The 57,671-nt window shown below is 43.7% G+C and carries 50 protein-coding genes and 4 tRNA genes (1 of these 54 running past the window's edge); 20 read left to right on the top strand and 34 right to left on the bottom strand.

The genetic code is table 11. The annotated features are described in order from the left end of the window. From acnB to hrpB, 4 genes are all read right to left on the bottom strand, one after another. Positions 1-884, bottom strand: the beginning of a protein-coding gene (acnB, locus tag AACW06_RS01360; protein ID WP_192073680.1) for a bifunctional aconitate hydratase 2/2-methylisocitrate dehydratase. The gene continues 1,705 nt to the left of window position 1, outside the view; only the first 884 of its 2,589 coding nucleotides appear in the window; the start codon lies at positions 882-884; the stop codon falls past the left edge of the window. A gap of 235 nt (positions 885-1,119) precedes the next feature. Continuing rightward, a complete protein-coding gene (locus AACW06_RS01355; protein WP_443262640.1) occupies positions 1,120-3,378 on the bottom strand; it encodes a patatin-like phospholipase family protein in 2,259 nt (752 codons plus the stop codon). An 88-nt stretch (positions 3,379-3,466) separates the two neighbouring features. Continuing rightward, positions 3,467-5,836: a penicillin-binding protein 1B gene (gene mrcB / locus AACW06_RS01350; RefSeq protein WP_192073678.1), complete on the bottom strand. Its 2,370-nt coding sequence runs from the start codon at positions 5,834-5,836 to the stop codon at positions 3,467-3,469. Then, positions 5,833-8,301 (bottom strand): ATP-dependent helicase HrpB, encoded by a 2,469-nt coding sequence (gene hrpB, locus AACW06_RS01345; protein ID WP_192073677.1) that lies wholly within the window; start codon positions 8,299-8,301, stop codon positions 5,833-5,835. Before hrpB ends, mrcB begins: the two co-directional genes overlap by 4 nt. 55 nt (positions 8,302-8,356) lie before the next feature. Here hrpB and sfsA point away from each other — a divergent pair, with 55 nt between their 5' ends. From sfsA to panC, 7 genes are all read left to right on the top strand, one after another. Beyond that, positions 8,357-9,103: a DNA/RNA nuclease SfsA gene (gene sfsA, locus AACW06_RS01340; protein WP_192073676.1), complete on the top strand. Its 747-nt coding sequence runs from the start codon at positions 8,357-8,359 to the stop codon at positions 9,101-9,103. Between the two features lie 133 nt (positions 9,104-9,236). Beyond that, positions 9,237-9,680, top strand: a complete 444-nt coding sequence (dksA, locus tag AACW06_RS01335; RefSeq protein ID WP_192073675.1) for an RNA polymerase-binding protein DksA — start codon at positions 9,237-9,239, stop codon at positions 9,678-9,680. 72 nt (positions 9,681-9,752) lie between these two features. Further along, a complete protein-coding gene (gluQRS, locus tag AACW06_RS01330; RefSeq protein ID WP_192073674.1) occupies positions 9,753-10,622 on the top strand; it encodes a tRNA glutamyl-Q(34) synthetase GluQRS in 870 nt (289 codons plus the stop codon). Positions 10,623-10,728: 106 nt separating this feature from the next. Continuing rightward, a complete protein-coding gene (gene pcnB / locus AACW06_RS01325; protein WP_192073673.1) occupies positions 10,729-12,090 on the top strand; it encodes a polynucleotide adenylyltransferase PcnB in 1,362 nt (453 codons plus the stop codon). Then, positions 12,087-12,596: a 2-amino-4-hydroxy-6-hydroxymethyldihydropteridine diphosphokinase gene (gene folK, locus AACW06_RS01320; protein ID WP_192073672.1), complete on the top strand. Its 510-nt coding sequence runs from the start codon at positions 12,087-12,089 to the stop codon at positions 12,594-12,596. The genes pcnB and folK overlap by 4 nt, the downstream gene beginning before the upstream one ends. Then, positions 12,593-13,387: a 3-methyl-2-oxobutanoate hydroxymethyltransferase gene (gene panB, locus AACW06_RS01315; protein ID WP_168523289.1), complete on the top strand. Its 795-nt coding sequence runs from the start codon at positions 12,593-12,595 to the stop codon at positions 13,385-13,387. Before folK ends, panB begins: the two co-directional genes overlap by 4 nt. Before the next feature lie 11 nt (positions 13,388-13,398). Then, positions 13,399-14,280 carry a pantoate--beta-alanine ligase gene (panC, locus tag AACW06_RS01310; RefSeq protein ID WP_192073671.1) on the top strand — a complete coding sequence of 294 codons (882 nt, stop codon included), beginning with the start codon at positions 13,399-13,401 and terminating at the stop codon, positions 14,278-14,280. Positions 14,281-14,356: 76 nt separating this feature from the next. Here the strand turns inward: panC and AACW06_RS01305 are convergent, their stop codons facing one another. The 3 genes from AACW06_RS01305 to AACW06_RS01295 form a co-directional block, all read right to left on the bottom strand. Next, positions 14,357-15,127 carry an ABC transporter permease gene (locus tag AACW06_RS01305; protein WP_168523291.1) on the bottom strand — a complete coding sequence of 257 codons (771 nt, stop codon included), beginning with the start codon at positions 15,125-15,127 and terminating at the stop codon, positions 14,357-14,359. Between the two features lie 2 nt (positions 15,128-15,129). Then, a complete protein-coding gene (locus tag AACW06_RS01300) occupies positions 15,130-16,050 on the bottom strand; it encodes an ABC transporter ATP-binding protein (protein WP_192073670.1) in 921 nt (306 codons plus the stop codon). 134 nt (positions 16,051-16,184) lie between these two features. Continuing rightward, complete coding sequence (locus AACW06_RS01295; protein ID WP_192073669.1) at positions 16,185-17,837, bottom strand: solute carrier family 23 protein; 1,653 nt, start codon at positions 17,835-17,837, stop codon at positions 16,185-16,187. Between the two features lie 277 nt (positions 17,838-18,114). Here AACW06_RS01295 and can point away from each other — a divergent pair, with 277 nt between their 5' ends. Further along, the gene (gene can / locus AACW06_RS01290) at positions 18,115-18,783 is read left to right on the top strand and encodes a carbonate dehydratase (protein WP_053311320.1); all 669 of its coding nucleotides are present in this window, start codon (positions 18,115-18,117) and stop codon (positions 18,781-18,783) included. A 213-nt stretch (positions 18,784-18,996) separates the two neighbouring features. Here can and hpt read toward each other — a convergent pair whose 3' ends face one another. Continuing rightward, positions 18,997-19,527, bottom strand: coding sequence for a hypoxanthine phosphoribosyltransferase (gene hpt / locus AACW06_RS01285; protein WP_192073668.1), 531 nt, complete (start codon positions 19,525-19,527; stop codon positions 18,997-18,999). 327 nt (positions 19,528-19,854) lie between these two features. Between hpt and AACW06_RS01280 the strand changes: the two genes are divergently transcribed. After that, positions 19,855-20,472, top strand: coding sequence for a LuxR/HapR/OpaR family quorum-sensing transcriptional regulator (locus AACW06_RS01280; protein ID WP_192073667.1), 618 nt, complete (start codon positions 19,855-19,857; stop codon positions 20,470-20,472). 74 nt (positions 20,473-20,546) lie between these two features. On the opposite strand, the gene lpdA is transcribed toward AACW06_RS01280, so the two are convergent. The 7 genes from lpdA to xerD form a co-directional block, all read right to left on the bottom strand. Continuing rightward, positions 20,547-21,974 (bottom strand): dihydrolipoyl dehydrogenase, encoded by a 1,428-nt coding sequence (lpdA, locus tag AACW06_RS01275; RefSeq protein ID WP_168523296.1) that lies wholly within the window; start codon positions 21,972-21,974, stop codon positions 20,547-20,549. Between the two features lie 264 nt (positions 21,975-22,238). After that, the gene (aceF, locus tag AACW06_RS01270; RefSeq protein WP_192073666.1) at positions 22,239-24,107 is read right to left on the bottom strand and encodes a pyruvate dehydrogenase complex dihydrolipoyllysine-residue acetyltransferase; all 1,869 of its coding nucleotides are present in this window, start codon (positions 24,105-24,107) and stop codon (positions 22,239-22,241) included. 19 nt (positions 24,108-24,126) lie between these two features. Further along, positions 24,127-26,787: a pyruvate dehydrogenase (acetyl-transferring), homodimeric type gene (aceE, locus tag AACW06_RS01265; RefSeq protein WP_192073665.1), complete on the bottom strand. Its 2,661-nt coding sequence runs from the start codon at positions 26,785-26,787 to the stop codon at positions 24,127-24,129. Between the two features lie 53 nt (positions 26,788-26,840). Then, on the bottom strand, positions 26,841-27,608 hold the full coding sequence (gene pdhR / locus AACW06_RS01260; RefSeq protein WP_053311326.1) for a pyruvate dehydrogenase complex transcriptional repressor PdhR: 768 nt from the start codon (positions 27,606-27,608) through the stop codon (positions 26,841-26,843). A gap of 383 nt (positions 27,609-27,991) precedes the next feature. Then, on the bottom strand, positions 27,992-29,731 hold the full coding sequence (gene recJ / locus AACW06_RS01255) for a single-stranded-DNA-specific exonuclease RecJ (RefSeq protein WP_192073664.1): 1,740 nt from the start codon (positions 29,729-29,731) through the stop codon (positions 27,992-27,994). A 43-nt stretch (positions 29,732-29,774) separates the two neighbouring features. After that, positions 29,775-30,551, bottom strand: a complete 777-nt coding sequence (dsbC, locus tag AACW06_RS01250; RefSeq protein ID WP_192073663.1) for a bifunctional protein-disulfide isomerase/oxidoreductase DsbC — start codon at positions 30,549-30,551, stop codon at positions 29,775-29,777. A 16-nt stretch (positions 30,552-30,567) separates the two neighbouring features. Further along, a complete protein-coding gene (gene xerD / locus AACW06_RS01245) occupies positions 30,568-31,476 on the bottom strand; it encodes a site-specific tyrosine recombinase XerD (RefSeq protein ID WP_053311329.1) in 909 nt (302 codons plus the stop codon). A 151-nt stretch (positions 31,477-31,627) separates the two neighbouring features. On the opposite strand from xerD, the gene fldB reads away from it, so the two are divergent. Beyond that, positions 31,628-32,146 (top strand): flavodoxin FldB, encoded by a 519-nt coding sequence (gene fldB, locus AACW06_RS01240; RefSeq protein ID WP_176245380.1) that lies wholly within the window; start codon positions 31,628-31,630, stop codon positions 32,144-32,146. Here the strand turns inward: fldB and ampD are convergent. Next, entirely contained in the window at positions 32,143-32,736 is a 594-nt protein-coding gene (gene ampD / locus AACW06_RS01235) for a 1,6-anhydro-N-acetylmuramyl-L-alanine amidase AmpD (protein WP_192073662.1), read from the bottom strand. The genes fldB and ampD overlap by 4 nt on opposite strands. Positions 32,737-32,867: 131 nt before the next feature. Between ampD and nadC the strand changes: the two genes are divergently transcribed. From nadC to yacG, 8 genes are all read left to right on the top strand, one after another. Continuing rightward, positions 32,868-33,755, top strand: coding sequence for a carboxylating nicotinate-nucleotide diphosphorylase (nadC, locus tag AACW06_RS01230; protein ID WP_192073661.1), 888 nt, complete (start codon positions 32,868-32,870; stop codon positions 33,753-33,755). Positions 33,756-33,991: 236 nt separating this feature from the next. Beyond that, on the top strand, positions 33,992-34,411 hold the full coding sequence (locus tag AACW06_RS01225) for a type IV pilin protein (RefSeq protein ID WP_192073660.1): 420 nt from the start codon (positions 33,992-33,994) through the stop codon (positions 34,409-34,411). Between the two features lie 8 nt (positions 34,412-34,419). After that, positions 34,420-36,108: a type IV-A pilus assembly ATPase PilB gene (gene pilB, locus AACW06_RS01220; protein WP_192073659.1), complete on the top strand. Its 1,689-nt coding sequence runs from the start codon at positions 34,420-34,422 to the stop codon at positions 36,106-36,108. 32 nt (positions 36,109-36,140) lie between these two features. Further along, entirely contained in the window at positions 36,141-37,364 is a 1,224-nt protein-coding gene (locus tag AACW06_RS01215) for a type II secretion system F family protein (protein ID WP_192073658.1), read from the top strand. Between the two features lie 39 nt (positions 37,365-37,403). Next, on the top strand, positions 37,404-38,276 hold the full coding sequence (locus AACW06_RS01210) for a prepilin peptidase (protein ID WP_192073657.1): 873 nt from the start codon (positions 37,404-37,406) through the stop codon (positions 38,274-38,276). Beyond that, complete coding sequence (coaE, locus tag AACW06_RS01205) at positions 38,276-38,884, top strand: dephospho-CoA kinase (RefSeq protein ID WP_192073656.1); 609 nt, start codon at positions 38,276-38,278, stop codon at positions 38,882-38,884. The genes AACW06_RS01210 and coaE overlap by 1 nt, the downstream gene beginning before the upstream one ends. A gap of 32 nt (positions 38,885-38,916) precedes the next feature. Further along, the gene (gene zapD, locus AACW06_RS01200) at positions 38,917-39,657 is read left to right on the top strand and encodes a cell division protein ZapD (RefSeq protein WP_192073655.1); all 741 of its coding nucleotides are present in this window, start codon (positions 38,917-38,919) and stop codon (positions 39,655-39,657) included. 91 nt (positions 39,658-39,748) lie between these two features. Beyond that, positions 39,749-39,946 (top strand): DNA gyrase inhibitor YacG, encoded by a 198-nt coding sequence (gene yacG / locus AACW06_RS01195; protein WP_053311339.1) that lies wholly within the window; start codon positions 39,749-39,751, stop codon positions 39,944-39,946. 98 nt (positions 39,947-40,044) lie between these two features. On the opposite strand, the gene rplS is transcribed toward yacG, so the two are convergent. The 5 genes from rplS to ffh form a co-directional block, all read right to left on the bottom strand. Continuing rightward, positions 40,045-40,398, bottom strand: a complete 354-nt coding sequence (gene rplS / locus AACW06_RS01190; protein WP_053311340.1) for a 50S ribosomal protein L19 — start codon at positions 40,396-40,398, stop codon at positions 40,045-40,047. Between the two features lie 41 nt (positions 40,399-40,439). Next, a complete protein-coding gene (gene trmD, locus AACW06_RS01185) occupies positions 40,440-41,183 on the bottom strand; it encodes a tRNA (guanosine(37)-N1)-methyltransferase TrmD (RefSeq protein WP_053311341.1) in 744 nt (247 codons plus the stop codon). Positions 41,184-41,210: 27 nt separating this feature from the next. Continuing rightward, positions 41,211-41,765, bottom strand: a complete 555-nt coding sequence (rimM, locus tag AACW06_RS01180) for a ribosome maturation factor RimM (RefSeq protein WP_192073654.1) — start codon at positions 41,763-41,765, stop codon at positions 41,211-41,213. 29 nt (positions 41,766-41,794) lie between these two features. Further along, the gene (rpsP, locus tag AACW06_RS01175; protein ID WP_053311343.1) at positions 41,795-42,043 is read right to left on the bottom strand and encodes a 30S ribosomal protein S16; all 249 of its coding nucleotides are present in this window, start codon (positions 42,041-42,043) and stop codon (positions 41,795-41,797) included. Positions 42,044-42,256: 213 nt separating this feature from the next. Beyond that, positions 42,257-43,657, bottom strand: coding sequence for a signal recognition particle protein (gene ffh, locus AACW06_RS01170; RefSeq protein WP_192073653.1), 1,401 nt, complete (start codon positions 43,655-43,657; stop codon positions 42,257-42,259). Between the two features lie 300 nt (positions 43,658-43,957). Here ffh and AACW06_RS01165 point away from each other — a divergent pair, with 300 nt between their 5' ends. Together AACW06_RS01165 and AACW06_RS01160 are read left to right on the top strand one after the other, a co-directional pair. After that, the gene (locus AACW06_RS01165; RefSeq protein ID WP_192073652.1) at positions 43,958-44,752 is read left to right on the top strand and encodes a cytochrome C assembly family protein; all 795 of its coding nucleotides are present in this window, start codon (positions 43,958-43,960) and stop codon (positions 44,750-44,752) included. Between the two features lie 91 nt (positions 44,753-44,843). Beyond that, on the top strand, positions 44,844-46,115 hold the full coding sequence (locus AACW06_RS01160) for an HlyC/CorC family transporter (protein WP_171979598.1): 1,272 nt from the start codon (positions 44,844-44,846) through the stop codon (positions 46,113-46,115). A 254-nt stretch (positions 46,116-46,369) separates the two neighbouring features. Here AACW06_RS01160 and luxS read toward each other — a convergent pair whose 3' ends face one another. From luxS to AACW06_RS01095, 13 genes are all read right to left on the bottom strand, one after another. Beyond that, positions 46,370-46,888, bottom strand: a complete 519-nt coding sequence (luxS, locus tag AACW06_RS01155; RefSeq protein WP_053311347.1) for an S-ribosylhomocysteine lyase — start codon at positions 46,886-46,888, stop codon at positions 46,370-46,372. Between the two features lie 17 nt (positions 46,889-46,905). Then, a complete protein-coding gene (locus AACW06_RS01150; protein ID WP_192073651.1) occupies positions 46,906-47,508 on the bottom strand; it encodes a transglycosylase SLT domain-containing protein in 603 nt (200 codons plus the stop codon). A gap of 1 nt (position 47,509) precedes the next feature. After that, positions 47,510-49,075 carry a glutamate--cysteine ligase gene (gene gshA / locus AACW06_RS01145; RefSeq protein WP_192073650.1) on the bottom strand — a complete coding sequence of 522 codons (1,566 nt, stop codon included), beginning with the start codon at positions 49,073-49,075 and terminating at the stop codon, positions 47,510-47,512. A 106-nt stretch (positions 49,076-49,181) separates the two neighbouring features. Beyond that, positions 49,182-52,037 carry a M16 family metallopeptidase gene (locus AACW06_RS01140; RefSeq protein ID WP_192073649.1) on the bottom strand — a complete coding sequence of 952 codons (2,856 nt, stop codon included), beginning with the start codon at positions 52,035-52,037 and terminating at the stop codon, positions 49,182-49,184. A 9-nt stretch (positions 52,038-52,046) separates the two neighbouring features. Further along, positions 52,047-52,508: a YqaA family protein gene (locus AACW06_RS01135; RefSeq protein WP_192073648.1), complete on the bottom strand. Its 462-nt coding sequence runs from the start codon at positions 52,506-52,508 to the stop codon at positions 52,047-52,049. Next, on the bottom strand, positions 52,502-53,452 hold the full coding sequence (locus tag AACW06_RS01130; protein ID WP_192073647.1) for an NADP-dependent oxidoreductase: 951 nt from the start codon (positions 53,450-53,452) through the stop codon (positions 52,502-52,504). Before AACW06_RS01130 ends, AACW06_RS01135 begins: the two co-directional genes overlap by 7 nt. A gap of 116 nt (positions 53,453-53,568) precedes the next feature. Further along, entirely contained in the window at positions 53,569-54,699 is a 1,131-nt protein-coding gene (locus tag AACW06_RS01125) for a sodium ion-translocating decarboxylase subunit beta (RefSeq protein ID WP_192073646.1), read from the bottom strand. 9 nt (positions 54,700-54,708) lie between these two features. Then, on the bottom strand, positions 54,709-56,493 hold the full coding sequence (gene oadA, locus AACW06_RS01120) for a sodium-extruding oxaloacetate decarboxylase subunit alpha (RefSeq protein ID WP_192073645.1): 1,785 nt from the start codon (positions 56,491-56,493) through the stop codon (positions 54,709-54,711). Between the two features lie 30 nt (positions 56,494-56,523). Next, a complete protein-coding gene (locus tag AACW06_RS01115; RefSeq protein ID WP_192073644.1) occupies positions 56,524-56,781 on the bottom strand; it encodes an oxaloacetate decarboxylase subunit gamma in 258 nt (85 codons plus the stop codon). Positions 56,782-57,150: 369 nt separating this feature from the next. Continuing rightward, positions 57,151-57,227 (bottom strand) — tRNA-Arg (locus AACW06_RS01110). Between the two features lie 65 nt (positions 57,228-57,292). Next, positions 57,293-57,369: transfer RNA gene (locus AACW06_RS01105), tRNA-Arg, on the bottom strand. Between the two features lie 65 nt (positions 57,370-57,434). Continuing rightward, positions 57,435-57,511 (bottom strand) — tRNA-Arg (locus AACW06_RS01100). A gap of 65 nt (positions 57,512-57,576) precedes the next feature. Continuing rightward, positions 57,577-57,653, bottom strand: a tRNA-Arg gene (locus tag AACW06_RS01095). Between the last annotated feature and the right edge of the window lie 18 nt (positions 57,654-57,671).

Genomic DNA, 57,671 nt, shown 5'->3' with positions numbered 1-57,671 from the left:
TCAATGGGTAGAGCGCCTGAATCTTCCATTGTGTTATAGAAAATTGGGGCGATCTTGCCACCTAAACAAATACCACCAGTGCGCTTATTAGGTACATAAGGGATATCTTCCCCCATGAACCAAAGCACTGAGTTAGTGGCTGATTTACGTGAAGAACCGGTGCCGACAACATCACCAACGTAAGCGAGTGGAATGCCCTCTTTTTGCAATTCTTCAATTTGACTAATTGGACCAACGCTGCCTGGTTGGTTTGGATTGATACCATCACGCTCCATTTTTAGCATTGCTTTCGCATGAACTGGGATATCAGGGCGTGACCAAGCATCAGGCGCTGGAGATAAGTCATCGGTGTTGGTTTCACCGGTCACTTTAAATACTTTAACGGTGATTTTTTCCGCTACTTTTTCTTTAGAGGTAAACCAATCGGCATCAGCCCAAGCCTGTAGCACTTGCTGTGCATAGACATTACCTGCTTTAGCTTTTTCTTCAACATCGTAGAACGCATCGAACATCAATAGCGTGTGAGATAACGCTTTAACGGCAATAGGAGCGAGCTTTTCATCATCAAGCAAAGAAACCAGTGGCTCAATGTTATAACCGCCTTGCATTGTACCTAGCAATTGAGCCGCTTTTTCACGGCTGACCAGTGGTGATGAAACCTCACCTTTAGTGATTGCGGTTAGAAAGCCTGCTTTGACATACGCTGCTTCATCAACACCAGGAGGAATACGATTTTCAAGCAGATCAAGAATAAATTCTTCTTCACCTTGAGGGGGATTTTTTAATAGTTTAACAAGTCCAACGACTTGTTCAGCATCTAGGGGTCTAGGGACAACTCCTTCAGCAGCACGCTCTGCGACGTGTTTACGGTAGGCTTCAAGCACGACTTTTTCCTCTCATTGCGGTTTACTCTACTGTTATAAAAATGACGAGTAAACATCCTTGGAAACTTGGCTCTCCGTTGCCAGACACCTTAAGCATGATCAGCGGCAGAGAGGCCAAACTGTGGGACGCAGAATAGCAAATTTAACTTTAAATTAAAATCTTATCATTTTGACCAACATAGCAACTTAAGACTAAAGTTCTACGATTTTTAAGTAACTTAACCAATATTTTCCATCAAAAATCGGTTCCGATACTCAAATATATCGAGTTAAAATTATCTTCAGTACGACCATAACCAAACATAATGGGTCCAATTGGAGAATCGATGCCAACAAAGAGCGAACCTGCTCCATATAATGGCGCGCTATCCAAACGAATATCAGGGTCAGACCAAACACCACCATATTCTATTGAACCTCCAACATAAAAAGGGGAAGTAAATAACCCAAAGTCATTATCAAACCAACGATAGCGGTATACTAAGCTAGTAAATACCTTATTTTGACCAATTAAACTATTACGAGGAATCCCTGATAAGTTTAAAAAACCACCAATAGTTTGAGGGTCAAGCGGCTGAAGTGAATTTTTACTATACACAACACCGTAATCTAAATTAGCGACCAAAGTATGGCGTTCAATGCTATAAGCGCCAATAAATTCTGCCGATAACTCATAGGTGGTATCTGAAGTTTCATCGATACCTACACTCTCAACATCAGTACTATTGTCATGTGAAATTAGGTATTCAAGATCTAAATAAACCCCTTTTCTTGGTAAGCTAAAACTATCTAATGTATCAAGTCGATACTTAGCGAATACTCCAGCACGAGTATACTCCATGCCTCCGAACGACTGAAGGTTTGACACTTCTGCTTCACCATCTGTATATCGAGCGCCTAAGCGGAATTCTTGCCAAAGGGTATATTGGTAACCAACCGCTAACTCCCCAACCCACTCGTTATAAACAAGTGGCAAGTAATCTTTTGTGGCTTCCAGTGATGAATCTTCAAAACCATCCAAGGGAACAATACGATTATTATGACTAAATTCGATAAAACCAGTAGTGAAAGCTTTCTGCCCTGAAAACCACGGAGAAAATAGTTCAGCTTTGAATAGTTTATCTGTGCCTATTTCAACGTCCAAACGCAGTTCGGCACCATGAGCATTAAGATCAGTAAAATTGGTTGATACACCTAACGCATATTGACTATCAGCATGAAAATCATCTTCTAAGAAAAAACGAAAGTTGACGTAATTCGGCCCCCACGATTTTTCTTTTACATTAATCACCAGTTGATTTTTCCCTTCCTGCTCTCGGTATTGATAAGTCACCAGTTCAAAGCGATCGAGCACGTATAGCTCTTGAATACTCGACTCAATTTTTTCGGTAGACAGCACTTCACCCACCGCTAAATTCAAACGGTTTTTGAGGAGAAAATCACTATAGTGGGTTTGATTATTAAGAACGATTTCATCAACTTTAATCTCATCACCATGAGTAAGTTGCTTACGTCGGGATTGCTTATGGTTGATATGATTTTGGTAGTCAGCAGTAGATAAAGCGAGCTTGGACAACATCGATTGGTTAGCCATAACGACTTCATAACCGTTATCAAATGCTGCTGGCATTTTATCGAACTCGGTAGTTTCCATCGCCCCAACTTCAGGGTTTAATAGCACGTCATCGCTTGTTAATAAACTCGCTTGTGCATGGGTACTTCTCTGAACCAAATAATTGGAGAGTTGATTAGCCACCGTCAAAAAAGAGGTGAAGTCTTCCTGAGATTTATAATCGGTGCTGATATCAACAGCAATCACAATATCAGCCCCTAATTGACGAGCAACATCAATAGGCATGTTATTAATCACACCACCATCAACTAACCAACGCCCTTCTAATTCATAAGGAGGCAGAGCACCAGGTACAGACATGCTCGCCATCATGGCATCGACCAAATAACCATGATCGATCACCACTTGTTGTAGCTCAATGATATCGGTTGCAACCGCACGATAAGGAATAACAAGATCATCAAACGATTGAAACTCAGACAAATTACCTGACGTTTCTCGTAAGATCCGCAACATATTTTGTCCTTGCACCACACCTTTAGGTGAGCGCACTCCGCCCTTTCCTACCCCAAGATCGGTTATTAATTGATAACGGTCTTCATATTCTTTATCTCTCACTCGGCGCTGACTGCGACTGACTCGGTCTCGGTATCCACTGTTCCAATCCACGCTATAGATAAGGCTTTCAATTTCTTCAGCGCTCATTCCACTAGCGTACAAACCACCGACATAAGCGCCCATACTGGTACCGGTAATATAATCGATGGGAATGTGGAGCTCTTCCAACGCTTTTAAAACACCAATATGCGCTGCACCTTTGGCTCCACCTCCCGCCAAGACCAAAGCAATTTTGGGGCGAGAAGGAACTGCCGTTTCCTTGGTTTTTGAGTCACCTGCTAGTGCAGAAACCGAGGGTAGCACGAGTAGCAAGCACAATATGCCAGTCACAAAACGGTTCACGATCCTTCCTTAAATCCCTTTAAAATCAGCTTAATATAAACTTCCATAGTTACCACTGGAAGAGTTTTTTAAACCATTGTCCCGGCGGCTTGTCACAACCTTGTTTGATTGAGCCACTTTTATCCCAAATTGGCAACTTAAATTCATTGCCGCAATCAAGCACCAACTCACCATATTGATCTTTTGCAAACCCGACCGTGGTAATACCTTGCGGCCAAGGCAGCTCTAATTTTTCGGGAATACGGTGCTTCAAATATTCTGCGTAAACACGCAAAGCACCACTAGACCCCGTCAACTTAATCGGCTGGTTATCATCACGTCCAAGCCAAACAGTGGTCACTTCACGCCCATCTATACCGACAAACCAACTGTCACGATTATCATTGGTTGTTCCCGTTTTACCTGCTAAGGCCGCCCAAGCAAACTGGTTATTTAGATAACGTCCAGTACCTTCAAGCACGCCACGCTTCATCGCATAGGTCGTCAGCCACGCCGCTTGTTGGTCGACAGCTTGAGAGACTTTCGGCATTGATTGATAAAGTACATTACCATCCAAATCCAACACCGAACGCAATGCTGATAAGGAAGCCTTTTTGCCAGAATTGGTTAGCGTTTGGTACATTTGTGCAACTTGATAAGGTGTTAATGAGAATGCGCCTAAGAACATCGAAGGTACTGGGCGAATTTCATTTTTATCGATGCCTAAACGCTGCAATGTTTTTGATACATTATCAATACCCAACTGCATACCAAGCTGAACAGTTGGGACATTCAGTGATTTAGCCAATGCTACATATAATGGAACTTCACCACGAAACTGACGATCATAATTACGCGGTGACCACACATTACCTTGACTGCCTTTAAGCGTAATAGGCTTATCCATTAACGTCGTTGCTAAGCTGTATTGTTCTGGCTGTTGCAAAGCCGTGAGATAAACCGCAGGTTTGACTAACGAGCCAATCGGACGACTGGCGTTTAACGCTCGGTTAAAACCGTCATAACCTGTACGTTTACCACCAACCATGGCACGAATTTCACCGCTATTTCGATCAACTGCAATCGCCGCGGCTTCCAAGTCTTTACCTGCGGTCTTAGCCAAAGTTGGAATTTGAATATCAATCGCTTGTTCCAATTTTGCTTGTGAAACAGGATCTAACGAAGTAAACACCCTTAAGCCAACATCGGATTTAAAAGCATCACCAACCTTCTCTTTCAACTCGATACTCAATTGTTGAAAATAGGCAGGTTGGCGACTCGCAATATGCGGAGTTTTCTGCACATCTAAAGGCCGACTGGCCGCTTGTTCAAACTGGTTAGCTGTCAAAATATTTTGCTGCATCATCAGCTTGAGAACCAAATCTCGGCGCTCTTTGGCTCGATCTGGGTAACGGGCTGGGTTGTAATAGGAGGGACCTTTGACCATACCAACCAATAAAGCAAGCTGATCAATGCGCAATTCCTGTAAAGGCTGACCGAAATAAAGACGCGAGGCTAAACCAAAACCATGAATCGCTTCACCACCACTTTGACCTAAATACACTTCATTCAAATAGGCTTCTAAAATGCGATCTTTGCTATAACGGTGATCAAGAATAAGCGCGATATACGCTTCTCTTAATTTACGCCATAGCGTTCTGTCGCTAGACAGAAAAATATTCTTGGCCAATTGCTGGGTCAAGGTACTACCACCTTGCACCGTTCGTCCCGCTTTAATATTAGCGACCAGAGCTCGAATAATGGCAAAAGGAGAAACACCGTCATGTTGATAAAAATAGCGATCTTCAGTGGCCAATAAAGCATCAACCATCACTTCTGGAAATTGCTCTCGACGTAAAAAAAGGCGCTGTTCATCGTTGCCTTTTTCTAACATCCCCAACATTTTAGGTTCAATACGCAAATAGCCTAAATCCCCTTTCTGCTCTAAGGATTGGATTCGCGATAATCCATTCTCATCAAAATACAACATGGCATGGCGGTCAGCCTCCGGACCATCAGCAAACTCAAAAGGACGGCGAATAATTTCGATTTTAGTGGAAGAAGAAGAATACTCACCCGCATAACGCGGTTGACTTACCTTGCGATAATTAAGCACATCCAATTCATTGCGCAGTTCTTGGATAGTGGTGCCATCACCAGGTTCAAGGTTTAAAATACGGGCATACACCACCGTTGGAAGATCAAATAATTGCCCTTCAAAACGCTGTTTGACTAACGTATCAAGGTAAATACCAACAAATAGCAGTACTGCGGCTAATGCCACACCTAACTTCCAACTGATTCCCCACACTATTTTTAGCCAGTTTTTGTGTTGAGACGGCGTTTTTTTAGCTTTGGTTTTACGTTGTGGTGCTCGACGTGGAGTACTTGCTTTCTTTGTCGTTTTCTTCACTGCTGGCTTTTTATTATTGGTTGTCATTTCGTTAACTGTCGTTTAGTTTTTGTCGTGGCGATATGAGTGGCGGGATCATCTGGCCATACATGCTTGGGATAACGCCCTTTCATCTCTTTTTGTACTTCTTTGTACGCACCCGCCCAGAAAGCCGCCAGATCTTGAGTCACTTGTAACGGGCGTTGAGCTGGAGAAAGTAACTCCATCACCAATTTTTTACGCCCTTTCGCGATGCAAGGTGAATCGTGCTCACCAAATACTTCTTGCATCCTCGCGGAGAGCATTGGCTCACCATGTTGCTGATAACGAATTGGCGCTCGATTACCGGTAGGCAAAGTATGGTGAGTCGGTAACCATTGAGCCAAATAGTTATTTAATGGCCATCCTAAGTAAGCATCTAAAGCATCCTCAACCGAGATTTGGCTCAGTCCTTTAGCCGATTTAATGCCATTGAGGTACGGGGCTAACCAAACTTCCAACTGCTCAAGTAAGCTGTCATCATCACAGGCAGGCCAGTCCTCTTCGGGTAACCATTGTACGGCACACCTAATACGGATGAGTAATACTTGCGCATCATCGCTCCACTGTAATACCGATAGCCCCTTACGACGAACATAATTAAGTAAAGCTTGCGTGATTTTATCTTGAGCCGGCTCTGGTAACGCTTGGCGTTCAATAATTAACTTACCGCAACGCAACTGCTTTTCAGCGCTTAAGCGACCCGATTTTTCATCCCAATTCACAAATTCATCGCTATGAAATAACTCTGGAAAGTGAGATTGCAAAGCATGCATATCCAACTCTGCAGCGCTAAAGATCTGACTCGCACCAACGCTAGTGCGCATTAAATCCACCGCAACCAAATAGGGAGCATTAGCTAATCGCTCTTCTTCACACACTTGAGCACCATGACCATTCGCCAATAAAAATTGCCCAGCTTGGCGACTATCGCGTAGCGCTGCAATACGATCAGGAAACGCAAGGCTTAGCACTATGGCAACCAGTGATTCATCGACTGAGGTAAGAGCGAATGTAGTCCCTAATTTGTTGGCCAAACTCATGGCACGTTTGTGCATGGCTTGAGCTTTATTGTGCTTACCTTGCTGCCAGCGAAATAAGCTATGTTGGACATCTAAGACATGACGCTCCGGCTCTTCAAGCAACGCAGCGACTGCCAATGCACTATTGAGCATCGCGTCGCTATGCGCTTTCGCTTTTAGTAACATACTGGCGAGTCGAGGTTCAACGCCTAGATATTGAGCCTCTTGACCCAATGCAGAAAGCTGCTGCTTGCTGTCCATTAAGTTAAGCGCATTAAGCAGTTGCCATGCTTGTTGCATAGCTGGTTGTGGTGGCACATCCAACCACGGCAATTCATTGACTGAAGCCACGCCCCACTGGGCTAACTCCATCGCCAGTGGCGCTAAATCTGTGTGTAAAATTTCAGGGGATGAAACTTGAGGCTGCTGTTTATATTGAGCTTCACTATACAGACGTAAAGCGATTCCAGGCTCTAAACGACCAGCACGACCAGCACGCTGGTCGGCCGATGATTGGGCAATTTTCACTTGTTCTAAACGAGTGATACCAGTTTTTAAGTCAAACTTGGCGACACGCTCAAGCCCTGAATCGACCACGATACGAATACCTTCAATCGTCAAAGAAGTCTCGGCAATATTGGTCGCCAATACTACTTTACGTCGCCCTACTTTCGCGGGTGTAATCGCCTGTTGCTGCATTTCACTACTCAACTGCCCATACAAAGGGCAAACGTCAATATCATCAGCAAGGTTAGACAATTGTTGTTCTAACTGTTTAATAGCGGAAACACCCGGCAAAAAAGCCAGCAATGAACCACTTTCAGAACGCATCAATGAGTCAATATGTTTACCCAAGGTTGGAATCAGGTACTGATTCGCTTTTAATGGTGCGTAACGAATATCAACCGGGTATGAGCGACCATCTGATTCAACGTATTCGGCCAGCGGCAATAATGACTGTAAGGTGTGCTGATCTAACGTTGCAGACATCACTACCAACTTTAAGTCATCGCGTAAAGCCGACTGCACCTCCAAACTCAATGCTAAAGCGGTATCAGCATGAATACTACGTTCATGAAATTCATCGAAAATCAGCAACTGCACACCTGAAAGTTCCGGATCAGCTTGAATCATCCGCGTCATAATACCTTCAGTCACAACTTCGAGCTGAGTACAAGCACTGACTTTGCTATCACCACGCACTCGATAGCCAACAGTTTGCCCGACACGCTCACCTAACTGCAGAGCAATGTAGCTTGCAATGTTGCGAGCAGCTAAACGTCGAGGTTCGAGCATAATGATCTTGCCAGTTAAGATGCCCGACTTTATCAATTGCAAAGGAAAATAAGTCGATTTACCCGCCCCCGGCGTCGCTTTAACAATTAACTGAGGGGAGCGTTGTATCCCGACCAGTAGCTTGGGCATCACAGCTTGAATGGGCAATTGTGACAATGTGCAATCCTTGTGTTTAAATGGCGGTAACATTGTACATAAAAACAGTAGATAAATGCAGTTCAATCCTCCACTTCAATCCGCGGTCTTGATTCAGCGCTATAAACGCTTTCTGGCTGATATCACAATGGATGACGGCACAACACGTACAATTCATTGCGCCAATACCGGTGCCATGACCGGTTGTGCTGATACAGGTAATCGTGTGTGGTTTTCCACTTCCGATAACCCAAAACGCAAATACCCCCACAGTTGGGAAATCAGCGAAACCACACAAGGAGATCACATTTGCGTTAATACTGCTCGCGCTAATCAATTAGCCGTTGAAGCGATTGAAAATGGCGTGATTAAAGAGCTGGTAGGCTACGATCAATTACAAACAGAAGTGAAATACGGCCAAGAAAATAGTCGAATTGATATCTTGCTCAAATCAGAATCCAAACCAAAATGCTATATAGAAGTGAAGAGTGTCACCTTATTAGATGAATCCCACTCTACGACAGAGACCGCTGTGTACAACCCTGGACAAGGTTATTTTCCTGATGCGATCACAACGCGCGGACAAAAGCATTTACGCGAACTAACCGAAATGGCTAAAAATGGAAGTAGAGCCGTACTTTTATTCACTGTTTTACATTCAGGGATTGAAAAAGTGTCGCCAGCGCACCATATAGACGCGAACTATTCACAATTACTTAAACAGGCGCAAAAAGAAGGGGTGGAAGTACTGTGCTACAAGGCTGTACTTTCTGAAAATGAAATCAAACTGGTTAAAGCTGTAGAATTCGCCTATTCATCATAAAAAGTTGATGGCGTCTTCATATTGACAACAAGTTTACGATTCAGTATTTGCCTACCATACTTCTTTTTGCTATAGATACCCGCCTCAAATTAGCTGCTCACGCAGTTGACTAGGTGTTAGTAGGAGACGCTGTATGCCAGAGAAGAAAAAAGCGATAGGCATCCTAGCCATTGCAGGTGTTGAGCCGTACCAGGAAAAACCAGGTGAAGAGTATATGTCACCTGAGCAGATGGCTCACTTTACAAAAATTTTAGGCGCTTGGCGTAGCCAACTTCGTGACGAAGTTGAACGCACGGTTAACCACATGAAAGATGAAGCGGCAAACTTTCCAGATCCTGTTGATCGCGCTTCTCAAGAAGAAGAGTTCAGTTTAGAGCTACGTAACCGTGACCGCGAACGTCGTTTGATCAAGAAAATTGAAAAAACACTGAGCAAGATTGAAGAAGATGACTACGGCTTCTGTGAGTCTTGTGGCGTTGAAATTGGCGTACGTCGCCTAGAAGCTCGCCCAACTGCAGACCTTTGCATTGACTGTAAAACGCTTGCAGAGCTTAAAGAAAAACAGATGCAAGGTTAATCCTAGCAATGTTAATAAAGGGAGCTTAAGCTCCCTTTTTGTTTTATTCCCTTCCCACTTGGATGAATCGCGATGAACTATATTGGACGATTTGCCCCTTCACCTTCTGGTCCACTGCATTTTGGCTCGCTGATCGCAGCGCTAGGTAGCTATTTTCAAGCAAAATCCCAACACGGCCAATGGCTGGTTCGTATTGAAGATCTGGATCCACCAAGAGAAATGCCCGGTGCAGCCTCATTAATATTGCAAGCCATTGAAGCTTATGGACTGCTCTGGGATGGTGAAGTCGTCTACCAAAGCCAACGCCATGCGTTATATCAAAGCCAAATTGATCTCTGGTTAACGACTGGACAAGCCTATTACTGTCAATGTACACGTAAGCAAATTAAACAAGCAGGTGGCTTCTATTTAGGCTCCTGCCGTCATAAAAAGCTTTCATTCGCTAGCGATTGCTCGGTAAGATTGCGCGTCGACATGCCGATAGAATCATTTTTCGATCAAAAACATGGCGAAATTCACATTCCTAAGGCATTGGCAGAAGAAGACTTCATTATTAAGCGACGAGACGGTTTATTCGCTTATAATCTAGCCGTTGTCCTTGATGATATCGATCAAGGAGTAACAGAAGTGGTACGCGGCGCGGATTTAATTGAGCCAACGGGGCGACAAATCAGCCTGTATCATTGCTTACATAAAACTCCGGTAAGCTATCTACATCTTCCATTAGCCATGGACGGAAGCGGTAATAAATTATCGAAACAAAATCATGCCATGGCGATTGATATTCTGAATCCCAAACCCACATTACTTAATGCAATGCGATTCTTAGGGTTCGATATAAAACAAGAGATTAGCGACGCCTCAATCGAAGAAATCATCCAATGGGGCTGCCAAAATTGGCATATTGAACAACTCCCTCGGGAGATCGAGATCACACCGTGATTCTCAAAAGGCTATCCTTACGCTATTATTAGCCGCAAAATCGTCCCTATCGGGCACTTTTACTTTAAAAAGCAAGGTTGGCCAAACCAATCATTGCCAGATGCACATGAATAAAAACGACTATACACCACGCGAAAACCGCGTTTACCAAGACTTAGCTCTAAATATTATCACTCGTCAAGAGCACAATATTTCGCGCAAGCAAATCAGCGATAATGCGCTAAAGGTGCTATACCGACTTCATGGCGCAGGTTTTGACGCGTACCTAGTCGGTGGCGGAGTACGTGATTTACTGCTTGGTGAAACACCAAAAGATTTTGATATCGCCACCAATGCAACGCCAGAGCAAATTCGCCATCTGTTTCGTAACTGCCGATTAATAGGTCGTCGCTTCCGTTTAGCGCATATTATGTTTGGCCGAGATATTATCGAAGTAGCAACCTTTCGCGGCCATCATCAAGAGCCGACGCAAAATGTTTCCGCACAATCGGAAGCAGGTATGCTTTTACGTGATAACGTCTACGGTACGATTGATGAAGATGCCGAGCGTCGTGATTTCACCATCAACGCCATGTACTACAGTATCGCAGATTACAGTATTCATGATTATGCTGGCGGCGTTGATGACTTAGAAGATAAACTGATTCGTTTAATTGGTGACCCTGAGACTCGCTATCGCGAAGATCCAGTTCGCATGTTGCGTGCTATACGCTTTGCGACCAAGCTCGACTTTGATATTGAAGAAGATACCGCCGATCCAATCGAACACCTTGCCCCCTTACTGAGAGATATTCCGGCAGCACGTCTGTACGAAGAATCACTCAAAATGCTGCAAACGGGTCATGGTTTAGAGACTTATCACTTAATGCGTGAGTACAACTTGTTCCAACAGTTGTTTCCAGTAATTGCTCAAAATTTCACACCGGAATACGACTCACAGACAGAGCAAATGCTTGATCTCGTCTTGGACTCTACCGACCTACGCATTGAAGAAGGTAAACGCATTAATCCAGCCTTTATGTTCGCGGCTATTTTCTGGTATCCAACCGTGCATCTGGCCGAAGAGTTAATGGAACAACGTAATTTTGCTTATTACGATGCGGTAATGGAAGCGAGCAATTTGATTCTTGATCAAGTGGTCAAAACACTGGCCATACCTCGCCGTCATACGGCAACTATCCGCGAGATTTGGCAGCTTCAGCTACGACTACCTCGTCGCAATGGCAAGCGTGCTTTCCGCTTAATGGAACTCAATAAGTTCCGAGCAGGGTTTGATTTCCTACAAATGCGTAGTGAAATTGAAGGCGGAGAAACGAAAAAACTAGCTGATTGGTGGGCAACTTTTGAAAGCGCGGGTCGTGATATGCGCCAAGCGATGACAAACGATTTAGGTGGCAGTACCAGTAAACCTAGCTTCCGTCGCCGCAAAAGCCCACGCAATACTAAGAAGAGTAAGCCTGAATCATGATCGAGGTTTATATTGCGGTTGGTAGCAATTTAGGCAATCCCGTCACACAAGCAAAACAAGCGATTGATGCTCTGAAATGTCTACCGAAGTCTGAATTTATTGCAACATCTGAACTTTACAGCAGCACGCCAATGGGGCCGCAAAATCAACCCGATTACATCAATGCTGTAGTTAAAGTCCAAACTGAATTAACGCCACTTGAACTGCTTGATTGCACACAACGTATCGAGTTGGAACAGGGGCGCGTCCGTAAAGATGAACGTTGGGGGCCAAGAACTCTCGACTTAGATATTCTTCTTTACGGCAATGAGGTGATCGATTCCGAGCGTCTAACCATTCCTCATTATGGAATGAAAGTACGAGAATTCGTACTTTATCCGCTCGCTGAAATCGCACCAAATATACAACTCCCTGATGGGGCTGAGCTCAACGAACTTTTAAACCAAGTCGATCGTAATGGGCTCAGTATTTGGCAGTCGCCAACGCCTAGTAAGGACATCAAATGAAAAAAATTACGATCAACGACCTAGTTCAATGGAAACAACAAGGTCGTAAATTTGCGTCAGTGACGGCTTATGACGCCAGTTTTGCACAACTTTTTGAAAGCCAAGAAATGCCAGTTTTACTCGTCGGTGACTCGTTAGGGATGGTACTGCAAGGTAAAACTGATACTCTGCCCGTCACGGTCGATGAGATCGCCTACCACACTCGCAGTGTGCGTGCAGGCAGCCCAAACTGCTTACTGATGGCCGACATGCCTTTCATGAGCTACGCCACACCAGAGCAAGCATGCGAAAATGCAGCCAAAATCATGCAAGCTGGTGCAAACATGGTGAAAATTGAAGGTGGCGACTGGTTAGTGGATACCGTAAAAATGCTGACAGAGCGTGCGGTTCCAGTTTGTGCTCACTTGGGTTTAACCCCTCAATCAGTCAATATTTTTGGCGGTTATAAAGTACAAGGCCGAGATCAAGAAAAAGCCGATCGCATGGTAAAAGATGCATTAGCACTACAAGATGCCGGCGCTCAAATTGTATTACTAGAATGTGTTCCTGCTAGCCTTGCCGCGCGCATTACTGAAGTCCTAGAGGTACCAGTAATTGGTATTGGTGCAGGTAATGTAACAGATGGTCAAATTTTAGTAATGCACGATATGTTTGGAATTTCGGCGAATTACATGCCAAAATTCTCGAAAAACTTCCTTGCTGAAACAGGTGATATGCGTAAAGCCGTTGCACAATACATCCAAGATGTAGAAAGTGCAGCCTTCCCTGATGATGCTCATACCATTGCCTAAAGGAGATATTCATGCAAACTTTTGCTGACATTTCAGCTCTTCGCGAGCAGATCAAACAGTATAAGCGTGATGGTCGCCGAGTCGCTTTTGTACCAACCATGGGCAACTTACATGAAGGCCACTTGACCCTAGTGCGTAAAGCTCGTGAAGAGGGAAATGTGGTCGTGGTCAGTATTTTTGTCAATCCAATGCAATTTGATCGTGCAGATGACTTAAACAACTACCCAAGAACATTAGATGAAGACTTAAGTAAACTTAACGCGGAAGGCGTTGATTTTGTCTTTACTCCAACCCCAGAAGTTATATATCCACAAGGTTTAGACAAACAAACCTTTATTGAAGTACCAGGGCTATCGCATATGCTCGAAGGCGCTTCAAGACCAGGACATTTTCGTGGTGTAGCAACCATTGTCGCTAAACTATTCAATATTGTTCAACCTAATGTCGCTTGTTTTGGGGAAAAAGATTTCCAACAATTGGCCATTATTCGTCAGATGGTTAATGACCTATGTATGGATATTGAAATTATTGGTGTTCCAACCGTGCGCGAAATGGACGGGTTAGCCATGAGCTCACGCAATGGCCTGCTTACACTCGATCAACGCCAACGCGCTCCAGTGCTAGCACGCACTATGCGTTGGATCAGCAGTGCAATGCGTGGTGGACGTGATGACTATGCATCGATCATTGAAGATGCGAGTGATCAACTGCGCGCTGCAGGCTTACAACCGGATGAGATATTCATTCGCGACGCTAAAACTCTGCAAGTTATCTCAGCCGAGACAACTCAAGCAGTGATTTTAGTTTCAGCTTTTTTAGGCCAAGCCCGTTTGATTGATAACCAAATCGTAGATTTCAATGTAGAAAGCAAAGCCGATCCTGAAGAAGAATAATCTCCAACCTGCTGAATTAAAAAAAGGTCGACATTGCGTCGACCTTTTTATTAGCAATTATTGACTACGATTGGTACTAGCTTCTCAGACCAATACCACGTGATACAAGATAGTGAGCGACCGCATACAACGCGACCACAAAAACCCCCAGTACGCTAAAGGAAGTCACGATACCCACATCAGAAACCCCAAGAAAACCATAGCGAAACGCATTAACCATATAAACTATTGGGTTGATTTTCGATACTCCTTGCCAAAAATCCGGCAGTAGGCTTATCGAATAAAAGACTCCACCTAAATAAGTTAATGGCGTGAGTATAAAAGTCGGAATAATCGAAATATCGTCAAATGTCTTAGCAAACACCGCGTTAATCATGCCGCCTAAAGCAAACACTACTGACGTGAGAAATACCGTCGCAACAATAATGCCCCAATGATCCACTTGTAGATCAACAAAAAACAACGAAACAAAAGTCACGATGGCTCCGACTAATAAACCTCGCACTACGCCCCCCATAACGAACCCTGCAATAATCACGTAATTGGGAACGGGGGCAACCAGTAACTCTTCAATATTTTTTTGAAATTTCGCGCTAAAGAAAGAAGAAGCAACATTGGAATAAGAGTTTGTGATCACCGACATCATGATTAAGCCCGGCACAATATATTCCATGTAGCTAAAACCATTCATTTGACCAATTCGCGAGCCAATCAAGTTACCAAAAATGATGAAATAAAGCGTCATGGTAATAGCTGGTGGCACTAAGGTCTGCACCCAAATTCGCGTAAAGCGGTTTATTTCCTTGCTCAACAAGCTACAAAAAGCTGTCCAATACAAACGATACATAATTACTGACCTCGACTCTGCTGTTGCACAATACTGACAAACAGCTCTTCCAAGCGGTTAGCTTTATTGCGCATTGACAATACTGTCACGCCTTGCTGCGTTAATTGCTCGAACACTGAATTCAACCCTCTGGTTTTCTCTAACTCGATTTCTAACGAACCGTTAACCATGGTTTGTGAAACAACGCCAGCTAACTGAGGCAACGGTGAATCGTCAGCCAAATCCAAAATAAAGGTCTCAAACTGCAGTTTCGCGAGCAGATCTTTCATTGAGGTATTTTCGATTAACTCACCACGGTTGATAATGCCGATGTTGCGGCACAGCATTTCAGCCTCTTCTAAATAGTGCGTGGTCAAAATAATGGTAATGCCTTGTGCATTGATCTCTTTAAGAAATTCCCACATTGAACGACGCAACTCAATATCCACACCAGCCGTCGGTTCATCTAAAATGAGCAGTTTGGGTTCATGCATCAAAGCGCGAGCAATCATTAAGCGGCGTTTCATACCACCAGAAAGATTTCGTGCACGTTCTTTACGTTTTTCCCACAGATCGAGCTTAGATAAATACTTTTCCGCTCTTTCTTTCGCTAGCGATTTAGCAACACCGTAATAACCAGCCTGCTGCATTACAATCTGCTCAACGCTCTCAAATTGGTTGAAATTGAATTCTTGAGGAACTAAGCCAATATTTTGCTTAGCAAGTTCCAGATCTTTATCAATATCGTAGCCAAAAACCTTTACGTTACCGGAAGTCTTATTGACCAAGGATGAAATAATACCGATAGTTGTCGATTTTCCAGCCCCATTAGGTCCAAGCAGTGCGTAAAAATCACCCTTTCTTACCTGCAAGCTCACCCCTTTTAGGGCCTCGAAACCACCTGTGTAGGTTTTGCGTAGTTGTTCTATTTCTAATGCGTACATTCAATGATCACTCTTTGTGACTTTAACTTGTTAGATGTGCCACTTAACCCACCATTTTTCAACCCAACATTAGAAATTAATGAAATAAAAAGCGCAGACCAAGTGATCTGCGCTCTTAAGGTTATCACCCCAAACTAGTTAGATTGGGTTACATGACTTACAGCCGCATTTAACGCTTCATAACGGAAAGAGTAAGTCTGCTCACTCGGCACTAAATCTAAGATGTGGAACTTCTCTAGCTGTTGTTTGGTTTGTATATTCGGACACAACAGATAAACCACACATTTCGCATCTAGCGCATCTCTGATCGCATTTTCTAACGCTAAGCCAACCGTCACATCAATCATCGGCACATCGGTAAGGTCAAGGATCATCGCTTCATAGTCGCTAATGTGGTTATGCTGGCGAGATATCGCTTTAGAAACACTAAAGATCATTGGGCCGGAGAGATAAAAGAACAGCACTTTGCCATTGGCTTTCTCAAGCAAAGAGCGCTCGCTGTCAGTCAAGGGCACATCGTTCTCATCAGCATCACTGATCGCTTTAACCTGACGCGCTTGCTCGCGGCTCAAACGTTCAATGATTAAGATGTTAGAGATAAATACGCCTAAGCCAACCGCCACAATCAAATCAACAAATACCGTCAGCAGCATAACGCCATACATAATAGCCATGCCTTGCACACTAACTTTATGCGCGCGTTGAATGAAACTCCAATCGAGAATGTTGAACCCGACATAGACAGCAATACCCGCTAAAACCGCCATCGGGATAGGTTCGGTTAAACCACCAGCCACTAACACAACTAACGCTAGCACCACAGCACGAGCAACTCCTGATAAAGGTGAGCGCGCTCCCACTTGAATGTTAGTCACCGTCCCCATCGTTGCCCCTGCGCCCGGTAACGCACCAAATAACCCTGAAATCATATTGGCAAGCCCTTGCCCTCTTAACTCCTTATCTGAGTCATGCTCTTTACGTGTTAAAGAGTCACCAATCACCGCGGTCAGTAAGGTATCAATACAACCTAGTGTGCCTAGCACTAACGCATCAATAACCATGGTTGTGAAGATTTCAGCATTAAAAGTAGGGATCACCAGTGAAGGCAAACCAGCCGGTATCACGCCAATACGTCGAATATCTTCAGTGTTAAATAGCAATACAGAAATTAACGTCACTGCCACTAAAGCAACCAGTTGTGCGGGAACGTATTTTCGGTATTTATTGGGCAAGAAGAATAGAATACCAAGAGTGAGCAAACCCAAAAACAGTTCATTAAACTTCATGTTGCTGATGATGTCTGGCAATGCAGATAATGTTCCCATCACCCCCCCCGCAGGGGCTGCCTGGCCAAGCAGTGGTGAAAGTTGCAAAATAATGAGGATGACACCAATACCCGACATGAAGCCAGATATCACACTGTATGGCATTAATGTAATGTATTTTCCAAGCTTTAGGGTTCCAAGCAATATCTGAAATGCCCCCGCCATCATCACAACAGTAAAGGTCATAGCTAGTCCAGTTTCTGGATAGCTAGCAACCATGCTGGTTAAGACCGCAGTCATAATGACCGTCATCGGTCCGGTAGGCTCTGATATCAAGGTTGATGAGCCGCCAAATAAAGCAGCAAATAACCCGACCATGATCGCGCCCCAAAGCCCAGCTTCCGCACCAGCGCCCGAAGCAACACCAAAAGCTAACGCCAAAGGCAATGATATAATGGCCGTTGTCACTCCACCAAACAAATCACCTTTCAAATCAATATTGGCAAAACGACGTTCAAACACTTATGCACTCCTTGTACAAAATCAAAATCAAAATCAAAATCACATCACTGTAGCAAATGTTAATCACAATTATTAACCGTTAATTAACGATAATTTGAGCTAATATTGACTCAGCAAATGAAAACTAGCTAAGTTCATGATTTTTCATGCAAGAACTCGTCAGATGAGTGTCTTTTTCTTCATTTTATAAGAGAATGAAATTGTAACATTGTGTATAGTCAGATTTATTCTTGAGCATTACTATTGATGCAATTTGGTCTATTTTAAGGGAAGTGAGATGCCAGAACTTAAACAGCTTTTTGAAAATAACTCGCGTTGGTCTGAATCGATTAAAGCAGAACGTCCTGAGTACTTTGCAAAGCTAGCTCAAGGGCAAGACCCTGATTTTCTCTGGATTGGTTGCTCTGACAGTCGCGTACCTGCGGAACGTTTAACTGGGCTTTATTCGGGTGAACTGTTTGTGCATCGCAACGTCGCAAACCAGGTAATTCATACCGACTTGAATTGTCTTTCTGTGGTGCAATATGCGGTTGATGTATTGAAAGTAAAACACATCATTATCTGCGGACACTATGACTGTGGTGGTGTGAATGCAGCGATTGATAATCCACAACTAGGTTTGATCAACAACTGGTTGTTGCATGTTCGTGACTTATACCTGAAACATCGCACCTATTTAGATGCTATACCCGAACAAAATAAAGCCGACAAGCTTTGTGAAATCAATGTTGCTGAACAAGTGTATAACTTGGGTAACTCCACGGTCCTACAAAATGCGTGGGAGCGCGGTCAAGATGTAGAACTGCACGGCGTGGTGTACGGTATTGAAGATGGACGCTTAGAATATCTTGGCGTGCGTTGCAACTCACGCGAACGGGTGAATGACACCTATCAAAAAGCGATGGAAAAAATCCTAAACCCCAATCACGAGCTGTTGTGTCGCTAGAATACCAAGAGCCCACTCAATAGTGGGCTCTTTATCATACCAATCACAGTAAATAAGTGATCAGAAATAGCGGAGGGAAAAGGCTTGAAAACAAGGCGGAATTTTTCGATAAGTAGTTATTCTACAATCAAAATTCTAACGCAGTTATCGAGCATTTTAACCAGCTAGGATGAACAGTTATTTACTACAATTGGTATCATATCTTTCGCCAAGTTACTCTTGTGGCACAACTTTGCCAATAAACGGCAAATGGCGATATTTTTGTGCGTAATCGATACCGACACCCACCACAAACTCATCAGGAATTTCGAAACCAATCCATTGAACATCTACAGGTACTTCACGGCGTGAAGGCTTATCAAGCAAAGTACAAATGTGAATCGACTTAGGTTCACGCAGCGAAAGGATTTCCTTTACTTTGTTCAAAGTATTACCCGTATCGATAATATCTTCAACCAACAGTACATCTTTGCCTTTAATGTCATCATCCAGGTCTTTTAAGATGCGAACATCACGTGAGCTTTCCATTGTATTGCCATAGCTAGATGCCGTCATAAAATCGACTTGGTGAACCAAATTAATGTTACGAGCAAGGTCTGCCATAAATACAAAGGAACCACGTAGCAAGCCAACCATGACCAGATCTTCACTACCTTGATAATATTCGGTGATCTGTTTGCCTAATTCACGAATTCGTTCCTGAACAACTTCCTCAGAAATCATCACTTCAACTGTATGCTTCATACTGTTCTCTTTTTAGGTAATGCGACACGCTTACGATCACTGTTTACGTAATGATGGCATCGCGTAACTAGCTTGGTACATATAATACCATCGCTGCGCGAGATAGTTAAATGAGACTTACCTTGTTCATATCATCATTAATTTCAATTAAAACAATAAAATCATTTGTTCAATTATATTTAACAAAATTGGACAAAAAATAGGCTCATATTATTTGACCTATATGATATGCAGCAGTACACTCATGGAGCTTTCAAAGCAATTAATAAAATAATCATTAGAGCAAAAAGCTCAATACAAAACGTCAAATGGTAAGGATTAAAAATTATGGATACATCTATAGAGAAACGCCCCAGAACGCGCTTATCACCACAAAAGCGTAAACTTCAATTGATGGAAATCGCTCTTGAAGTGTTTGCAAAACGAGGTATTGGTCGTGGTGGTCATGCTGATATCGCTGAAATTGCACAAGTTTCTGTTGCAACGGTGTTTAATTACTTCCCAACTCGCGAAGATTTAGTGGATGACGTATTAACGCACGTTGTATGTCAATTTTCTAACTTCCTCGCTGATAATATCGACCTTGATCTGCACGCAAAAGAGAACTTAACCAGCATTACTACCGCCATGGTTAGCCTTGTGGTTAATGACTGCCACTGGCTAAAAGTGTGGTTTGAGTGGAGTGCTTCAACACGTGAAGAAGTTTGGCCACTGTTTGTTTCTACAAACCGCACCAATCAATTACTAGTCAAGAATATGTTTATTAAGGCTATAGAACGTGGTGAAGTATGCAACGAACATGATCCTGAAGATCTGGCGACACTTTTCCACGGTATCTGCTACTCGCTCTTTATTCAGGCCAATCGCCTACCGAATGAAGAAAGCATGCGCATGCTAGTGAAAAGCTACCTAGATATGTTATGTATCTACAAAAAAGATCACTAATGGCTTATTAATTAATAAGTAGCATAAAAAAACCGCTGACTTCAGCGGTTTTTCTTTATCTGACGATTAGGTCATTACTTTTTCTTTTTCGCTTTCGCGTTTGGAAGGTCAGTAATCGTACCTTCAAACACTTCAGCCGCAAGACCAACAGACTCGTGTAGCGTTGGGTGAGCATGAATCGTCAATGCGATATCTTCTGCATCACAACCCATCTCAATAGCAAGACCAATCTCACCCAGCAGCTCACCACCGTTAGTACCAACGATAGCACCACCAATAACGCGATGAGTCTCTTTATCAAAAATAAGCTTGGTCATACCGTCTGCACAATCAGAAGCGATTGCACGACCAGAAGCTGCCCAAGGGAATGTCGCTACTTCGTAGCTAATGCCTTCTGCTTTCGCTTCTTTTTCAGTTTTACCAACCCAAGCGACTTCTGGCTCAGTATACGCAATTGAAGGGATAACTTTAGGGTCAAAGTAGTGTTTCTTACCTGAAATAACTTCTGCCGCTACGTGACCTTCATGCACACCTTTGTGAGCCAACATTGGTTGACCAACAATATCACCGATAGCGAAGATATGAGGAACATTCGTGCGCATTTGCTTATCCACATTGATAAAGCCACGCTCATCCACTTCAATACCTGCTTTTTCAGCATCCATCAGCTTACCATTTGGTACACGGCCGATAGCAACAAGGACTGCATCATAACGCTCAGCTTCCGCTGGTGCTTTTTTGCCTTCCATTGAAACGTAGATACCATCTTCTTTCGCTTCAACAGCCGTCACTTTCGTTTCAAGCATCAGGTTAAATTTGTCTTTGATACGTTTGGTGTAAACTTTAACCATGTCTTTATCCGCCGCTGGGATAAGTTGGTCAAACATTTCAACCACATCAATCTTAGAACCAAGCGAGTGGTAAACCGTCGCCATTTCCAAACCGATAATACCACCACCCATGATCAACAGCTTTCCAGGAACTTCTTTCAGTTCAAGTGCATCAGTTGAATCCCAAATACGTGGGTCTTCATGAGGAATGAATGGTAGTTTAATTGGGCGAGAACCCGCAGCAACGATAGCGTTATCGAAGTTAACCACGGTTTTGCCGTCTTCACCTTCAACTTCGATAGCATTAGGGCCAGTAAATTTACCAAAACCGTTAACAACGGTGACTTTACGCATCTTAGCCATACCGCCAAGACCGCCTGTCAATTGGTTGATCACTTTTTCTTTCCAAAGACGAATTTTGTCGATGTCAGTTTGTGGTTCACCAAATACGATACCGTGCTCAGCAAGCGCTTTCGCTTCTTCAATAACTTTCGCTACGTGAAGTAGTGCTTTAGATGGGATACAACCCACGTTCAAACACACACCGCCAAGGGTGCTGTAACGTTCAATAAGTACTGTTTCAAGACCTAAGTCTGCACAGCGGAATGCAGCGGAGTAACCAGCAGGACCGGCACCAAGCACTACCACTTGGGCTTTGATTTCTTTGCTCATTTTGACCTCTTGTAGTCATTATCCCTAACAGGCTGAGTGGGTGTTCTATCTATTTGTTTTGTTATTAAAAACGAATTACTTAAAACGAGATATTTTTCAGACCGCAACAGTTTACAGAGATGTTAATGGTGTGAAAAGTAAATCCATTTAGCCTGTGAGCTAGACGACAATTCGATTAGGAAAAAGCATTCGTAATCCAATTGTCTTGTTATTCGTGTTAACGAGGGCGGCTTAATCGCCGCCCTATCATTAACTAAACTTGGCTTACAAAACCAGACGACGAATGTCTGATAATGCACCATTTAGGAAAGTGATGAAGCGTGCACCTTCCGCACCATCGATCACACGGTGGTCGTATGATAGAGAGAGTGGAAGTTGTAGGCGTGGTTCGAACTCTTTACCGTTCCACACTGGCTTGATCTCTGATTTAGACACACCAAGAATACCCACTTCTGGCGCATTGACGATTGGCGTAAATGCAGTACCACCAATGCCACCTAGGCTAGAGATAGTGAAACAACCGCCTTGCATATCTGCCGCTGTCAGTTTACCAGCACGTGCTTTCTTCGATACTTCAGCAAGCTCAGCTGATAGCTCGTAAATGCCTTTTTTGTTCACATCTTTGAAGACAGGAACAACGAGACCATTTGGCGTATCAACCGCAATCCCCACGTTTACGTATTTCTTCAGAATCAAGCTTTCGCCGTCGTCAGAAAGTGAAGAGTTAAATGCTGGGAACGCTTCTAGAGCTTTCGCTACAGCTTTCATGATGAATACGAGTGGCGTGATCTTCATGCCTGTATCTTTCTTCGCTTCAATCGCATTTTGCTCTTTACGGAAATTCTCAAGCTCGGTGATATCAGCGTTATCCCATTGGGTAACGTGTGGGATCATCACCCAGTTACGGTGCAGGTTAGCACCCGAGATCTTCTTGATACGAGAAAGTGGCTGAACTTCAGTTTCACCAAACTTGCTGAAATCAACTTTTGGCCAAGGTAGGAGGCCAAGTGCTGCACCATCACCTTTACCAGAAGCCGCTGCTGCCGAACCAGATTCAAGACGCTTAAGCGCTTCTTTCACATAATTTTGCACATCTTCTTTTAGGATACGGCTCTTACGACCAGAACCTTTCACCTTAGATAGATTAACGCCAAATTCACGTGCAAGACGACGAACAACTGGAGAAGCATGAGAATACTCATTGTTCTCTTCAAACTCAGCGGTTGCTACTGTCGCTGGTTTAGTCACTTCAGCTTTTGGTGCTACTGGTGTCGCTGCTTGAGCAGGAACTGCAACTGGTGCTGCACCTGCTACTTCAAAGACCATGATTAACGAGCCAGTCGATACTTTATCGCCTGTTGCAATCTTGATTTCTTTCACTACACCGGCAAACGGTGCTGGCACTTCCATTGAAGCTTTGTCGCCTTCAACCGTGATTAGAGATTGCTCTTCTTCCACGGTATCGCCAACGGCCACCATGATTTCAGTCACTTCTACTTCATCACCACCGATATCTGGAACGTTGACTTCTTTCGCTGCAGAAGCGGTAGGAGCTGCCGCCATTGGTGCAGCAACAGCAGCAGGAGCCGAAGCTACGCCTGAGCCTGCAACTTCAAATACCATGATTAGAGAGCCAGTCGTTACTTTATCGCCTGCTGCTACTTTGATCTCTTTCAGCGTACCTGCGAATGGCGCTGGCACTTCCATAGAAGCTTTGTCGCCTTCAACCGTCAATAGAGATTGTTCTTCTTCGATTGCATCGCCGATAGCGACCATGATTTCAGTGACTTCTACTTCATCACCACCAATATCTGGAACATGTACTTCTTTAAGATCGCTTGCTGATGCTGCCACAGAAGCTGCTGCAGGAGCTACTTCAACTGCTGCGGGCGCTGCTGCACCTTCTGCTTCAAAGATCATGATCAATGAACCAGTAGAGACTTTATCACCTTCAGCGATTTTGATTTCTTTAACAATACCTGCTTGAGAGGCAGGAACCTCCATAGAAGCCTTATCGCCTTCTACAGTAATAAGAGACTGTTCTTCTTCAACCTTGTCGCCAACGCTGACAAGAATTTCAGTAACTTCAACCTCATCCGCACCAATGTCAGGTACATTAATTTCGATTGCCATTATTCTTTCCTACCTTCAATTAAGCGTATAGCGGGTTTGTTTTTTCAGTATCGATGTTGAATTTCTTAATTGCTTGCGCAATGACAGATTTCTCAACTTCGCCACGTTTCGCTAGTTCAGTTAACGCTGCGACCACAACATAACCTGCGTTTACTTCGAAATGACGACGTAAGTTTTCGCGGCTGTCTGAACGACCAAAACCATCCGTACCAAGCACTTTGAAAGACTCAGCAGGGATAAACGCACGCACTTGCTCGGCGTAGTTTTTCATGTAATCCGTTGCTGCGATTGCAGGTTCGCTGCCCATTACTGTTTGAATATAAGGAACTTGTGCCTGCGCTTCAGGGTGAAGCATGTTGTAACGCTCACAAGCTTGGCCATCACGAGTCACTTCATTGAATGACGTTACCGAGTAAACATCAGAAGCAATACCGTACTCATCACTTAAGATTTGAGCCGCTTTACGCACTTCGTTCATGATAGTACCAGAGCTCATTAGCTGAACTTTACCTTTCGAACCAGTGTAAGTTTCTAGCTTGTAAATACCCTTACGAATGCCTTCTTCAGCGCCTTCTGGCATTGCTGGCATTGCGTAGTTTTCGTTCATCAGAGTTAGGTAGTAGAACACGTTCTCTTGATCACCATACATACGACGGATACCGTCTTGCATGATTACCGCCACTTCATAAGCGAAGGTTGGATCGTAAGAAATACAGTTAGGAACCGTACCCGCCATGATGTGCGAGTGGCCATCTTCGTGCTGTAGACCTTCACCGTTAAGCGTTGTACGACCAGCTGTTGCACCCAGTAAGAAACCACGAGCTTGTTGATCGCCCGCCATCCACGCCATATCACCTACACGTTGGAAACCAAACATGGAGTAATAGATGTAGAACGGAATCATTGGCAGGTTGTTAGTACTGTATGATGTTGCAGCCGCAACCCATGAAGACATAGCACCTAGCTCATTGATACCTTCTTGTAGTACCTGACCTGATGTTGCTTCTTTATAGTAAGAAACGATATCGCGATCTTGAGGGGTGTAGTTCTGACCGTGTGGATTGTAAATACCGATTTGACGGAATAGACCTTCCATACCAAATGTACGCGCTTCATCGGCAATGATTGGCACAATGTTTTTACCAATGTTTTTATCTTTAAGCAGAACATTCAATGCACGAACAAATGCCATTGTTGTTGAAATATCACGCTTCTGCTCTTCAAGTAGTGGCTTGAATTCATCAACTTGTGGAATCACTAATTCTTCTGTGAATTTAGGCAAACGCTGTGGCGTGTAACCTTTTAGTGCTTTACGACGAGCGTGTAGATATTCGTGCTCTTTAGAGCCTTCTTCCAGCGTTAAGTATGGCAGTTCTTTTACCGCTTCGTCAGTTAGCAGATCTTGTAGGCCTAGACGGTCACGTAAATGAAGTACGTGAGTCATGTCCATCTTCTTAACTTGGTGTGCGATATTCTTACCTTCTGCCGCTTCACCCATGCCGTAACCTTTTACTGTTTTCGCTAGGATAACAGTAGGACGACCATTGGTTTCTTGTGCATTTTTAAATGCCGCGTACAGTTTAGATGAATCATGACCACCACGCTTAAGCGCGAAGATCTCATCATCAGTCATGTCTGCAACAAGTGCTGCGGTTTCTGGGTATTTACCAAAGAAGTGCTCACGTACATACGCTCCATCTTTAGATTTGAATGTTTGGTAGTCACCATCGATAGTTTCATTCATTAGTTGAAGAAGCTTACCAGATGTGTCTTTTGCCAGTAGTGAATCCCAATTACCACCCCAGATAACTTTAACCACATTCCAACCAGCGCCTTTAAATAGGCCTTCTAGTTCTTGGATGATGCTACCGTTACCCATAACAGGGCCATCTAGACGCTGTAGGTTACAGTTGACTAGGAAACATAGATTATCGAGTTTTTCACGAGCGGCAAACGAGATTGCACCGCGTGATTCTGGCTCGTCCATTTCACCATCACCTAGGAACGCGTAAACACGTTGCTCTTTGGTATCTTTCATACCACGGCCATCTAGGTATTTAAGGAAGCGAGCTTGGTAAATAGCAGAGATAGGACCCAGCCCCATAGATACGGTCGGGAATTGCCAGAATTCAGGCATCAATTTAGGGTGAGGATATGAAGGGATACCCTTGCCATCCACTTCTTGACGGAAGTTGTCTAGTTGTTCAGCAGTTAAACGGCCTTCAACAAAAGCACGTGCATAGATCCCAGGAGAGATGTGACCTTGGTAATAAACCAAGTCGCCACCATCTTTTTCGTTAGGAGCACGGAAGAAGTGGTTAAAACATGTTTCGTAGAACGCAGCAGAAGACTGGAATGACGCCATGTGGCCGCCAAGCTCAAGGTCTTTTTTCGATGCACGTAGAACGATCATGATCGCGTTCCAACGGATGATTGAGCGAATACGACGCTCAAGCGTTGTGTCACCTGGGTAAGCTGGCTCTTGTGCTGCAGGAATCGTGTTGATGTAGTTGGTAGTAATACCAGTTGGCATATCAACACCGTCTAGACGTGCTTTGTCTAAAACTTGCTCTAGTAAAAACTGAGCACGCTCTACACCCTCTTCACGTACAACTGACTCAAGGGCTGCTAGCCATTCCTGAGTTTCCAGTGCATCTACGTCATGCTTCATGTCAGACATGGAGATCTATCCTTCTGTTGGTTGGATCTATAAACAAGCAATGAGTCGCTAATTTACGACTCATTACCTTGTTGAATTCGACGTAAAGAACGCTCACGGCGAGACTCTTCTTTGGTCAAATCCAACAGTGTTTCTTCGATATAAGCTAAGTGAGAATGTGACATTTCACGCGCCTTTTCCGGCTGACCAGAAACAATCGCATCCACGATATTAGCTCGGTGTTTACTTACTTTCTCCACCACTTCATGGCGGCGGTGTAATAGCTTTAAATTCTGTAGAACATTTTGCTCAAGCAATGGAGCAAGGCTACGGACAATATGCAAAAGCACCACATTGTGTGCAGCTTCAGTGAGAGCGACTAAAAACTCAACCACCGCGGACGCTTCTGCTTCAATCTCTTTCTTTGCTTGTTGCTCACCAATTCTAGCTAAGCAGGATTGAATTCGAGCAAAATCTTCCTCAGTACCACGCAAAGCTGCAAAATAGGCAGAAATACCCTCCATCGCGTGTCGCGATTCAAGTAAATCGAGCTGAGTTTCTGAGTGGCTAGACAATAAATTTAGCAGAGGATCAGAAAAACTTTTCCAGATATTCTCGCTAACAAACGTTCCACCACCTTGACGCCGAGTTAATAGGCGCTTGGCTTCTAAACGTTGAATAGCTTCTCGGATAGAGGGACGCGACACTTCGAACTGTTTTGCCAGTTCTCGCTCTGGTGGCAATTGTTGCCCCGGAGAGAGTGTTCCTTCCACTATCAACCTTTCCAACTCCTGTTCGATAACATCGGAGAGTTTTGGCTGACGAATCCTTTGATAAGCCATAATTTATTATTCTTCTACTCTTTGCAGTCAATTGGTAATACCAATTTCAAGTTGGTGCAGAAATTAACATAATTAAAATGCAGATGTCCAGCCAAAACTTGACCTAAATCATAGAACGGGTCACATTTAAACACACCGATAACATTAATAAGTTAAAACAGAAAAGATAATGGTCAGACCAATTACATAATCAATACAGATGGGGAATGAACGGGCTACTATACCCAATCACACGATAAATAAATTAGGTTAAGGGTCGTTGATTCATTACAGATCGTTGCTCAAGAGCAAAAAGCTTGAGAAAGGCAGCATAAAGAAAATAAAAAAGCTGAATATAATCAATCACTACTGATGCCACTGTGATGCGGCATCAGTAGTCGACATTACTTCGCTTCTAGATGATCAATCATCAATTGCAGCGATTGATTACCACGAAATTCATTGATATCGAGCTTATAAGCAAGCCGAACGGTTTTCACAGATGCATCTGGCCAACGTCTTAAATCAACATTGAACGCAATACCATCGATCATAATATTGGTCGGATGACCTTTGAATAACGGTTCAAGCATTAATTTTAAATGCTTTTCTCCGACCAACTTTTGATGCAAGAGTTTAAATTCGCCATCAAAGAGGGGTTCAGGAAACGCTTGTCCCCACGGCCCACCAGCACGCAGCATTTCAGCGGTATGCATAGAAAATTCTTCGGGCTTTAATTCACCGTCAGACAAAATCACACCTTTTAATGCCGCCTCATCTAACCCTTCTCGCACCACCTGATCAAACAAACTCGCAAAGCGTTCAAAATCTTTTTCGGCAATGGTTAAACCTGCCGCCATTGCGTGACCACCAAATTTGGCAATTAAACCGGGGTGTTGCGTATCAATCCGATCCAAAGCATCGCGCATGTGTAAGCCGACCACAGAGCGACATGACCCCTTGATATTTCCATCGCCACCATCCGCAAACGCAATCACAGGTCGGTGATATTTATCTTTGATGCGCGAAGCTAAAATACCAATCACACCTTGGTGCCAATCTCGTTGAAACAGTACTAACCCATGCGGTAATTGTGTATTTTCGCCAAGCTGTAAGCGTTCACAAAAAGCCAACGCTTCTTGTTTCATGCCTTCTTCGATTTCTTTGCGCGTTTGATTTAAGCCATCAAGCTCATTCGCCATCCGGCGTGCCGCGTGAATGTTATTACTCATCAATAACTCGACACCGAAAGACATATCATCCAAACGACCAGCAGCGTTTATCCTTGGGCCTAAAGCAAAACCAAAGTCAGAGGCAACCAAACGTCGCGCATCACGCTTGGCCACTTCGATCAAAGCTTGGATCCCCGGCCTTGCGTGCCCAGCACGAATACGCTGTAAACCTTGATGCACGAGAATACGGTTATTTTCATCAAGCGGTACCACGTCAGCAACGGTGCCAAGCGCGACGAGATCGATCAACTCCATCAATTTTGGCTCTGCCATTCCTTGTTCATTAAACCAGCCCGATTTACGCATGTGAACACACAATGCCATCATCAAATAAAACGCAACACCAACCCCCGCCAAAGCTTTCGATGGAAATGCACAGCTTTGTAAGTTGGGGTTAACCATTGCATCGACTTCCGGCAAGACATGCCCAGGCAAGTGATGATCCGTCACTAATACGGTTAACCCTTGTTGTTTGGCATAGCGCACACCTTCGATTGATGAAACACCATTATCTACTGTCATGATCACCTGCGCGCCCAACTCAATCGCTTGATCAACCACTTCAGGGCTTAAGCCATATCCATCTTCAAAACGGTTAGGTACTAGGTAATCCACATTATGACTACCAAGCATGCGCAGTGCTAAAACCGAAAGCGCCGAACTGGTTGCCCCATCAGCGTCGAAATCCCCAACGACAATAATGCGCTGTTGTTGCTGAATTGCGTTAAACAGCAATTTAACCGCTTCTTCAATGCCCCCTAATTTCTGGTAAGAATGTAAGGCTTTGGCAGCTTTATCCAGTTGCTCGACACTGGTAATACCGCGACTGATATAAATGCGTTTCAGCAAGGAAGGGAGAGTATCGGGAAGTTGTGAAAGATCTGGTTCAGGTCTGCGTTTTATCTCAATCATAAATCAGCAGGCTTGAGTAAACTCAAGCCTGACTCCTAAGTTATTAAAGCTGTTGAAGGCGTTGCAATAGTTGAGCTGGCGGCAAATAGCCTCCGACCATTTCACCATTCGGTAAGAATATCGCTGGTGTACCGCTGATACCCAATTCACGTCCAAGCTGATAATGCTGCGCGATCGTCTGCTTCGCCTGATCGATATTTTCACCGGCTTGAGGTGCGCCACGATTCATTTTCGCTTCATTCATCGCTGCCATTTTATCATCGGCACTCCAAATGACGGCCATTTGTTCGGCAACTTGACCAGTCGTGCCTTGGCGAGGGAAAGCCATGTAACGCACAGTAATACCAAGCTCGTTATAGCCTGCCATTTGGCTGTGCAAACGTGTGCAGTAGCCACAAGTAATGTCAGTAAATACTGTAACAATGTATTTTTCATCTGCCGCTTTGTACTCGATCATGCTGTTTTTGAAAGTTTCAATTTTAGCCGCGTTCAGCGGTGCTTGACGCTTTGCCAATACATCGACATAACCACCATTTTCATCTAATTGATACAATGTTCCAGCAATAAAATGACGGCCATCAGGCGAAGCAAATAAAATGCCGCCCAAAGTTTGTACTTCAACTAAACCTTCGACATCAGAGGCTTTAACATCAACCACTTGCAAACCTAGTTTTGAAAAACGTTGTTCAAAAACGCCTTTATCAATAGATTGAACTTGCTTGATTTGTGCCGTTTGTGGGGCTGTGGTGGTTTCTTCAGCGTTACACGCTGCAACGAAAAATGGCAATGTAAGTAGAGTCAATTGGCGTAATACGCTCATGTAAGTTCACCTTTATTCAAGCCCTTGGATGGTGCTCGCTATGCAATTGTTTGAGTCGCTCTGTGGCGACGTGAGTATAAATTTGCGTGGTTGATAAGTCACTATGTCCAAGCAGCATTTGCACAACCCGTAGATCTGCTCCGTAATTAAGCAAATGAGTGGCAAAAGCGTGCCTTAATACGTGCGGCGAGAGTTTTTCAACGTCAATTTCCGCGATCACTGCATAATGTTTAATCCGATGCCAAAATGTTTGGCGAGTCATCTGCCGTGCGCGTTTGCTCGGAAAAACGATATCGGATGTCTGCTCCCCTAATAATGCAGACCGCCCTTGGTGGAGAAAAGTTTCAATCCAATCCACCGCATTTTCTCCCATTGGAACCAAACGCTCTTTTCCGCCTTTACCAATCACTCGCACGACACCTTGGCGCAAACTGATGTTTTCCATGGTGAGTGACACTAATTCAGTGACACGCAGCCCGGTGGCATACAATAGTTCAAGCATGGCTCTGTCGCGCAATTCGAGCGGATTGTTGGTATCTGGCGCATTAAGCAGCGCATCCACTTGCTGCTCTGACAAATCTTTTGGTAAACGCTGCGGCAGCTTAGGGCTGACCAACAAAGCACTCGGATCATCGGCGCGAATTTTCTCTCGGTGCAGGTATTGAAACAAACGACGAATCGCCGAGAGCATACGCGCCCGTGAAGTTTGCTTGTAGTCTTGATCAGCAAGCCACGCTTGATACTGTTGTAACCCAGACAAACTAATAAAATCGAGGCGATAGTTATCGTGCTGCATCCACTGCAATAGTTTCGTCAGATCATTGCGATACGAAGAGAGCGTATTTTCTGATAAACCGCGTTCCATCCACATCGCATCTAAAAATTGTTCGACAATTCCTTGGTCAGGAGAAAAATGCTCTGCCACATCAAACCTCAGTAGTAAAAATAACCTTGCTCAGGTTAAGTGAGCCACGAGTTTAATACCATAAAAAAACAGGGTTAGCAGGATAATCGCTGCAAAGCGCGTCAATTTATGGTTAGAATTCACCATTCTGACTTTAAACGAACAAAAAATTATGAAGATCGGTCTGTTTTATGGCTCAACCACTTGTTATACCGAAATGGCAGCAGAAAAGATCCGCGCCATCATCGGTGAAGATTTAGTCGACATTCACAATGTGAAAGAGACACCACTTTCTTTGATGAGCGACTATGATCTTTTAATACTCGGTATTTCAACCTGGGACTTTGGCGAAATCCAAGAAGATTGGAGCGCAATATGGGATCAAATCGATGGTGTGTCACTAAACGGCAAGTACGTCGCATTGTTCGGCTTAGGCGATCAAGAAGGTTATGGCGAATGGTACCTCGATGCGATGGGGATGCTACATGATGAGCTAAAACAAGTTGGTGCCCAATTTATTGGCTATTGGCCAAACCAAGGCTACCAATTTGAAGCATCGAAAGCACTGACTGAAGATGGATCCCATTTTGTCGGTTTAGCGTTGGATGAAGATTCGCAATACGAGTTCAGTGATGAACGCATTCAAACCTGGGTTGAGCAAATTTTAGTTGAGTTCCACGACAAGATTTAATCTTGCTTGATCTGCGCCCTAAATCGACGCCAGTCAAAGACTAAACCGGGGTCGGTTTTGCGCAGCGGTGCAATATACTGGTGCCCGGTAATACGCTCAGTGGTGATCTTCGGATAATGCATCATTAACGCCTTGCTTAAATCCGTAAGCGCTTGATACTGTGCCTGGGTGTAGGCAACAAAATCACTCCCTTCCAATTCAATACCTATCGAGTAGTCATTGCATTTTGCTCTGCCAGCGAAGCTTGACTGCCCAGCATGCCAAGCTCTGGCATTAAATGGCACAAATTGTATCACCTGCCCATTTCGACAAATCAGACAATGCGCCGAAACACCCATGGTATGAATCGTCTTAAAAAAAGGGTGGGCATTGGGATCCAATCGACCAGTAAAAAACTGCTCAATATAGGGGCCACCAAACTTTCCGGGCGGTAAACTGATGTTATGTAGCACCAGCAATGAAATATCGTCCTCATCACTACGCTCATCAAAAAAAGGCGAGACAACACGGCGTGCATGTTGGTACCAACCGTCAACAATCGCTGTGTTTTGCGTGACTTCGCTACTTGAGATAGTTAAGTTATACGCCATATTCAAAAGCTCTCTATTGGGTATAGTGATGATTTTCCGTATCGCTATTAGAAATTAGCGATTAATGGCTGAATTTGCTGTTGAGTCAGCGTATCATTCCCACTTCTGTTCAACACAATATTAGATTTGCGATGAAAAATACACATAATAGCCAACAACGCCTTGATTATCTAAAACAACAGCTTCCTCTTGAAATTACTCGTGCCGTGGCCGAGACACTTAAAGAAGATCTTGGTGGTACTCTTGATGCCACATCTGATATCACCGCAAGTCTAATTCCCGCAGACGCTCACAACGTTGCCACCATTATCACTCGTGAACAGGGTGTATTTTGTGGCCAAGCATGGGCTGATGAAGTCTTTAAACAGCTCGGTGGTGAAGTCACTATTGACTGGCATGTACAAGACGGTGACAGCGTAGAGCCTAATCAAACATTATGTACCCTTTCCGGCCCAGCTCGCGCACTATTAACCGGTGAACGTAATGCGATGAACTTTATTCAAACCTTGTCTGGCTGCGCCACAACAACTGCGCAATACGCCAAACAGCTTGCAGGTACTGATTGCCGCTTGCTTGATACCCGTAAAACCATTCCTGGCTTACGCAGCGCACTGAAATATGCCGTCGCGTGTGGCGGTGGTTTTAACCATCGTATTGGGGTATTCGATGCCTATCTCATCAAAGAAAACCACATTATTGCATGCGGTGGCATTACACAGGCGATCAGCACGGCGAAAAAGCTAAACCCTGGAAAACCAGTAGAAGTTGAAACAGAGAACTTGGAAGAGTTGGTCGAAGCGATTGAAGCCGGCGCCGATATTATCATGCTAGATAACTTCAGCACCGATATGATGCGTGAAGCGGTGAAAATTAATGCTGGTCGTGCAGCACTTGAAAACTCTGGCAATGTAACGCTTGATACTATTCGTGAATACGCACAAACCGGTGTTGATTACATTTCAGTGGGCGCTTTGACTAAGCACTTAAAGGCGATGGATTTATCCATGCGTTTCAAATAGATCAATCCACATCTACTTACTACATTTTTTGACTAAGGAAGCTAAATCAGCTTCCTTTTTAATGATACTCATATCAAAAAAGCTTCGTTTTTAACTGAGTCGTATTTTTTCATGTTCTGTATGCAATACGATAAATAAAAACTCTAAATCACTCGCGCAGTCCTATTTTACGCATTTCTTCTACTCAACAAGATTCTTATGCTCAGTCATCGGAATGTATTCAACTGGAGAAGGTAATGAACACCAATAGCAACAGAAAACAAAACGGATTTACCTTGATTGAATTGATGATTGTAGTGGCCATTATTGGTGTGCTGTCTACGATAGCGGTGCCTGCGTATAAAAATCATGTCAAAAAATCTGAAGCCTCAGTCGCTTTAAGTACGCTAAGGGCATTATTAACCAATATTGATATAGAAGCTCAAGAAACAGGATCTTTTCCTTCAAATTTGACCAATATTGGCGCATCAAGTGCCATGAATACTCTTGGTACACTTGAATTTCCCTCCGGCGTATCTTCTGCAATTCAGTTTAAGTTTGGTAGCCAATCGACGATGCAAAATAAAATTGTTCGCTTTACTAAAGGTTCATCAGGTTGGAGCTGCCAACACGATACAGCACAAACATTAAAGAGCTGTGTGGCAGGCACGTTCTAGTAAAAAATATGCTCACCAATCTCCCCGCAATTCTTCGGCAAGCAAATCTTATTAGCCTTGCGCAAGAGCAAACGGTTATAGAACATATTGAAGCTTCTGGTGATAGTGTGCTAGAGGCTCTTCTCACTTTAGGTTTATTTAATCATTACGATTTAACCGAACATTTAAGCTCTATTTTCGGTTTGCCCGACACTGACCTAACTGGTTATGACTACCATACATTGTGTCAACAATTGGGCTTACGAGAACTCATCACCCGCTACCAAGCACTGCCAATTTTAAGAAGAGGCCAAACCCTGACCATTGCAGTTTCCGACCCAACCCATTTGCAAGTAGAAGATGATTTTCGCTTCGCAACGGGTTTGAAAATTGAATTGGTGTTGGCTGACTATAAAACTTTACAAGCCGCAATTCGTCGCCTGTATGGGCGAGCAATGCAAGAATCATCAAGCACGGAAAGAGAGATCAACCAAGATCAACTGGCAAATTTAGTTCAACTCGCTGACGATGAAATTCAGTCGGTAGAAGATCTTAGCCAAGATAATTCCCCCGTTAGTCGTTTCATCAATCAAATTTTATTAGATGCGATACGTAAAGGCGCATCCGATATTCACTTTGAACCCTACGAAACACTCTACCGAGTGCGCTTACGTTGTGACGGTATGTTAGTCGAAACCCAACAGCCAGCCAGTCATTTAGGTCGCCGCCTTGCTGCGCGGATAAAAATCCTCTCTAAACTTGATATTGCCGAGCGACGCCTTCCACAAGATGGACGGATAAAATTGCGTTTAAACCAAGACACAGCCATTGATATGCGTGTTTCAACACTACCTACCTTATGGGGCGAAAAAATCGTATTGCGCTTACTCGATAGCAGTGCCTCTCACCTCGATATAGGCAAACTAGGTTACAACGATAAGCAAAAACAACTCTATTTACAGGCGCTAAAACGACCGCAAGGAATGATCTTAATGACAGGCCCTACTGGCAGCGGAAAAACCGTTTCACTTTATGCTGGGTTACGCCTGCTCAATACTACCGATGTCAATATCTCTACCGCGGAAGATCCTGTCGAGATCAACCTATCAGGCATTAACCAGGTTCAGGTACAGCCAAAGATTGGTTTTGGATTTGCACAAGCATTACGTTCATTTTTACGCCAAGACCCCGACATTGTAATGGTCGGTGAAATTCGAGATACAGAAACGGCTGAAATTGCGGTCAAAGCTGCGCAAACTGGCCACTTAGTCCTTTCAACCTTACACACTAACTCCGCCGCTGAAACCGTGATCCGCTTAAGTAGCATGGGAATTGAGGCGTTTAACCTAGCGTCCTCATTGAGTCTTATTGTTGCTCAGAGGCTAGCAAGACGACTTTGCCCACATTGCAAAAGAGCAACGAATGCAACGCCCAGCTTGCTGCGGAAATTTAATCTTTCTGATCAAGACGTTATTTATGAGGCCAACCCTCATGGTTGTAACGACTGTACCAATGGCTATGCAGGAAGAGTGGGCATCTACGAAATGATGGAATTCACCCCTCAATTAACACAGGCTATCATGCACCAGGCCAGCATATTACAAATAGAACAACTCGCTAAAGCCAACGGTATGCAAACCCTCCAAGAATCAGGCATCGAAAAACTGAAACTTGGAGTAACCAGCGTTAAAGAGTTGCAACGTGTTCTTTATTTCTAACTCAACGATAACTCACTGATTGAGCTCACATAATGAAAACATCAACAACAAAGCTTAAGCATTACCGTTGGAAAGGGATAAATAGCTCAGGTAAAAAAGTCTACGGGCAAATACTGGCTTTGGATGAGTTAGAAGTGCGCGGCAAACTACAAGATCAGCATATTGAACTTAGGAGAGTGAAAAAAGGCCGTCTTTCTCTCATCGCTCACCTCACTCATCGTGTTAAAGCTAAAGACATTACCCTGTTAACTCGCCAATTAGCAACCATGCTCAGCACCGGGGTTCCTATCGTTCAGGCATTAAAATTGGTTGGACACAATCATCGTAAGGCGGAGATGAAATCGATTCTAGCGCAAGTAACAAAAGGGGTTGAGGCCGGCACTCCTATTTCAAAATCAATGAGCACAGCAAGCACCTATTTTGACCAACTGTATGTTGATTTAGTTTATAGCGGTGAACAATCCGGCAACTTGGCCGAGGTCTTTGAGCGTTTAGCCACCTACAGAGAAAAAAGTGAGCAATTACATGCCAAAGTTATCAAAGCGCTCATTTACCCAACAATGGTCGTCTTTGTCGCTTTGGCCGTTGCTTATTTAATGCTCACGCTTGTGATCCCTGAATTTGAAGTCATGTTTAAAGGCTTCGGTGCAGAGCTGCCTTGGTTTACTCAGCAAGTTTTGCAGCTCTCACATTGGGTGCAACACAACAGCCTTTGGGGTTTCGCTAGCGTATTACTTATCATCAGTAGCGTTAAAGCTATGCGCAAAAAATCGTTTTCAATTCGTCTTAAAACCAGTCAATTAAGTTTGAGACTACCCATTCTTGGTACTGTTATCGGCAAAGCTTCCATCGCTAAATTCTGTCGAACATTGGCAACCAGTTTTAGCGCCGGAATTCCCATTCTGGCCAGTTTAAAATCGACCGCGAAAACCGCTGGTAATATCCATTTCGAGACAGCGATTCAAGGTGTTTATCGAGATACAGCGGCAGGTATGCCAATGTACATCGCTATGCGCAATACCAATGCCTTCCCTGAAATGGTGCTGCAAATGGTAATGATTGGCGAAGAGTCAGGTAAACTCGATGACATGCTCAACAAAGTGGCGACTATTTATGAATTTGAAGTCGATAACACCGTTGATAATCTTGGTAAAATCCTCGAACCACTGATAATTATTTTCCTCGGTACTGTCGTCGGTGGGCTAGTTGTGGCAATGTATTTACCAATCTTTAACTTAATGAGTGTATTGGGATAGTATAATCCCCGCGAATTATTTTATTACTCGAGTCCTTGCATGGAAGTTTTTGACTATTACCCTTGGCTATTCCCACTATTTGCCTGCTTATTTGGCTTGATTGTCGGTAGCTTTCTCAATGTCGTTATTTATCGTCTTCCTAAAATGATGGAGCGAGAATGGCAACAAGAATGTGCAGACTCATTTCCTGAATACCATATTGCACCGCCAGAAGGACAACTGACGCTTAGTATTCCTCGCTCAACGTGCCCACATTGCAACACTCCGATCCGCGTCATCGACAATATTCCATTGTTCAGTTGGCTATTTCTAAAAGGCAAATGCTCGCACTGTAAAGGCCCTATCAGTGTGCGTTACCCAGCCATTGAACTGCTAACGGCAAGTATAAGCTTACTGATTGCTACCCATTTTGGTTTTAGCTATTTTTCCGTAGCATTACTGTTTTTCACCTTCATATTAATTGCCGCCACGTTTATCGACCTAGATACCATGCTACTACCCGATCAGCTAACCCTACCGTTGCTTTGGGCTGGGTTGGCCTTATCCTTATTACAGGTTAGTCCAGTAAACCTTAACGATGCAGTGATTGGAGCAATGGCTGGCTACCTAAGCCTATGGTCGGTTTACTGGTTGTTTAAACTAGCCACTGGTAAAGAGGGAATGGGCTACGGTGACTTTAAGTTACTTGCTGCTTTGGGCGCTTGGCTTGGCTGGCAATATTTACCGATGATCATTTTAATGTCATCACTGGTTGGTTTAGTCTTCGGCATCATTCAGCTTCGTTTACAAAAGAAAGGCATCGACAAAGTTTTCCCTTTTGGCCCTTACCTTGCAATTGCAGGCTGGCTAACCCTCATTTGGGGTAGCGATATCATGGGGTGGTATATAAGCTCAGTAGTGGGGTTAAATTAATGACATTTGTAGTAGGTTTAACTGGTGGTATCGCGAGTGGTAAAACGACCGTCGCCAATGTATTCCACCAGCATTTTGGGATTGATATTGTTGATGCAGACGTCATAGCAAGACAAGTGGTTGAAGTTGGCTCTGAGGGTTTAAAAGCGATTGAAGAGCATTTTGGTCATGAGATTTTGCACGCTAATGGTCAGTTGGATCGCGCGACTCTAAGATCTAAAATCTTCGCAGATGAAACGCAAAAAGCCTGGCTCAACAATTTACTCCACCCAATGATCCGCGAAAAAATGCTTGAACAGCTATCAAGCACAACCTCACCTTACGCATTATTGGTGGTGCCTTTATTAATAGAAAACAACCTGCAATCGCTCGCAAACCGAATTTTAGTGGTTGATGTCGATACCGAAACGCAAATCTCCCGCACAATGGCGAGAGATAATGTCTCAGAACAACAAGTCCGATCCATCTTAGCTGCACAAGCGAGCCGTGAACAAAGACTCGCACAAGCTGACGATGTGGTTAAAAATAGTGCAGAAAACCAGAAACTTTTGCCGCAAATCACAGAATTGCATCAAAAGTATCTAGCCATCTGTGGGCAAAATCGGTGAGAATAACTAAGACCGAACGTAAGGCTAGCTAGATGACCACGCATAAGTTTGAACATCCACTCAACGAAAAAACTCGTATCTATTTAAGAGTCGAAGCACTGCTTAATCAGCTCATGCATTCGGCTCAATTTCGTGATGGTATTCAACACCAATTGTTCTTTCGTTCTTTGTTTGATCTTCTGGAAATATTTGAGCAGATCCAACTAAAGAGTGAACTCGCTAAAGATATCGAAAAACAGCGCCTAGTTTATCGAAGTTGGTTGAATGTCGATGGCGTTGATCAAGCCATGCTGTTAGCGCTATTAGAAGATGTTGATGATGTTCATCGAAATTTGATGGCTGCAGAACGTTTTGGCCAATCTTTAAAAGAAGATCGTTTCCTAAGCACCATCCGTCAGCGCTTCAACTTACCCGGTGGTTCATGCTGTTTTGACTTACCAGCTCTACACTACTGGCTACATATTCCATTGGAAAAGAAAACACAGGACGCGCACCAATGGATGGAGACATTGCGACCGTTATCTAAAGCGCTGCAACTTTGGCTCAGGCTGACGCGTGAAACAGGGCATTTTAAAACTCGCTTAGCAAGCTCTGGCTTTTACCAAAGTGATGCTGAAGACGCTAATATCTTACGCTTATCGATCCCTCTTGATTATGGTGTCTACCCGATGATATCCGGCCATAAAAATCGATTTGCGATTAAGTTTATTGACTTTCAATCTGGGCAAGCAAGTAGCCGTGATGTTGAGTTTGATCTCGCCGTTTGTTGCTAAACCATTTACTAACCAATTCTCTCTTTGCCCTTACTTTCGATGCCGTTAAATAATACACTTACTCTCATCAATTCGTTAAGCGCAGTATGTTATGACCAAGAAAATTACTATCGTTAAATGCCCACAATGTAAAACTGATGTGGAATGGGGGGAACAGAGCCCCTATCGACCTTTTTGCTCAAAACAGTGTCAAATGATCGACTTTGGCGAATGGGCTGATGAAGAGAAATCGATTGCAGGCGCCCCTGACATGTCAGACAGCGACGGTTGGTCAGAAGATCAATATTGACCACTTCATCTAAGTTTAACGTGTACTGAACTAATTAAACCGATAAAAAAACGGAGCCAAATGGCTCCGTTTTCTCTATGAGAACGCTAGTAATAGCATTACTTCTTAGTAAGTTTCTCTTTGATACGAGCTGACTTACCAGAACGCTCACGTAGGTAGTACAGTTTGGCACGACGTACTGCACCGCGGCGTTTAACTTCAATGCTATCAACCACTGGAGAGTGAGTTTGGAACGTACGCTCAACACCTTCACCGTTAGAGATTTTACGAACAGTGAATGCAGAGTGTAGACCACGGTTACGGATTGCGATTACAACGCCTTCGAAAGCCTGTAGACGCTCACGGTCACCTTCTTTTACCTTAACTTGAACCACAACAGTGTCACCTGGTGCGAATTTAGGTAGGTCTTGCTTCATTTGCTCTTCTTCAAGAGCCTTGATGATGTTACTCATTTTAAAAATTCCTAGAATAAACTGATACTAAATTAAATAGGTTACTGAGTCTGAGCTTCTTTAATGTACTCAACCAGTAATTGTTCCTGTTCGTCAGTCAGAGCTAGGTTTTCCAGGAGCTCTGGCCTTCTATGCCAAGTTCGGCCCAACGACTGCTTAAGTCGCCAGCGACGAATATCCTTATGATTACCGGATTTCAGTACCGCTGGTACTTCTATTCCATCTAATACTTCAGGACGCGTGTAGTGTGGACAATCTAACAGACCATTCGCAAAAGAGTCTTCTTCTGCGGACGCGAAATCTCCTAGTACCCCCGGAACAAACCGAGAAACGGAATCAATCAACGTCATGGCTGGCAGTTCACCACCTGTCATAACAAAATCCCCAATTGACCATTCTTCGTCAACTTCAGATTGGATGACACGCTCATCTATCCCTTCGTAACGGCCACAAATAAGAACTAAGTTCTGATTAGTTGCCAGTTCCTCTACTCCTTGTTGGTCGAGCTTTCGACCTTGAGGAGAAAGATAAATGACTTTCGTCTTTCCCGGTGCGGCTTGTTTTGCTGCATGAATGGCATCGCGCAAAGGCTGAACCATCATGAGCATTCCAGGACCACCACCGTAAGGTCTATCATCGACAGTGCGATGCTTGTCATGAGTGAAATCACGAGGATTCCAAGTCTCAATAGACAGTAAACCTTTTTTAACCGCTTGACCTGTTACTCCAAAATCAGTAACAGAACGGAACATTTCAGGAAATAGGCTAATTACGCCAACCCACATGTGTTCTCTCGCTCTGAAATTTTAGAGTTAGAATGCCGGATCCCAGTCAACTTCGATCCGTTGAGCTTCGCGATCAACTTTCTTGATCACTTGCTCTTCAAGGTACGGTATCAACCGTTCCTTTTGGCCAAAAGCATCTTTTAGATTCGCTTTCACAACCAAAACATCGTTGGAGCCAGTTTCTAATAGGTCAGTGACCTCACCAAGGTTATAGCCCTTAGTGGTAATAACTTGCATACCAAACAATTCACGCCAGTAGAACTCATCTTCTGACAATTCAGGTAATGATGCGGGATCAACAGCAATTTCAAAGTTGGTGAGTAGATGTGCGTTTTCGCGAACATCTAAACCTTCAAGCTTTACCACCATACTCTTGTTATGGCGCTTCCAGCTTTCTACTTTGTACTCGACCCACTGCCCTTTTTGGTTAATAAACCACGGGCTGTAATCAAAAATGCTTTCAGCTTCGTCTGTGTAGGAAAAAACTTTGAGCCAGCCACGAATGCCATAGGTAGCACCAAACTTGCCCATAACAATCTTTTCGTTTTCTTTGGTCATTGTTTCTTTACCTTTCATCGACATAAGCTAATTTTCTTCTATAAAAGTAAGAATTAAGCCGCTTTTTGAGCGTCTTTTACTAGCTTAGCTACGCGATCAGATACAGATGCGCCTTGGCTAACCCAGTGGTTAACGCGCTCTAGATCTACACGTAGACCTTCTTCTTGACCAGTAGCAGTAGGGTTAAAGAAACCTACTTTCTCGATGAAACGGCCAGTTGCAGCGTTACGGCTATCCGCAACTACGATTTGATAAAATGGACGCTTTTTAGCGCCGTGACGTGCCAAACGAATGGTTACCATGTCGTCCTCTTTGCTTTCTCAATAATAAAATTAACCCCAATAACTATTCACGAAAAACAGTCTGGGGTCTCGTGCCAAAATAAAGCCTCGGAATTTTACTCTTATTCCGAGGCTTTGCAAGGGGTTTAGCTATTTTTTCACCAGCAGAAGCGTTTGACTTTTGCAGTGATTCATATCACGCTTTAGAAATTTTAAGCGTAGCAGTTAGTTAGATTAGCGACCGAAGAAGCCGCCTCCGCCCATACCACCCATTCCGCCCATTCCGCCCATTCCGCCCATCATACCTTGCATGTTGCGCATCATACCTTTCATGCCACCCTTTTGCATTTTCTTCATCATTTTCTGCATTTGAGTGAACTGTTTTAGCAAGCGATTGACATCTTGTACCTGTGTACCAGAACCCGCTGCAATCCGTTTCTTGCGCGAACCTTTGATCATGTCTGGATGTTGGCGCTCTTTCATCGTCATTGAGTTAATGATTGCTTCCATCTGTTTGAAAGCTTTGTCATCGACGTTATCTTTTACATTAGCAGGAAGATTAGCCATGCCAGGAAGCTTATCGAGCATACCCATCATGCCGCCCATGTTTTGCATTTGACCAAGCTGTTCACGAAAGTCTTCTAAATCAAAACCTTTTTTCTCTTTGAATTTCTTCGCAAGCTTCTCTGCTTTTTCATGATCGACATTGCGTTGCAAATCTTCAATAAGAGAAAGGACATCCCCCATCCCCAAAATGCGTGATGCAATACGGTCAGGGTGGAAAGGTTCAAGTGCATCGGTTTTCTCACCGACACCCAAGAATTTAATCGGTTTGCCAGTGATATGACGAACAGAAAGCGCTGCACCACCACGGGCGTCACCATCGACTTTAGTAAGAATCACACCGGTTAATGGTAGAGCATCACCAAACGCTTTCGCGGTATTGGCAGCATCTTGACCTGTCATGGCGTCAACAACAAACAGTGTTTCTACTGGGGTAATAGCAGCATGAAGTTCTTTGATCTCCCCCATCATCTGTTCATCAATCGCCAAGCGACCAGCGGTATCGACGATCAGTACATCAAAAAACTGTTTCTTAGCATGATCAATAGCGGCATTAGCAATATCAATTGGCTTTTGATCAGCAGATGAAGGGAAGAAATCAACACCTAGTTCAGAGGCTAAGGTTTCTAACTGTTTAATCGCAGCAGGGCGATAAACGTCAGCAGATACAACCAGTACTTTCTTCTTATCACGCTCTTTTAATAATTTAGAGAGCTTAGCAACGCTGGTTGTTTTACCTGCACCTTGTAAACCCGCCATTAAAATAACAGCTGGTGGCTGAGCCGCTAGGTTGAGAGCTTCATTTGATTCTCCCATCACAGCTTCGAGTTCAGCTTGAACAATCTTTATGAATTCTTGGCCTGGTGTGAGTGACTTTGATACTTCAACACCAACCGCACCTTCTTTAACGCGCGCCACGAAATCGCGCACAACTGGTAGTGCAACGTCAGCTTCAAGCAACGCCATGCGTACTTCGCGCAACGTTTCTTTAATATTGTCTTCTGTTAGACGGCCTTTACCGCTGATGTTTTTCAGCGATTTGGATAGTCGATCTGTTAAATTCTCAAACATCTTTGTCTCTTCGCTAATTCGGCGATTAATGAATGTGAGTATACCTTAGCCAATCTAATAGTCATACCCATTGAAGTCTCGTGATGAGTGACTTGAATACCTAATATTCAATATTGGGGGGTGGAAATTGACTTTTCAATGAGCGCAAAACCATAGAAGCGAAAACCTGCACACTGCAATATCCATAAGGCTGTAATATAAAATGGGATAGCGATATAACAAATCAATCAAGATCCGTCATAGCCCATTATCGTGATGCAAGGTATAATTCATTAATTCAGAAACCATTTTGTGAGATGTATGGAAAACTTAATCGCAATAGTTGCCGCTGTTTTGTATTTTTTATCCATCGCGACCATTGTTCCTGGTTTGGTAAATCAAACCGGTATTAGAACAAAAACCGTGCTGCTTACTGCCGTATGTGCGCTTGCTTTTCATGCATGGTTATTAAGTGACTTAATACTAGATACCAGTGGGCAAAACTTAAGTATGCTCAATGTGGCATCATTGATTAGCTTTATCATCTCTTTAGTGATGAGCGCTGCTATGCTCAAAACTCGCTTATGGTTTTTACTGCCAGTTGTTTATAGCTTTGCTGCCATAAATTTAAGTGCGGCTGCATTTTTACCGAGTACTTTCATCACACATTTGGAACACAACCCAAAATTGTTGGTGCATATTTCACTGGCTCTATTTTCTTATTCAACGCTTTCTATCGGTGCACTATATGCAGTGCAACTCGCTTGGCTTGATTACAAACTGAAGAAAAAGAAAATGCTGACCATCAACCCTAACTTACCACCACTGTTAATGGTCGAACGGCAGCTGTTTAAAATCATCTTAATCGGTAATGTCTTACTAACCGGGACCTTAATTACCGGATTTGGCTTTGTGCAAGATATGTTCGCACAAGGTAAAGCTCACAAAGGTATTTTATCTTTCATCGCTTGGATTGTTTACTCAATCTTACTGTGGGGGCACTACCATAAAGGTTGGCGTGGTAGAAAAGTCACCTGGTTTGCAGTTGCAGGAGCAACCTTACTAACACTGGCTTATTTTGGCAGCCGTTTTGTTAGAGAGATAATCTTAAACTAATGAATTTATACTGATGGTATAAATTCTTAATTGACACCAAGACCCTATTCGGTCATTAATTAAACACACTCTAATAAGGAAACTATACGTTTTGGACGACATTTCAACGGGTATCTTGTTTGCACTACTCGCGGGTCTCATCGTAATTTCGGGTTATTTTTCAGGTTCAGAAACAGGCATGATGTCCTTGAACCGCTACCGCTTAAAGCACCTAGCCAATACAGGCCATAAAGGAGCAAAACGTGTAGAAAAGCTCCTTAATCGTCCAGATCGCCTCATCGGTTTAATCCTTATCGGTAACAACCTAGTCAACATTTTAGCATCAGCAATTGCGACTATTATTGGTATGCGTTTGTATGGCGACTTAGGTGTCGCCATTGCCACCGGTGCTTTAACATTAGTTGTACTGGTCTTTGCTGAAGTCACACCAAAAACTTTGGCTGCGCTGTATCCTGAACGCGTCTCTTATGCCAGCAGCGTCCTACTAACGATTTTGATGAAGGTACTCTCACCGTTAGTGATGTTTATAAATTTTATCACCAATGGCTTTATCCGTTTGCTAGGTGTCAAAGCAACACACGGTGGTGATGATCACCTCAGCTCAGAAGAATTACGCACGGTGGTAAATGAAGCGGGTGGGCTTATTCCTCGTCGCCACCAAGATATGCTGCTGTCTATCCTTGATTTAGAGCACGTCACCGTCAATGACATTATGGTACCTCGTAATGAAATTACTGGTATTAACATTAACGATGACTGGAAGTCGATTATTCGTCAACTTACTCACTCACCGCATGGACGTGTCGTATTGTACCGAGACAATATTGACCAAGTTGTTGGTATCCTACGCCTGCGCGATGCGTCTCGAATCATGATGGAAAAGAACGAATTTACGAAAGAAATGATTTTGCGTGCCGCCGATGAAGTCTATTTTATTCCAGAATCAACCCCACTTAATGTTCAGCTTCTGAAGTTCCAACGTAATAAAGAGCGCATTGGTTTGATTGTTGATGAATATGGCGATATTAATGGCCTAATCACTTTGGAAGATATTCTTGAAGAGATCGTTGGTGAATTTACCACCTCGATGGCACCAAGCCTTGCCGATGAAATTACACCACAAAGCGATGGCAGTTTCTTAATAGAAGGCAGTGCTAATATCCGTGATATCAACAAAGGCTTAAAGTGGAAACTGCCAACCGATGGTCCAAGAACGCTCAATGGCTTAATCTTGGAACACCTACAAGATATCCCTAGCAGCCACCTTAGCGTCCGAGTATCCGGTCATGCCATGGAGATATTGGATGTCGAAGAAAACCGCATTAAACAGGTCAAAGTATTCCCACGTAAAACCAAAAAATAATACCAATCACAGTAAATAAGTGATCAGAAATAGCGCAGGAAAAAGGCTTGAGAACAAGGCAGGATTTTTCGATAAGTAGTTATTCTACAATCAAAAATTCTAACGCAGTTATCGAGCATTTTAACCAGCTAGGATGAACAGTTATTTACTACGATTGGTATAACATCAACTATTGATAACAATCAGTGGTCAATAGAAAAAGGGCTTAGTCTGCGACTCAGCCCTTTTTTACATGCTCAAAAAAACCAAGCAAATTAATCGACTTTAAGTTCTTTTAGCATTGATTCGGGCAATGCTAACTCATCATTTTTATTCACTGAAATACCAGCAGCAATAATTGCATTAGCAATTTCTTTCGCTTCAATCAGTGAGTGCATTGATGCGGTACCACATTGATATTCGTTGAGCTCTGGTATTTTGTCTTGGCTTTCGACTTTAAGTACATCTTGCATCGCCGCCAACCACGCTTGCGCAACCTGTGCTTCTGTTGGCGTGCCTATCAAGCTCATGTAAAAACCGGTACGGCAGCCCATCGGTGAAATATCGATAATCTCAACATCACGACCATTCAAATGCGCACGCATGAAACCTGCGTATAGGTGCTCTAAAGTATGAATACCTTTCTCTGAAAGAATATCCTTATTCGGTGCCGTAAAACGAAGATCAAACACGGTGATCGTATCCCCTTTAGGGGTTTGCATGGTTTTCGCCACGCGTACAGCCGGTGCATTCATTCGTGTATGATCAACGGTAAAACTATCAAGTAGTGGCATTTCCTTCTCCTTGCTTATTAAAAAAACCAGCTTCTATTGTTTTCTAATTCCTGGCGGCATTGTTTCAACTGCCATCCGTAATCTTTTGCTTGCTGTTCAACTTTTCGCGCAACTTTTATCAGCGACGGCTTGGCTTGGTAACTCTTACGTTTATAGCCACCACGCCCTTCATGATAAGCCAAATACTGGTTGTATGGATCCCACTTAGAAATTCCTAGCGTCCGTTGAGTTTCAGCCGTGTACCAACCAATAAACATCAATGAATCATCAAAATTAGTACGAGAACCACCATTATTCGTCGCTTTTTGAAAATCCGACCATGCAGGATCTTGAGCCTGAGCATAACCGTAGGCACTGCTGACTCTTCCCCATGGAATAAAACCTAATAGATAATCTTTAGGTGGTCGAGCATTATGGCGAAAGCTACTCTCTTGCTTCACAATCGCCATCGCAACATTAATGGGGGTTCCCCATTTCTCTTGCATATCGAGCGCATCCTCATACCATTTCGGTTTTTCACGAAAGATATCGCACAAATTATGTTGCTGCTGAGGTGGAGCACTAGCACAACCAGCAAGCAAAGTGGCGATCCCGATGACGCAAACAAGCCCTTTTTTCATATTACTTTAGATATGAAAAGTAACTTTCAAGAAAGTCATCAAAGCTTTGAGTGTCACTTTGCTCAACGTTTTTCTGCGCTACACGCGACGCTTGAACTTCTTGTTCCATTATCGCTTCAGAATAAATACGATAGTCATGGTTTAAGTTGGCTTGACGATACTCATTGCCCAATGCCACACCAACCTTACCCAGACCACCAAACTGCTTTGTTTGCTCAAGAAGTTGCGCTGAAAATGTCAAAGACGGATCATCAATCCACGTTCTCAACTTAGCACATACATCTTGGTATGCCGTTCCATTCTGTGCCGAATCCATCAGCTCTGCGATCTTCACGAGATCATCAAACACGCGATGTGCCCATGCTTGTAATGTCAGTTTTTCACCACGGCAACCAATTTGTAATTCCAAGCCTGGTTTACGCCCTTCTAAAATGACTTTATTCCAATTATCTCGCCAGCAGGCAAGCTCACAATTATCCATAGGATCTGAATCTGATAATGCAGTCCATGTTAGGAAAAGATCTAAGAAACGAACTTGATCTTCTGTAATACCTATTGGGCTGAATGGATTTACATCTAACGAACGAACTTCAATATATTCAACACCACCTCGCGCTAACGCTTCCGATGGTTTCTCACCACTCTTCGCCACTCGCTTCGGACGAATAGGCGCATACAGTTCGTTTTCAATTTGCAATACATTGCTGTTTAATTGACGATATTCAGAACCGACTTTCACACCCAGTTTCGCAAACTCGCTAGAAGGTGTTCGAATCGCTTGGTTAAGACCTTCTAGATATTGCTCAAGGCTATTAAAACCAATTTTCAAACCACTTTGTGCACTGTTGGTATAGCCAAGGTCACTCAAACGTAGTGAGGTCGAATAAGGGAGATATAGGGTTTTACCTATATTTTCAAAGGGTAGTTTGGTTTCACGATCGCGAATGAATGATGAACACAGTGCCGGTGAAGCACCGAAGAAATACGGGATCAACCACCCAAAACGATAGTAATTGCGGATAACACCAAAATAAGCGTCTGATTTCGTCGCTTCACGTTCTGATTCAGCTTGTTGCCCGTACAATGCATCCCAAAATGACTCTGGAAAAGAGAAATTAAAGTGTACCCCTGAAATAATCTGCATCAAGCTACCGTAGCGACGCTTTAAGCCTTCACGGTACAAGGTTTTCATCTTACCTGAGTTAGATGAACCGTATTGTGCCAGTTGAATATCCTCTTCACTACCGACATAGCAAGGCATCGACAATGGCCATAGCTTTTCATCACCTAACTTAGTTTGAGTAAAGTGGTGAAGATCCGAAAGTTGGGCCAGTAATGTAGGAACATCATTTGAAACAGGGGTAATAAATTCAAGTAACGACTCTGCAAAATCTGTGGTAATCCAACGGTTAGTTAATGCAGAACCGAGAGATTCAGGATGAGGAGTCAGAGCGATGGATCCCTCCGGAGTGTAGCGCAACGTTTCACGTTCAACGCCTCGGCCAAACTGCTTAAACACTTCAGGGTTCTTGGTGACTTGTTCAAGTCGTGCGGCAAAATTAGTCAAAATAATGATTCGCTTATATGTGTAATGATCCGAATGGAAGTGGCTCTAACTCATGGAGAGATTAGAATGGAGGCAAATAAAAATCTGCCTCTTATTTATGTGTACTCTAACGGATGATTTCAAGCTCTTCCACGGGAATATCTAACTTTTCTAATTGAGGCTTTAGCATTTTCGCATCGCCAACCACAATTATTTGATAATCCGTAGGTGAGAACCATTTCGCTGCTAATTGATTGAGCGTTGATTTTTTAACGCTTTCGACCAACTCGTTGCGTTGTTGTAAATAGTCATCATCTAAACTGTAGGTCAGTATGCTGCTCAACAGTTGCGCTTTTTGGGCTGGTGTTTCATAAGTTAGTGCATCTTGTTGACCGACCGCAAGGCGCATAAATTTCATTTCTTGATCAGTTAATCCACTTTGACTGAATTTTTGCATCTCTTTTTGCATTTCAATAATCGACGCAATGGTTGCATTCGCTCTCACCTGAGCATTAAACACGATTAAACCCACCTCACGGTTACTGGCAAAATAGCCGCTAGCGCCATAGGTATAGCCTTTATCTTCACGCAGGTTCTGGTTAATTCTGCTATTGAAGTTACCCGCTAAATTAAAGTTAGCAAGTTGACTAAGAAATAACTCATCCGTTGCATCAAAAGGTAAACCTTTACGAACAAAACGAACCACGCTTTGCGGAGAATCGGGCTTATCCACTAAATAGATTTTTTGTGTTTCAAGTGGAGTGACGATCTGAGGTCGAAGTAATGGTGACGCCTCACCACGCCATTGTTTAAAAAAGATAAGTTCATTAGCCACTTCTTGCTTGGTGATATCACCCACAGCAACAATCTGCGCACCATGTGGTGTGTAATGCTTTGCGTAAAAACGTTTAACATCTGCCAATGTCAGGTTAGATAAAGACTGCTGCGTACCTTCACTTGAGCGCGCAAAAATCGATTGACCAAATAGCACTTGGCGAGTGGCTTGTGACGCCAACCAACTCGGTTTTTGATGTTGATAAACCAAACCTTCAAGCATCTGTTTCTTTAGACGTTCAAAATCACTCTCTTTAAAAGCCGGATGGAATAATACTTCTTCAACCACATCCAATGTCGCTGGTAGGTTTTTCTTCAAGCTCGAAATAACGATACTCGTTGAATATTCATTCGCATTAACACTGATGGTTGAACCGAGTTGATCTAACTGAGCTTGAATGGTTTCCACCGACCGCTTAGTTGACCCTTCTTCTAATAGTGCTGCGGTTAAATTAGCTAATCCCTCTTTGCCACGAGCAACATGTCGCTCACCTGCCGGTAAGTTGATAGCAATCAACACCGTTGGTGTTTCACTAGTCTGCGTTCCAAGTAACTCAGTGCCATTGTCAAAATAGAGCTCATACAACGGTGGCATTTGTGCTTTCACGCCTTGCGCCACTTGTGGCATGATTGAACGATCAAAGTCATCCTCAACCTGACGATAATCAAGTTGGTCATCACTGATTTTCAGATGCTCAGGCAAGGTTCTATTCGGTGTCCTAAAATTCACTTTTTGAACCGCTAAATCAATGCGATTTTTAGGCACAACACTCAAGGTTACTTTGGCTTTACTGGCTAGGAAATTCCGATAAGCCGCTTGTACAGATTGTGGTGATACCGCGTGGATCTGGGCAAGTTGATCTTCAATACGGTCGGGCTGCCCATAGAAAGTTTCATTGGAAGCTAATTGCGTCACTTTACCAGCGACACTTTGCAGTGCAAACACCGCATTGGCTTCCGCCATACCGGTTATTTGATCTAAACGGCTTTGCTCAACACCCTGTTGATTAAATTTGTCGAGGCTTTGCATCAACTCTTGATATAAAGGAGCAAGTTGAGCTTTATCACCCGATGGAGCCATCGCATAAACATAAAATGTACACGCCAATTCGGCGCACTCTTGGAATGCTCCGGCATCCACCGCTTTTTGGCTCTTCACTAGATCTTGGTAAAGAACACTATTGGTACCACTGCCCAATACTTTCGCCAATGCATCTAATGAAGGCTGACTGGAAGAGCCACGATACTCGGTCGGCCAACCAACAACAACCATCGGTTGCTGAATGCGATCTTCTAAAGTAATAAAACGATCTTGCGGCAAAGTTACAGGTTGTTTAGGCGCATTTTCTACATCTGGCCCCTTTGGAATTGAACCAAAGTATTTATTTATCCACGCTAATGTTTGGTCAACATCGATATCGCCACCGATGGTTAACACCGCGTTATTTGGCCCATACCAACGAAGGAAAAAAGCTTTAAGATCATTAACATCGACTCGATCAAGATCCTCGACATAACCTATGGTCTGCCATGAATATGGATGACCTTCAGGGTACATTGCCTCACCGATTTTTTCCCACATCAACCCATAAGGACGATTGTCATAATTCTGCGCTCGTTCATTTTTTACCGTATCGCGCTGAATTTCAAACTTACGCTGCGAAACTGCATCAAGCAAAAAACCCATTCGATCAGACTCTAACCACAACATTTTCTCAAGTTGATTGGCAGGCACAGTTTCATAGTAATTCGTTCGGTCACGGTTGGTTGAGCCGTTTAAGGTTCCTCCAGCTTCGGTAATAATTCGGAAATGTTCTTGGTCACCGACATGCTCTGATCCTTGGAACATCATGTGCTCAAAGAAGTGCGCAAAACCCGACTTACCAACTTCTTCACGGGCAGAACCCACGTGATAAGTCACATCGACATGCACTAAAGGATCGGAATGATCTGGTGAGAGCACCACTGTTAAGCCATTATCGAGACGATATTTTGAGTAAGGGATCATCACCTTTCCAGGTTGCGCATCGACTTGCTCAACCAAAGTAACCCCTTCAGGTATAGATGAAAAAAAAGATACGGGTGCAGTCGTGGAAGTACAGCCATAAACGGCGATAAGAGAAAAGGCACCCAGCCAAATTTTTCTCATAACATCTCCTTAGAAAAAACCATAATAAATTGCGGTCAGCAGGGTATAACGAAGTGCCTTACCAATCAAAATCATCATCAGTGTGGGGAAAAATCGCATTCGTAACCAACCGGCAGCAAGACAAATAGGGTCACCAATAATCGGTAACCAACTGAGTAATAAAGCCCAATAACCGTACTTATTCAGCCAAGCTAAAGCTTTATGACCATGTTTCTCGCTATCAGTTCGATTGGGTAGCCAAAATCCAAGCCAATAATTGGTTAAACCGCCTAAGGTATTTCCCAATGTCGCCACAGAAATAACCACAAAAGGAGAGAATTGATTGAGGCTTAGCGTTGCAATAAGGCCAGCCTCAGAACCACCGGGCAATAACGTGGCACTTAAAAAGCCACCAATAAACATGACCCAAAGCGCTGAGTCAGAAAACCATAGAGCAATCTGTTCAAACCATGAGTTAAAAAACTCTAGCATTGCATATCAAGTAGCACCTTGCCTCGTGTATGACCAGTCTCGATCTGTTGATGAGCCGCCACCGCCTCATCTAGTGGATAAATATGTTGAATTTCAGTTTTGAGTAGGCCAACACTAACCATATATAGCATAGTGTCTAGCTGCTCTGGATTAGGGTCAACGAGCATTCCAGTTGCTTCAAAACCCAATAATTTGGCTTTTTCACAAATCAACTCGGCGCTTAAAGTCGGCACCGTAACCACACGTGCTTCATCTTTTAAGCACTTCAGTGCATCCAAAGCGGCATCACCGCCGACTAAATCAATCAATACATCCACTTCTTCTAAACGCTGAGAAACTGGTGCAAAATTATAATTGATGGCATGGGCACCTAATGTCGCCAAATAATCGAGATTAGACTCGCTGCAAGTGGTATAAACTTCCGCTTTTGCAGCTAATGCAATTTGTACCGCGAGGTGACCAACCCCACCAGCACCGGCTAAGATAAGCACCCTATCGCCTTCTTTCACTTGAGCTTTATTTAAGGCTTGCGCCGCAGTCTGCCCTGCTAACGGCAACACCGCTGCGGCCTCTAAAGTAACAGCGTCAGGCACTAAACTCAGCTCTGTTTCCGCTACACAAATATATTGACTATAGCCACCACCACTGAGTGGAAAACCAACAAAGCCGGCTACATTATCCCCTACCTGAAAGCGTTGGCTTTGCTCACCTATTTGGATAACACAACCTGATACATCATACCCAGGAACCCAAGGCAAATTATCTTTATTTTGTGCGGCAGCCCAACCGAGGCCTGCCCGAGTTTTAACATCAATAGGATTGACACCTGAAAAGGCAACTTTAACCAGCACTTCCCCAGCTTTGGGTTGAGGCATGTCATTGTTCTGAATAGCGAGAACGTCAGGTTCACCGAACTCAGTAATTGCGATCTGTTTATTTTTCATTTCAAACTTCCCTATTGATAAAAAAAGGGATGCCTCAGCATCCCTTTGAATATATACCATTTTATTGTTTCTGGTTACTCTCTAGCTCGCAAAATAACCATCAATACTTTCGGTAATTAACCTACAAGAGCAAGCAGAACGCCCGCTGCAACTGCCGAACCAAGCACTCCAGCTACATTTGGTCCCATTGCATGCATTAGTAGGAAGTTTTGAGGATTCGCTTCAAGGCCAACTTTATTGACGACTCGAGCAGCCATTGGTACGGCCGATACCCCTGCTGCGCCAATTAATGGGTTAATGTCCTCTTTAGAGAATCGATTCAACATCTTAGCCATCAATACACCGCCAGCAGTACCAATACTGAATGCCGCCGCACCGAGTGCCAAAATACCTAATGTCTCTAGGTTAAGAAATTTATCCGCTTGCAATTTAGAACCCACACCAAGCCCTAGGAAGATCGTCACAATATTGATCAACTCGTTTTGCGCGGTTTTAGAAAGGCGATCAACCACGCCAGCTTCACGCATCAAGTTACCCAAACAGAACATCCCCACCAAAGGTGTCGCAGAAGGCAAAAAGAGAACTGTCATCATTAGTACAGCCATCGGAAAGAGAATTTTCTCTGCCTTTCCAACATGACGAAGCTGAGCCATCTTAATTTTACGCTCTTCTGGCGTCGTCAAAGCTTTCATTATTGGTGGCTGAATAATCGGCACTAACGCCATGTAGCTATATGCAGCAACCGCAATGGCACCTAATAGATCGGGGGACAATTGACTGGCCAAGAAGATAGCCGTTGGACCATCTGCCCCACCGATAATAGCAATGGAGGAGGCGTCTGCCATACTAAATTCCATCCCCGGAATATAGTTCAGCATGATCGCCCCAAGCAAGGTAGCAAAGATACCAAACTGAGCTGCTGCTCCCAACCATAAGGTTTTCGGGTTAGCAATTAACGCTCCGAAGTCTGTCATTGCGCCTACTCCCATAAATATGAGTAACGGGAAGACCCCGGTCTCAATACCTACGTGATAAACGTAATAAAGCAACCCACCCGGCTCGGTAAAACCCGCATTAGGAATATTCGCTAATATTGCACCAAAACCAATCGGCAACAGTAACAAAGGCTCAAATCCCTTACGGATAGCCAAAAACAACAGCAAGCAACCGACGGCAATCATGCACAACTGGCCTAACTGAAAGTTAGCAATGCCCGTTTCAGACCATAAGATCAGTAGTCCTTCCATGGTACTCCCTTACGCTAAGCTTAGTAGTGGTGCGCCAACAGTGACTGCATCGCCTTCTTTAACATGAAGATCCTGCACCACACCACCACGAGCAGCGCGAATTTCAGTTTCCATCTTCATCGCTTCAAGAATAACCAATACATCTCCTTCAAGCACTTCAGAGCCCGCCTGCACATTAACCTTGAAAATATTACCCGCTAATGGAGAAGGTACGGCTTCTGCATCACTAGAAGGTGCAGCGGCTGGTGCTGTTTGCGGCTGCTGGTTTTGAGAAGGCGTCACTGAAGTTAACTGGCCTTGAGGACCGACTTCAACATCGTAGACTTGTCCATCCACTTTCACGCTGTAGGATTCAATACCACCACAAGCAGTTACAGCCGCAACCGGTACTGGTTGAGCAGACTCTAATGTTGGCGCAGGTTCAAAAGCTTCTGGGTTATGACGATTTTTCAGGAACTTCAGGCCCACTTGAGGAAACAGGGCATAAGTCAGCACATCATCCACTGTATCTTCAGCTAAAGAGATACCTTCCACTTTCGCTTTTTCTAGAAGTTCTGTGGTTAATACATCCATTTCAGCATCAAGTAAGTCAGCAGGACGACAAGTGATAGGTGCAAGGTTACCAAGCACTTTTTCTTGCAGCGTTTTATTTACTTCTGCTGGCGTTGCGCCGTATTCACCCTTTAGCACACCTGCCGTTTCTTTAGTGATGCTTTTATAACGCTCGCCAGTGAGCACGTTGATAACCGCTTGAGTACCGACAATTTGAGAAGTCGGTGTAACCAATGGGATAAATCCTAAATCTTTACGTACGCGTGGAATTTCTTCCAACACCTCATCAAGGCGATCAGCAGCTCCTTGCTCTTTAAGTTGACCTTCCATGTTGGTTAGCATACCACCAGGAACCTGAGCGATAAGGATACGTGAGTCGACACCCTTTAATTGACCTTCCCACTTTGCGTATTTTTTACGTACTTCGCGGAAATAAGTTGCGATCGGTTCAAGTTGAGTCAAGCTAAGACCGGTATCACGCTCAGTACCCTCTAGCATCGCTATCACGGTTTCCGTTGGGGTATGACCATAGGTTTGGCTCATTGAAGAGATAGCGGTGTCGAGAATATCAATGCCCGCTTCAACAGCTTTGACAGCCGTAGCCGCAGACAGGCCAGTTGTCGCGTGGCTGTGCAACGCTAATGGCACATGACAAGAGGCTTTAATTCGAGTAATGAGCTCTTCTGCTTCATAAGGCTTAAGCAAACCAGACATATCTTTGATACACAAAGAATGGCAACCAAGGTCTTCCAAACGCTTAGCGAGATCAACCCAAGTATCAGCATTGTGAACAGGGCTTGTCGTGTAGGATAAGGTTCCTTGCGCATGAGCACCAACATCGATGGTTGCCTTGACCGCTTTCTCGAAGTTACGAACATCATTCATCGCATCAAAAATACGAAATACGTCCATACCATTGGCATGAGCACGTTCAACAAATTTCTCGACAACATCATCTGCATAGTGGCGGTAACCTAGCAGGTTTTGTCCGCGCAATAGCATTTGCATGGGTGTATTTGGCATCGCTTTTTTCAGTGCTCGCAAACGCTCCCATGGGTCTTCCCCAAGATAACGAATACAAGCATCAAATGTTGCGCCCCCCCAAGTCTCTAAAGACCAGTAACCAATTTTATCCAGCTCTGCTGCAATAGGCAGCATATCTTCGATACGCATACGAGTGGCAAATAGTGACTGATGCGCATCACGAAGGACCACATCGGTAATCGCTAGTGGTTTAGACATGCTCATTAACTCCTTTTAATACTTTAAAAACTATTTGGCTGAAGCTGAACGATACTGATGTACCGCAGCGGAAATCGCCGCTACTACCTGAGGGCTAACAGCTGAAGGGTTTGATTGAACCTTTCGGTTCTGAGTAGGTGCTGAGATCGGCTGTGGTACTTCTTCTGGTACCAGTTTGGACATTAACCGAACGAGATAAACAAGAATTGTTAGGAAAATAAAGACAACAGCCATCCCCGTCACCATAAGGGTTGCTGCGTCAACTAACAGGCTTCCAATATTAGTCATGTTGCTTCCTTTCTGTGTCATCCTGACAACAATTGTCGAGGATTTCAGCAAATACGATCCTGACAAGCGGACTAGGATTATCTCGATTGGTTAATAATTGTCAATTTTGTTTAAGGAACTCTTGTAGATAACACACAAAAACGGTGAATAAAGCGTCACACAAACAACAAAACTCTAAATTATTCGCATTTTGGCAAGTATTTAACTAACCAATATGGCTACGTTAATCAAAAAAGAGGGCTAATACTGAGAGGAAGTTAAAACATTGCCAATTAATCAGGAAAAACAATCGGTTGTAAAAACAAAATTAACAAAATAATAACAATTTTTAAACAAAAAAGCCCCGCATGATGCGAGGCTTTCAATTGATGGCGCGTCCTGGAGGATTCGAACCTCCGACCGCCTGGTTCGTAGCCAGGTACTCTATCCAGCTGAGCTAAGGACGCGCAAGATTTCAACACTGAATAATTATAAACAACCTTCAATGTTAGGATCATTGACCCTTAATAAGTGGCGCGTCCTGGAGGATTCGAACCTCCGACCGCCTGGTTCGTAGCCAGGTACTCTATCCAGCTGAGCTAAGGACGCACAAGGTTTCAACACTGAATAATTATAAATAATCTTCAATGTTAGGATCATTGACCCTTAATAAGTGGCGCGTCCTGGAGGATTCGAACCTCCGACCGCCTGGTTCGTAGCCAGGTACTCTATCCAGCTGAGCTAAGGACGCACAAGGTTTCAACACTGAATAATTATAAATAATCTTCAATGTTAGGATCATTGACCCTTAATAAGTGGCGCGTCCTGGAGGATTCGAACCTCCGACCGCCTGGTTCGTAGCCAGGTACTCTATCCAGCTGAGCTAAGGACGCGCAAGGTTTCAACACTGA

The organism is Vibrio sp. S12_S33 (assembly GCF_963889785.1).
GTDB classification, from domain to species: Bacteria; Pseudomonadota; Gammaproteobacteria; order Enterobacterales; family Vibrionaceae; genus Vibrio; species Vibrio aestuarianus.
This window is presented reverse-complemented; position numbering and strand designations above follow the sequence as displayed.

What these genes read in the sequence shown, in the direction of transcription:
- mrcB (WP_192073678.1), bottom strand. Translation starts at nt 5,836, where the DNA reads ATGACAACCAATAATAAAAAGCCAGCAGTGAAGAAAACGACAAAGAAA.
- sfsA (WP_192073676.1), top strand. Translation starts at nt 8,357, where the DNA reads ATGCAGTTCAATCCTCCACTTCAATCCGCGGTCTTGATTCAGCGCTAT.
- dksA (WP_192073675.1), top strand. Translation starts at nt 9,237, where the DNA reads ATGCCAGAGAAGAAAAAAGCGATAGGCATCCTAGCCATTGCAGGTGTT.
- gluQRS (WP_192073674.1), top strand. Translation starts at nt 9,753, where the DNA reads ATGAACTATATTGGACGATTTGCCCCTTCACCTTCTGGTCCACTGCAT.
- pcnB (WP_192073673.1), top strand. Translation starts at nt 10,729, where the DNA reads ATGAATAAAAACGACTATACACCACGCGAAAACCGCGTTTACCAAGAC.
- folK (WP_192073672.1), top strand. Translation starts at nt 12,087, where the DNA reads ATGATCGAGGTTTATATTGCGGTTGGTAGCAATTTAGGCAATCCCGTC.
- panB (WP_168523289.1), top strand. Translation starts at nt 12,593, where the DNA reads ATGAAAAAAATTACGATCAACGACCTAGTTCAATGGAAACAACAAGGT.
- panC (WP_192073671.1), top strand. Translation starts at nt 13,399, where the DNA reads ATGCAAACTTTTGCTGACATTTCAGCTCTTCGCGAGCAGATCAAACAG.
- AACW06_RS01305 (WP_168523291.1), bottom strand. Translation starts at nt 15,127, where the DNA reads ATGTATCGTTTGTATTGGACAGCTTTTTGTAGCTTGTTGAGCAAGGAA.
- AACW06_RS01300 (WP_192073670.1), bottom strand. Translation starts at nt 16,050, where the DNA reads ATGTACGCATTAGAAATAGAACAACTACGCAAAACCTACACAGGTGGT.
- can (WP_053311320.1), top strand. Translation starts at nt 18,115, where the DNA reads ATGCCAGAACTTAAACAGCTTTTTGAAAATAACTCGCGTTGGTCTGAA.
- hpt (WP_192073668.1), bottom strand. Translation starts at nt 19,527, where the DNA reads ATGAAGCATACAGTTGAAGTGATGATTTCTGAGGAAGTTGTTCAGGAA.
- AACW06_RS01280 (WP_192073667.1), top strand. Translation starts at nt 19,855, where the DNA reads ATGGATACATCTATAGAGAAACGCCCCAGAACGCGCTTATCACCACAA.
- lpdA (WP_168523296.1), bottom strand. Translation starts at nt 21,974, where the DNA reads ATGAGCAAAGAAATCAAAGCCCAAGTGGTAGTGCTTGGTGCCGGTCCT.
- aceF (WP_192073666.1), bottom strand. Translation starts at nt 24,107, where the DNA reads ATGGCAATCGAAATTAATGTACCTGACATTGGTGCGGATGAGGTTGAA.
- aceE (WP_192073665.1), bottom strand. Translation starts at nt 26,787, where the DNA reads ATGTCTGACATGAAGCATGACGTAGATGCACTGGAAACTCAGGAATGG.
- pdhR (WP_053311326.1), bottom strand. Translation starts at nt 27,608, where the DNA reads ATGGCTTATCAAAGGATTCGTCAGCCAAAACTCTCCGATGTTATCGAA.
- recJ (WP_192073664.1), bottom strand. Translation starts at nt 29,731, where the DNA reads ATGATTGAGATAAAACGCAGACCTGAACCAGATCTTTCACAACTTCCC.
- dsbC (WP_192073663.1), bottom strand. Translation starts at nt 30,551, where the DNA reads ATGAGCGTATTACGCCAATTGACTCTACTTACATTGCCATTTTTCGTT.
- fldB (WP_176245380.1), top strand. Translation starts at nt 31,628, where the DNA reads ATGAAGATCGGTCTGTTTTATGGCTCAACCACTTGTTATACCGAAATG.
- ampD (WP_192073662.1), bottom strand. Translation starts at nt 32,736, where the DNA reads ATGGCGTATAACTTAACTATCTCAAGTAGCGAAGTCACGCAAAACACA.
- nadC (WP_192073661.1), top strand. Translation starts at nt 32,868, where the DNA reads ATGAAAAATACACATAATAGCCAACAACGCCTTGATTATCTAAAACAA.
- AACW06_RS01225 (WP_192073660.1), top strand. Translation starts at nt 33,992, where the DNA reads ATGAACACCAATAGCAACAGAAAACAAAACGGATTTACCTTGATTGAA.
- pilB (WP_192073659.1), top strand. Translation starts at nt 34,420, where the DNA reads ATGCTCACCAATCTCCCCGCAATTCTTCGGCAAGCAAATCTTATTAGC.
- AACW06_RS01215 (WP_192073658.1), top strand. Translation starts at nt 36,141, where the DNA reads ATGAAAACATCAACAACAAAGCTTAAGCATTACCGTTGGAAAGGGATA.
- AACW06_RS01210 (WP_192073657.1), top strand. Translation starts at nt 37,404, where the DNA reads ATGGAAGTTTTTGACTATTACCCTTGGCTATTCCCACTATTTGCCTGC.
- coaE (WP_192073656.1), top strand. Translation starts at nt 38,276, where the DNA reads ATGACATTTGTAGTAGGTTTAACTGGTGGTATCGCGAGTGGTAAAACG.
- zapD (WP_192073655.1), top strand. Translation starts at nt 38,917, where the DNA reads ATGACCACGCATAAGTTTGAACATCCACTCAACGAAAAAACTCGTATC.
- yacG (WP_053311339.1), top strand. Translation starts at nt 39,749, where the DNA reads ATGACCAAGAAAATTACTATCGTTAAATGCCCACAATGTAAAACTGAT.
- rplS (WP_053311340.1), bottom strand. Translation starts at nt 40,398, where the DNA reads ATGAGTAACATCATCAAGGCTCTTGAAGAAGAGCAAATGAAGCAAGAC.
- trmD (WP_053311341.1), bottom strand. Translation starts at nt 41,183, where the DNA reads ATGTGGGTTGGCGTAATTAGCCTATTTCCTGAAATGTTCCGTTCTGTT.
- rimM (WP_192073654.1), bottom strand. Translation starts at nt 41,765, where the DNA reads ATGTCGATGAAAGGTAAAGAAACAATGACCAAAGAAAACGAAAAGATT.
- rpsP (WP_053311343.1), bottom strand. Translation starts at nt 42,043, where the DNA reads ATGGTAACCATTCGTTTGGCACGTCACGGCGCTAAAAAGCGTCCATTT.
- ffh (WP_192073653.1), bottom strand. Translation starts at nt 43,657, where the DNA reads ATGTTTGAGAATTTAACAGATCGACTATCCAAATCGCTGAAAAACATC.
- AACW06_RS01165 (WP_192073652.1), top strand. Translation starts at nt 43,958, where the DNA reads ATGGAAAACTTAATCGCAATAGTTGCCGCTGTTTTGTATTTTTTATCC.
- luxS (WP_053311347.1), bottom strand. Translation starts at nt 46,888, where the DNA reads ATGCCACTACTTGATAGTTTTACCGTTGATCATACACGAATGAATGCA.
- AACW06_RS01150 (WP_192073651.1), bottom strand. Translation starts at nt 47,508, where the DNA reads ATGAAAAAAGGGCTTGTTTGCGTCATCGGGATCGCCACTTTGCTTGCT.
- AACW06_RS01140 (WP_192073649.1), bottom strand. Translation starts at nt 52,037, where the DNA reads ATGAGAAAAATTTGGCTGGGTGCCTTTTCTCTTATCGCCGTTTATGGC.
- AACW06_RS01135 (WP_192073648.1), bottom strand. Translation starts at nt 52,508, where the DNA reads ATGCTAGAGTTTTTTAACTCATGGTTTGAACAGATTGCTCTATGGTTT.
- AACW06_RS01130 (WP_192073647.1), bottom strand. Translation starts at nt 53,452, where the DNA reads ATGAAAAATAAACAGATCGCAATTACTGAGTTCGGTGAACCTGACGTT.
- AACW06_RS01125 (WP_192073646.1), bottom strand. Translation starts at nt 54,699, where the DNA reads ATGGAAGGACTACTGATCTTATGGTCTGAAACGGGCATTGCTAACTTT.
- oadA (WP_192073645.1), bottom strand. Translation starts at nt 56,493, where the DNA reads ATGTCTAAACCACTAGCGATTACCGATGTGGTCCTTCGTGATGCGCAT.
- AACW06_RS01115 (WP_192073644.1), bottom strand. Translation starts at nt 56,781, where the DNA reads ATGACTAATATTGGAAGCCTGTTAGTTGACGCAGCAACCCTTATGGTG.